Genomic DNA, 54,469 nt, shown 5'->3' on the forward strand with positions numbered 1-54,469 from the left:
CAGAAATCATTATCAGAAATCATTATCAGAATAACTAATTTACTATTTGTGTGAAGATTCAAATATTGAAACTTTAATAGTATCTAACAAGAGTTTGATTAGTTTAAATTTTGGTTTTAAATTGGGACAATTTAAATGAGTTAGTGTATAGTCAACATCAAAATGTCGTATAAAACAGATTGCATCTATGCATAATCATTAAATCTTTGAGTGTTGACGCGATAATAGCTAAATTTGGGTAATTATACATATAAATTTCCTGCGTGAGTTTGCTATCTGTCAATCAAAGATGGGAAAGAAAGATGGGGGTCGATTATGGAAATAAATAAGGTCCGGATTCACGATATTCCCGAAGAAGAACGTCCACGAGAGAGGCTTATTAGAAATGGGCCGGAATCTCTTTCAAATGCGGAACTGCTGGGAATAATTCTCAGGACAGGGTCAAAGGAAGAGAATGTTATCAATCTGTGCAGCCGGATATTAACAGAGTATAGTATCAAGCAGCTCAGTCTTGCAAATGTTTCAAGGCTTATGCAGGTTCATGGGATTGGAAAAGCGAAGGCTGCCCAGATAGCTGCGGTTTTCGAACTTGCCCGCAGGCTTGAGACTTTTGTGGAAGAGCCAAAAAGGAAAATATGTTCCCCAAAAGATGTATATACACTGACATATTAGGTGTAAAAGTAATACATACCCCTTTTTGGAGGATTCATTATCGAGGTCCGCGAATTAAAGGAAGACACGATTATTAATCAATGGCTGGACACATTAAGTCCTAAGCCTAACACGCAGAAAAATTATCTTCTATCAATGAAACATTTCACCGAATGGACAGGAAAGACCCCAAATGAGTTATTAACTGAAGCAGAAGAAGAAATAAAATCAGGCAGACTGATGAGGCAGCGAAATATAAAAAAATATTTAACAGGGTTCAGGAAACATTTACAAGATTCAAACCTTGCACCAATAACTGTAAAAGGGTATATGACAGGCGTAAAAAGTTTTTATCAGCTTTTTGATATAGAACTCCCTAAGTTGCCACGCTTAGATAAGAAAGCTAAACCTTTGGAGAAACACAACAAAATTCCCACAAAGGAAGATCTGCAAGAGGTTTTGAAGATATGCGATCCGCTTGAGAAAGCTGTCCTGTTGGTGGGGGCTTCTTCCGGTTTAAGCTCAAATGAGATCACAAGTTTAAAAGTTAGAGACTTCACAAAGGGATATGATGAGACAACAGGGATTACAACATTAATATTGAGAAGGGAAAAAAACGGGGTGGATTTTGTTACCTTCTTATCTCCAGAAGCCGGCAAGGCTGTTTTAGATTATCTAAATTTCAGAGGAAGGACGGATAAAAAGCAGGAAACACGTAGACAAAATCAGCTGGAAAAGCAGAGAGTGTTTACTGATAAAGATTATTTATTTATTAAGAGAAATATTTCTGAGGAATATATTAAAAACAGAGATGAGGAAGAGCGCGCGCTCGATACTGCAGCACTCATTAAAATATACAGATCAGTATCGGAAAAAGCACAAAAGAACACACAGACTGGTGATTGGAATCTGATTCGATCACACAACATTAGAAAATATTTTAACAGTGCCTTACTTAATGCAGGAGCTGATTCTTTTTTCGTTGAATTCACTATGGGGCACCAACTAGACGCAACAAGAGCGGCATATTTTAGGGCATCACCTGCCAAGCTGCGAGAAATTTACAAACGGTTTATACCCTTCCTGACAATCCAAAAAGAACTCGACATCTCAGAAAGCCCCGAATATCTTGCAATAAAAAACGAAAACGCGATACTACGTGCAGAAACGGAGAGGCACGTAATAAGCAGGCAGGAATTTCAGGAGCTCCGCAACGTGATCGGGAGTTTGAGAACCTCCCCTACCCCGGCACTGGACCCAGATGCAACCCCAGAGGAAAAAGCACTATACGAGAAAATGCTTGAAAAAGAAAAAGAAAATAATATGCGCAAAACGCTCTTAAAAGAATTTTTCAGATGTGACTGACTATTTTTCAGACTGCAGGAGGTGCTTAAAATGCTTCCCTGCTTTTTCTATTTACTGCTTCTCTGCTTCCCTATTTTACGTAAGGTTTATATTGTATTAGCGCGTTGTATGAATGGGAAGCGGGGCAGGAATACCCGAGGGTATGGACAAACGATAGCTTTATATAGGTTTGAAGCCATATAAGATAATGTAAGTTACAGAAATAGCCTTAGCACTAAAAATATAGACAGGTGTGTAAAAATGAGAATTTACAATGATAAAGTGCAAGTCGTAGCGTACATTGACAAAGAACTTTTCGGTAAAATAGAAGCCGAGAGATTACAAACTGGCGAGTCAATGTCTGGTATGCTCTATTCTATATTAGAGGCTGTCTTCAGCGAGCCAATACCAACAGAAGCTCAGTAAAAAAGTTGTACCGTCCTTTAGGTCTTAGGGGCTCAAACTTTGGAGAGAGCGAACCCCGTAAAACCGAGAGTACCCAAATCTAAAAAGACTCAGGAGAGTAAAAACAATGTCTTTATCATTACATATATACGACCTTGGCGCATATAACTCTTTCGCTTATAAAACAAGCGCACCCGCTAACATTCCAAAAATTCAGACGGCTTTTCTTAAGGACAATCCGTGGGTGCGCGCGCTGTATACAAACAGAGCTAGCTTCAATACTCGTATTGTGAAGTTACAGAGTCACGCAAGGGAAATGAAGGAGTCTGTAGAGTTCAAACAAAGAAAGGAGATAGAAGGCTGCGTCGATAAGAGAGAAGCCTGTATTATAAGGAACGCACAAAAGTCATCGGGTTTGTTTCGGGTTCGGGGATGTTAAAAAATGGAAGGGTTTGGTATCGATATTGAGGGGATTCTATCAACTGTGACACCTCTCCATGATGGCTTTCAGGACATAGAGCAGGCAAGAGAGATCATACGTGAGAATCTTATAACGCCTAATCCTGCAGAGTGGATTTGCAGAGAAAGCGACGCGCATGTAATAATATATGAAAAGTTCAAGCCTCACTTTGGTTTTAAAGTCAACCAGTGTGATAACTTAATGAAGTACTTCAAAGAGATTGCACCTGTAGTTAGAAAACCCAAAGCACCTAAAGAGGTTGTATTTAACCAGTCCACAGGTAAGCTTGAGGAAGTCAGTGGAGATGAGGCAAAGAAAGTAAAAGTAGATCCGAGAGATGTAGATCAAGATGAAAAAGGTATTGCCCCTGAACTCATAGATAAGGCTGAAAAGATGGCAGACAGAATAATGAGCAGAGGTAACCCGATAAAGTACATTTTAAAGACTGTGGCAAAGAAGCACATAGGGGATGAAAAGACAGAAGAAGCTATATGCGTGTCAATTGCAGGGCAGAGTTGTCTGAATACTGCAGGTGTTCAAATATCTGTGAATGGTGAAAGTGGTAGTGGTAAGAGTGACGCTTTCATAAAACACTTGCACTTAGTACCTAACATGTGGAAGAGAAAGACCTCACTTTCTGCCAAGGCTTTGTTTTACATGAAGCTCAGAGCAGGGACTATGATATACTCAGATGATGTAGACATGGATCCTGAAATGGCGGAAGTGTTTAAACAGTCTACAACAAACTACCAAGAAACAACATACAGAGCAACGGTTAAAGAGCAAGACGTGAAAAACCTATCAATAGCGCCTAGGATCAACTGGTATTTGACAAGTGTAGAGAGTCATGTGTCTGATCAAGTAATGAACAGACGGTTAACAGTAGAAACAATTACGAGCCCAGAACAGAAAAAAAGAGTGTTCGATAAACAGCGAGCACTAGAAGCACAAGGGATAAACCCTAATGAGGTTACATTTAGGGTGCTTGTGTGCAGGCGTATATATGCAATGGTAAAAAAGCAGTTATTCAATGTGCGAATACCATTTGCAGAGAGAATAAGCTTTAATGACGTGTCAAACAGTCGAATATTCCCTCTGTTCTGTGACATGATAAAGGGCTATGCAGTGTTCAACTATAAACAAAGAAAAATAGATGAGAAAGGCAACCTTATTGCACAAGTAGAAGATTTTGAATGTGCAAAAGTCCTGTTCATGTCAAGGGCAGAAAACACGGTAACAAAACTTACCACACCTGAAAAACAAATTGTAAACTTTATCATAGGACACCAAAAAGAAATTGGGTGCTCTATAAATGAAATTGCAGCAGGGACAAAATTAGACACTACAAAAATAAACAGGACAATTAATGGCAGGACAGACAGGAAAAACGACGCCGGAGGGTTGCTCGAAAAAGTAAAAGGAATGAGAAAAGAAGAAACAACAGACACAGAATATATAAGAGACACAGAAGGCGAACATTCCGTAACAATAGGAAGCAAAGGCCGAAAAGCAACAAGGTACTTTATTGACGGAATGTCAAAGCTTGAGAATTACGCAAGCCTGAGCATTACTCTAGAAGATTAAAGGGTTTAAAACCCCTTCTCTAATTCTTTCCCATGCACTAGAGACACTATTCAGGGAAAAAGCGTTTACTGTTACTTTTTTAATTCTTTTCCACACCAGAAGGATTTCTTTGCCCATTCTTTACCCATTCATAATTTATCATAACATGATAGTGTTGACACTATTTCTGAGTAAAAAATCAATTCTTTTCCCATTTTCCCAGATTTGAGATTCTTACTTTTTTGTGTGTATACTTTTTCAACATACATGCATACATAAAAAATTCTAATAACTCTCTCTCTTGGAAAAATGGGTAAAGAATTAGTTATTTATTATTAAGTAGTGTCAGTAGTAGTGTATTATGAGAATTTATGAATGGGTAAAAAATGGGAAAAGAATGGGAAAAGAATGGAAAAAAATTAGCAGTAGACACGATTGAGAAATAAGGTAAATAAAGGCAAGAGTGCAGAGAGGTCACACTAAAAGACACAATGACAAGCTTTCCCTATTCAATGTGACCCTGCTCAGACCTATTTTCCTACCTGCCAATTATAAGCCCACCTGTGCAAAATTTACCACATGGCACAGAATTACCTCAACTATTACTGAACGTTCAACCTTGGGCTTACGGCTCAAGCAGACGGGCAAGGTGTGTATAAACTCAGCTCTCTGTTAATTGGAACGTAAAGAATACCGCCTGTCACAGGGTCCACCTTTCTCTTGCTCGTATTTCTCCCGTGCAAGTCTCTCCTGCTCTTCTCTCTCTTGCCGTGCCTTTTCCCGTGCAATTCTTTGATTTTTCCATATCCCTCTCTCGTTTTCGTCTTCGTCGGAGTCCGAAGGCAAAGGTATAAATACTATTAAAGCCTATTTACTATTACAGACCTGAAAGTTTGGTCTAATTCGTGGGAAGTGTAAAAATGGGACAAAATAGAGAATCCGAAATAATGGGAGCGTACAGACATTATACCGAATGCGGTGTTATAGTCCACCCGCTCGAAAAGGCTGTGAGCGGAGTTCATGGTACAGGTAAAAAGCCTGTGTTTGGGAACTACCAGAAGCAAAAAACGCCTTATGCTGAGAGCTTAATACAGCCCTATGCAAAGAAAGATTGTAATCTTGGTATAGTTTGTGGAAAAGCCTCTGATGTATCTGTATTTGATATCGATTGGTACAGAAGCGGAATAATAGATTATCTGTTTCGTGATCTAGACACCTCCAAATGGTGCTTTCAAACTCATGGTACTAAGAGATACGGGCATATGATTTTCAGATATGAACCTGCACTTATCCCAGGGCAACACCAAGAGTTAGGCTTTGATATATTGGCTCAGAATATTGTAGGGAGCTCTAATAACTGCGTATGTTACCCGTCAATCCATGAAGATGGCACTAAATATGAAATGAGCATAGATATCAGCGACAGACCCTCTATGCCCCTTGTATTAACTGAGAGAATAAACAGCCTGCTCAATACTTACGCTGGCCTTACAGATGTTCTTCTGAACTGCAGGGCTGTGTTTAGGGACTTATGGGAGAGCATTTTCAAGCACAAGCGAGATGCAAATTATCACAAGGTAGACTTGTTCAGAATTAATGATGATGGCAGGCAAAGAAGCCTAGGCATGTTTACAGAGTTAAAGGCAAACGGGGCAACTGAAGAAATGCTTTTGCTCTGTTGTATGTTGGTGTTCGGTGACGAATACAACGAGAGGTTAAGCAGAAAAGAGCTTTCGCACCTTGACACTTCAAAGACTATGACAAACGCAAGGATTGAGCGTGACCCTGTACTCAAAAGATTTTATACAGGGTCAAACTTTGACCCATTTACAGAACCTCTTGAAAAGCTTGAGACAAAACTAAGCCCTGAATCTCGGGATGCTTACGAGACATTGATGTGTGAGGCACCTTGTGAGACTCTTGACTTAGTGAGGAGAGCTTTCCTAATAGGTGTTTTCACAAAACAGGGTTATGTAACGAAGGAAGATTTTACTCAAGTTGAGGCAATCAGTAACCCTGAACCCAATGTGAAAACAGTTTGGAAGCATGAGGAAAAGTACACAGCTCCAGTAGTAAACATGGATAGCGCGAACGAAGTCACAGTGGACCCAGAGCTATTGGCAGCTTTCAATAAGGCATTCGAGTAAAGAACCTTATTAATATTTTTTATATCTTTTCATTTCCTTCGGACTCCGAAGGCAAAGGTATAAATAGTATTAAAGCATATATAGAATATGCAGAAAGAATTTTCTGCGCGGAGACAAAAAACATGGCGAGGTTTGTCGAGCAGTACACTGATAAAGATTTCACTGATGCCATTAATGGCGGGATGAAAACGGTAGGCTACATTCTTAAGAAGGTCGGCTGCGCAAGATCAACAGCGGTTAACTACCTGGAAAGAATGGAAAAAGAAGGTAAAATTGAGAAAGTAGAAATCGATGACGGTTTAATGAACGTTTGGAAAGTTGTAAAAGAGTAACAACATAAAGCGAGTGGGGTCGCTTGATAGGGCAGACAAAAAACATATTAGAAAAACAGGGAGTGTAAAACATGTCAGCTGAACTTATCACAAAAAACGTAATAAACGCAATTGAAACGGCAACAGTCACATTATACGCAGAAGAGACAGATGTAAGACCTAGGGCATTCGAGAGCAGTAATTTAGATTGTGTTCTTGAGGATAACGCAAGCACGATTCGGGCACTTGTTTGCAAACTGGTAGAAATAAATGATTGTATTGACATTAATGCGGCTGAAGAGCAGAAAGAGAAGATGGACCAGATAAACGGTTTGATCCGTACTCTTGGGGAATCTCGGGGCTATCTTGTGGCGTTGAAGAGTGCATTAAGTAAGAAGGGATTTTAATGACCACCCTTTCAGATGTTGAAGCGGTGAGCCGCTACAGACTAAATAAATGCGGGTTGAAGGAAGCCAAGGAAATAAAAGAAGTCTACCTCAAGAACCTAAGAGCCGCTAACGATTTCATTGCAGAGCTGTCTGACGACATGGGCAGATTGAACCCTGACCCGCACGAGGCCAAAAAACAGAAGTCAGACTTAAAGTACGCCTGTGAGGTGCGCGGGATAGTGCTTGCAAAATTGAGGGCAGTCAACGCTGTAATAGACCAAATCGAAGTATCTTGTGTATGTTAAATCATACGAAAAATCATATACTTAAAATTTTTACAGTGGGAAGGGGCGAAAAACAAATGACAGAAATACAGACAGAGGCAGAATGGGTTGGGAAGCCTGAAGTTACCGATCAGGTGCAGATTCTGAAGGAGTACCAAAAGTTACTCCTCGGTACAAACTTTGAAGACCTAGATTTAAACGAATATCAACAGCAGGCACTACAGGCTTATATGAAAGCAGCAGCAGACGGAAGTTACGGTGCCCAAATAGCCCAGAAACTACCAGGCTGGTCCCTAAGTTGGGTATGCACTATGCATAAGGCAAAAAGGCTCATGGGGTGCCTACTGAAAGACCTAAAACAAAAACGGAGCCCGCAGATTCGCGCTAGGGCACAGAAAAGGGTTTTTGAGTTAACGTCAATCCCGCCAGTTAAGACATATTCACTGTCTGAAGCAGTGCAGTTGAAATGTACGGGGTTGAACATTAATCGCCTGAAGGAAAGAGGAGTAACTGAAACCCAAGTGCGGAAAATGAGGGGTGTTACACAGGGAATTGAGGCAGGAGAGTCATTTGGCAGTATTGCAGCACGTGTCCATGTGCCTGAGATTGAAGTAAGACGGATAGCAAAAATTTTAAAAGAAGCAGAACAGATAAAAGTTTGAATGGGAGTGGGTGTATGGTTGAAATGGGGAATGAGAGCTTATTTGAAGGGGTTGTATTCGTGGTGATAGTTGCGGCAATATGTGCAGCTCAAGGAGTAAGAACCTGCATTGGGCGGGCCGGTCACAGTGTAAGTGTTAAAGTTCTGGGGGCTTAAGTATGAAATATATAGGTACAACTGAGGACGGTATAGATGTGTTCGAAGAACCAGACGGCACACAGAGGTTTTTTAAACCTACAAACTGGACGGTTCTTTTCTGGGCGTTGTTTACCTGTGCCTGTTTTGGGGCACTTCTACTTCTGCATAAATATGCGTACATTATCTGGTAAATTAGCCTAAATTTCATCCTATTTTTTCTCTTTTAACTGTCTCTTCCGCTACTGTTTCTTCTCAGGCAAAGCCTTATATACTCACACAGCCTTTTAATATATAACAGAAAATATATTTTTATAAGAATATTAATATATTTTCTGTTATATAGCTATATGGGAAGTGTAGTAAATATGCCGGTAAGAAAAACAACTTCAAAAGCCTCCACGGGGGGCAGGTATGTATTGAAAATAACCACCGTAACCAGGACCACTCCTGCTGATAGGGCGACAATCTCAAAACTCAGAGCTTCTGTGACAGATGAACTTAAGCGCAGAAAGGCTAAAAACGTAAAAGTTGAGACAGTTAAAGTGTAACTCGGGATTTCTGAAGATCCCATAAAAATAATTTTTAGGAGTGGTTTGAAAAATGGTTACAGCGTCGCAGCTACAAGCAGCTTCAGCCAATAATTATAAGTATGCTCTTTCAAACGATCAGTACAAGGCTCTTGCTAACGAGAACAACACACAGCAACAGCAGGGGCAGCCACTAACAACAGAAGAGCAGTATAGACAGAGAAAAGGTCTTTCGACAGAAAAAGCCTCCTCAGCCCAACCCGTACAGGCAGTGGCAGCAGCACAGCCAGCAGCCCAAAACAACACGGCTAATGCAGCACAAGTAACACAATCAGCAGCACCCATTAATAAAACCTCTGGACTGCCACAAGGAGAAACATTTCAATACACACTTTCACACGCACAGCAGAATAAGTTCGTACGTGAAAATCAGAGCAAAGTCGCCGCTGGACAGCCTGCTTTAACAGAACTCCAGTTCCGTAAAAACATAGGCATGGACACGTCAACTGTGGGGGGTACTTATACTGCTCCAAAAGTGACAAATAACTCATATACTGCTGCTACACCTGCAACATCAACAAAAGATGTTGGGAGCACGAATAAGGCTGCTACAGGGTCCGGAGATCAAAAGATTGCTGCCCAAAAAGCAGCGAGCTCTGGTAACAGTAATGCCTCTGCAGTCTCGGGTACAGCACAGCAAGCTCAGGCTCAAGTCGTGAGTGCCACTGAAACTGCCAAACGTAATGCAGCAGTAAAAGCTGAGAATGACCGGATAGCTGCACAAGCCAAAATTGACGCTCAAAATGCTGCAAATGCCAAAAGGTCTGCTGCACAAGAAGCAGCCACCAAGGAAAAGGCGGCCATCGCTGCGAGAGCTGAAGCAAGCAAGACGGCTAATGCAAGTGTTAAAGCAGCAGCCACAAAGCGGGCAAATGAGCTACAGAAGCAGGCTGACGACGCAAAGAAAGCAGCTAAGGCAGCCGAGGACGACGCAGACGCTAAGGCAAAGCTGGCGAATGTTTACGGGGAAGCTTCATATTACTCTGAAATCGCAGCAAGGACAGGTAACGCTGCTGCAGCGCGGAAAGCAGCAATCGCAGTAAAGGGGATTAAATCCGTAAAAGCAGAGGCACAGAAAACAAGCGCTAAAGCAAAAGCAGCGGGGGTTACTTCCCACGAAGGCCAAATTTTGCTTAAAGATGGAACATGGATTTCACAGCATGAGAGAAAAGGTAATGACGCAAAGGATTCTGTGAAAATATACTCCTCACAGGCAGAATATAACAAAGTTCAGGCTGAAAGAAAGGCAAAGGCAAAAAAAGACGCGGCCGCAGCACAAGGCGCAAGTTCTGCCTATAAAGTTGTAGTAGCTAAAGATGGTAAAATAATCGATGCAATCCAGGCAAACGGGCTTTTCGGGACAGGTGCAGGTTCCGTTAGAATCGTCACAGTTGACAGGTCCGGAAAGGTTGTAGCAGCCAGCAAGTCAGCAGAGGAATATCAGAGCACACTTAAAGCCGCTATTAAAAATGCAGCAATCCCTGTTACAAGCTCGACAAGTGCCGAGGATGTAAAAACTATCAAAGAGGCAAGGAGTTATGTACTCAACAGAATGTCTGGATCTGCAAAAACAGAGCAGAAGGAGAAATATAACACTGTTGATGGTGTGTTTACCTCTCAGCTGGAAAAGTCTCTAGCTAAGAAAATAGGCGCAGCGGGGGCATATCTCCAAAGCAAAGCAAAAAAAGGTTCTGAAGGTGCGAGAGACGGCGCTTTCCTAGTAAAACTTTCTCAGGGGGATCTATCTGAAAATGTTAAAACAACCCTGAGCACATCACAAAAAGCCCTGGACGCAGGCTTTGCAAGGCAGATTACTCCAATGTTTACCGAGATAGAGAGAGTAAACAGCATTGTAAACAGTGCTCTGGCAAACACTAGTATCACAATCAATGATTCGGGCAGATGGGCAATTACAAAGAAAGGTAAAGAATCGATCAAAGGGGTCACATTTAACGCAAAAGCTTCAAAAGAGGCCGCAATCAAGGAAAATGCAGTCCTGGGCGGGATTGACGCTTATGTCGGGGAGAGCTACGCAAACATAAAAGCTAAACCTGTGACTGCTGCTGCTGGCCTTGGTTTAATGGTCGCAGGTGGTGTTGTTGCAGGTACAGTTATAAAAGGTGTTGGATTAGGTGCTAACCTTGCATTACGCACCGGTGCAACGCGCATAGGTGCAGAAAGTGCAGTAAGGGCAGCAGCTTCAAAAGGACTCTACACTGCAGCAAATTACACAGAAAAAGTTGTGAATTTCGGTATGCTTGGATCTCTGGCAGTTGATGTCAATAATCTCAGGAAAGAAGGAGACTACAAAGAACTCTCCAGAACAATAGTAAATCTTGCAATTGGAGGTATCGGGTTCAAGAAAGGTGACGCGCTTGCACTCAAAGGCATAGACAGAATAAGGGCACGTGGCGGTGTTGAAATTCCGGTAGAAAGTATTGTGTCCTCAGACGTCCTCACAGGAAAAACAGCCTTCCCAATGACAAAACACGGCACTCCTGTCAGGGAGACAATAGAGTCTTTCAAGGACGCTGAAGGGGAATCAATTGGTTACCACGCATCGCCCACACCAATTTATCCAAAAGTAAGAGCGTCAGTGGCTCGTCAGAGCGATCAGGCGGGCTTGTACGTCGCACCTCTTGAGTCCGGGGCGTCAATGTATTTCGCAAGAATATCAAAGGACACTAAGCCTTTGGGAACTCTTGAAGCTCTCTCTGTGGACATCTCCACCCTTGCAGGAGCAGCAGGAAAAGTTACAAAAGCAGATCTTCAGGCTAGTGCAAAAGTGATTGCAAGCAGGGCTTTAGGCAAACAAGGTGTCCATCCAACCTCAGTAATTGAGCTTAAGGACGCTGTGAAGTCAACACCTAAGAATGTTGTCGATGCTGTGCTCGGTACACCTGGCAGTCTCCCAACTGTCCAGAAGATCCGATTGCCAGGCGAAGTAAAAAGGATGCCCAAAGAGATTCGTTTGGACCTTGAAGCAACTCAGAAGGCAATGGAGACAGCAGATAAGGGTGACGCTTTCATAACTTTCAAGTTTGAGAGAAATATTAAAAAAGGGAGAGCAGAGACTGAAGCGACTATCACTCCAAGCACTGTACTGAAGAGAATCAACACAGAAAAACGGTATTTCAAGTATAACGGTAGAGTTGTGACCCTTACCGAATATCGTGCTCTTGCTGAAAAAGGTAAGATTCCAGCAGGACAGATGGGCGAAAGGGAGTTAACAGCATCTCAGAAAAAGAAACTTGCAGAGAGGTTTAAAAAAGTCAGTGAGGACAGTAAGCAAAAGGTGTACTCTTCAGAGAGTAAACAGCCAAGGCAGGGCGTAAGAGTAGTGCCTTTAGAAAAACTGCTTACTTCAAAATCAATGGCTTCAATACGTAAGGTGTATCAACTGTCAAAAGAAAGCAAAATACGCCCAGCGCAAACCGCAAGTTCAAAAAATGCGCCTGTAAAACACTCTGCCTACGTTAGTAAGAAGGCTGCAGGCTCTGATAGTAAGGTTTCAACAAGTACAAAGTCAAAGGCTTCAGCGTCAAAGACTTCAAGAGCAGTAAACAGCAAGACTTCAACTTCAAGGGCTGCAACCTCTCGGACATCAACAAGCAGGACAACACAAAGTGGAACTACACCAAGCAGGACTTCCTCCAGTAAAAAAGCCCCAAGCAGGACAGCACCCAGTAGATCCTCACCGAGCAGGACCACAACTGAGACTTCAAGTAAAGGGTACTCCGAAAGTAGAACATACTCTACTTCAGGAAGTGGAAGCGGTACAGGCAGAGGCAGCACAACGGTTATACCACCAACAACCCGTGAGACTGTAATATTTAGAAAGAAGAGACAGACAGATGAGAAGAAGGTACTAAAATCACAGAAAGACATGGTACAGTTAACTAGACAGCTCAAAAACACACTAGGTAGCCTGAATTCAGTATTCGATCTGCCAAGTAAGAAGGCAGCAACAAGAAAAACGACAAAGAGAAGCACAAAAAGAGTTTCGAGGGCTTAAAAACCCTCTTTTAACAATTTGGGAGTTGAAAAACATGGGGATCTTCAGTATATTTAAACAAAAGAAGAGTGAAAAGAGCAGTGAGAGAAGCAGCAGAAGCCTTGTAAAATCTTCCAAGAAGCCTACTAAATCAGGGTTTATTGAACACCATGCGAAAAAGTTTATTGTGATGACCAAGAAGACTACTAGTAATGTGAAAGCAAATGTGAGTTTCGCTGCAAATCACCAGCAAAAGCGGTTACCTCTGGAAGATCAGGGTTATGTACGAAAAGGAGCGTATGAGCCAGGGTCGAAAAGTCTTGAATATGCTATAGCAAGGCTCAAAAGGGACGGGTACTCTGTTGTAGTAGCCACAGGGAAAAACGGATATGGTGAAACACAGTCTTTCCTGCTTGCAAGACCAGGCGGGCGCGCTAGTGCAACCACAAAGACAGTGACCCCCAGAAAGGTAAAAGCAAAGGCACCTGCAAAGAAGGTTAAGAAGGTCACAATTCCTGCCACAATAGAAGTTTCAGGCAAAAGGTACAGGAAAGAAGCGACTTACAGAGGGTACAAGGAATCAGCGTCAGGCTACGCGCGTGCACGTGCGAAAGATGGGTATTCAGCCAGGGTCAAAAAGTTTGTTATTAACGGTGATGCCGTTTACGCCGTGTACACTGCTAAGAAAAAGCAGCCCAAATACGAATTTGTTGCTTAAATCGTGGGTGTGAATCTACGACAACCTTTATTTTTATTTTTTTAACCCTGTAAGGCTTATACTTTCTTTTTAAGCAAAAAGACAGAGCAAACTCTAAAACTCAAGCGTGAGCCTGAAAGTAAGCATGCATTACTTTTTCCTGAGCTTCCATCCTCCATACCATCCTCCATAAAGACTGGTCACGCCGCCTAATAATCCGAAGCCTGGAGTAGAGTTATTTTCGCTCGATTCATTTCCACTTGAGCTATCACTATTATCAGATTCGGAATCACTATTGTTTGAATTATTGAGTACGACAACGTTTTTTACTTTAGATGATGATAAGTTAGTTTCTTTAATTCCTATATCTTCAGTTACATTGGAAATTGCCCTTGTGCTTTGATCAGTCATGTTAGAACCTATAAAAGGTCCAATGGCAACTCCAGTAGGATAATTTAGAGTATATTTCCCTGTATTCACAGTCGCTGTAACCTTATTTGTGGCTGTGTCAATAACAGAGACATTGTCGCTTTCGGCGTTTGTCACATATACTTTTGTTCCATCAGGAATGACTGCAACTCCTAAAGGAGTAATTCCTACAGGCACCGTAGCTATAACAGTGTTTGTTGCTGCGTTAATCACAGAAACATTGTTGCCTTGCCAATTTGCCACATATACTTTTGTTCCATCTGAACTGACTGTAATATCACCAGGACCATTTCCTACAGGCACAGTAGCTGTAACAGTGTTAGTTGCTGTGTCAATTACAGAAACATCGTTGCTGCCTGTATTGGTCACATACACTTTTGTTCCATCTGGACTAACTGCAACATCAGAAGGATGATCTCTTACAGGAACAGTGTCTGTAACTTTGTTTGTAACCGCATCAATTACAGAGGTAGTGTTGTTACGACTGTTCGTAGCATAGATTTTTTTTCCATCCGGCGTGACTGCAACGTTATAAGTACTCAGCCCCACATTAACCGGGTCCATTACAGTGTTTGTAGATGTATCAATTACAGAGATATTGTTGCTGTCATTACCCACCACACTGTAACGATTCGTCACATAAACCCTTGATCCTGTCGGGTTGACTGCAACTCCCCAAGGATAAACTCCCACATCTACTGCGGCATCAACCGTATTTGTCGCTGTGTCAATTACAAAGACATTGGTGCCTGTGCCTGATAAGTCCGCCACATACACCTTTGTTCCTGCAGGGTTGACTGCAGCTCCTCCAGGCCAGCCTTCTACAGGCACCACAGCTTTAAGATTGTTGGTTGCTGTGTCAATTACAAAGACCGTTCCAGTGTCGACTCCCAGACTCGTCACATATGCAAATGGAGTTGCACCTGCTACGCCTACCAGTATTAAAATCGCAAGTCCTGTTATTCCCAAAGCTCTTATGAGGGTATTTTCTCTGCGTGCTTTATTAGACATTGCCACACATGGGAGTGGAATCGAAAAAGTGGCAATTGGTATTGTTGATATAGTTTTACTTTTCATTTTTATCCCCAAGCAGTGTTTGTCTTTCATGCTAGTGCCATTATCAAAAAATTTGGACTAGGATATTTTTCTAAATTCTTCATTAATTTTAGTCAATTTCAGGATAAAAACATTCTTTATTGTCTAACTAGTGCATCGATTCCATATATCCTCAATAAATCACGGATAAACACAGATGATTTCAATTCGTGTTTATCCGTGTCCATCTGTAGTTTTTTTATGAGAAACTCATTGATCAGTGTTGATTTCAAAGTCTAGTTTTATTTCCATAATTTGGAATCGATACACTAAGTAGTTTGTATCATGATTTTAATAAACATATGAAAAATAAAGAGAATTTCGATAAACTCCACTTTTTGGCTGGTCATATATAAAGTGTATATGTAACCTTTGAAACCAGAAGTTTATCGAACTCTCTGGGAAATTTTAGCTTACATATATGCGTTTAGTTTCTTGACTGGAGGCTAATTCAATTTTTGCTGTACCATTCGACCCAACAGGCATTGGATCATTAATATATATATAGAAATACCCATTTTGAATTAGATATCCTTTACAAACTCGATAATGCCCAGGAATAATACTGTAAAAAGGTCTATGATTGTCAATCTCTGTAACAACTTCCGAATTAGTCAAACTAGTATCTAGAGATCCCGTTTTTCCCCATTTATCTCCAGCCCATTGTATCACTTCATCAGTTCTGAGCCCAGAAGGTTGGTCTCCAGAATCGAAGAAATAGTTATAGATAGACGTTTGTGATGGGGTTGGTCTTCCATAGTACAGAGAAATCATTTGGATAGATGCTTCGCCGCAATAAATACCGTTTTCTTGTCCACGAAGGGGAACACCAAGTTTTACACTTGTTGAAGCCGCCGTCGTTGCATCGCCACTGAGTTTTTTAATATTTTCTTCAGTGACTGCCACATTAATATCAACTCCCTTATTAGCAGCTGCTTGTTCTACAGTTTTTGTGAGTCGATCACTTTTCTGCCATTCCTTTAAATTCTCTTCCACTCCACTCTTCAATTTCATTTCATACATTGACCGAACTCCGAGCTCGGTTTCAGTTGCAGGTTTGTCTTGTACTTCTTCAAGAGTGTATGCATCTACAAATATCCGATGTTCAGCTCCTGTTGTTTTATCCTTTACTACAGTCATTGCCCCTATTCTTGGATAACTGTACACAACCATATTGGTTGATTTGATTTTTCCAGTTGGGTAATTTTTTTTTGCGATATCTATTGACTTTTCCATAGTTTTGGTCTTGTTAAACAGGTATGGGTCAAATGTAATGTCGTTGAGTGAATGTCCCAGTGTTTTATTGGCATAAATGTCGATTGTACCTATTAATTTTTTTGCTTTATATACTGAAAATTGATAAAATAGTTTCTGACCATTTATGTCATAAAGCTCAACTGGTTTAGGATCAATAGATGCCCCTGTCCAGCTTTCAAAGTTTGGTGCGTCGGCTGCTATAAAAGATATCATGTTCGCGTTAGCATGCTTAAAGGCTTCTTCAGCAGTTACACTATAGTCATTTTCTTTCTGTGCACTAACAGCTGGTATTAATGCCATACTAACTAGTACTGCCAAAAGAAGTATTCCTACTCCAAATTTGTTCTTGATCATTTGTCTTACTCCTGTTTATCTCCCAGGAGGCAGGATCAGGTAAGCTAAGCCTTAAATATACGCAAAGCTAACATAACCATGCCTTTTAGGCATATATTATGGAGTTCAGACGAACCTGGAAAGTACATTTGGACTCCATAAACTACTTTTTGTTAACTCCTTATAAGTATTACGTATAAACTCTTAAACAATGCAATTTTCATACTCATTTTGAATCTAGAATTATTTCCTGATCTTTGATTGTTAGAGACTTTGGCTGTAAAGTATATATGTGAGAATAATGCCTTAACTCATATTCAAAATCTAAAAGAGGAGTCGAGCGAGTTTTCATCTTATTTAATAAAATAATACTGTTGACCTATCTGAAATTTAGACTAATAAATTCCCTAGATAGTCACAGGCTTTTTCATACGATTTGTACAGTCTCTGTGTTGTAACAGTTGTTACTTATAAAAAACGTAATAACTGTTACAAAAACTATTGTAACAAACGTTACACTTAAATAGTTTGTAACATATGTTACATATATGGAAGAAAAGAGTAGAGTTCAAAGATTGAATTGCAGGTTAATAGACAAGATCACAGAGATAGGGGACTTTGAAGATGTTGTGAGAGGTCTCATTGACGAGTACGACCCAAAAGAAGTTTCTATCAAACGTGACATAGAAGGGCGTTTTTTTATGTTAGCCCACGGTAAAAAAGCTGTTTTTGTGATGTGTGGCGAATCAAAACCGATTCGAATCAGATCTGAAACTGTGGACAGACTAAATGAGCTACGTGTTCACCCTGATGAATCAATTAACACGATCTTAAGCCGTTTAGTGGTTTACAGAAGCCTGAAAATGCAGAAAAAAGAAAAGATAATCTATTTCACGGACAGTGAGGGATGCCTGCCATGTAGACGAGCAAAACCAGAGGTTGACAAGTTTTTAAATGACCCTGAATGTCTGCAGTATGCTGATTTAGTGGTATGTGACTCCGCAGAAGGTGACCATCCAGAAGACAGGTTTCATACAGGTTTAACCCCCAGCTGGGTTTTCCTGGATTCAAATGGATCGCCTTATTATACTGTAAGGGGCGGAATACTGCAGAAAATAGCAATGTTGAGTATATGCAAAGATGGGTTGCTTTAGTAACATTTGTTACCATATTTAACTTATTTTCTCTTTTTCAGTTATACTACCACAGATCAGTGAAAAGGTTTACTCTTTTTACTCTGATCAGCTATCAACAATTTGAGCAATTTGTTGCTACCCAGGCAAATACTGAAAGTATGCACTATAAAAAGGTTTTCTGATAATGTTTTATGTTTTTACCTATGTGTTTCTCATAGTTTTTTGCATTTACTAGTGGGGTTATATAGGAAAAAATTCCTAGTACAAAATTATAATGTCTAGTGATAATGATTATAGCGATTTTTAGGTTAAGTTTCATTCCATAGACCATGGAATGAAACTTAACCTAAACACATAGCAGGTCTTAGACGGTAACGATTTAATATGGTGAGTAAACAAAATGCAGTCTGACAATCAGGAGAATTTTTGGATTTCGAAACAATTTTGTGGAGTAAATAATTGAGAGTAATAAACTCCAAACAATTCTTGCAAATATAATGAAAAGTGTTATAATTTATCAGATTTTGTTGCTATTCGTAAGGCATATCGATCTCGCCGTAATAAATCACTTTTTTTGGAAAATACCTTTACAGACCTTTTTCTACATTACTGCAAAAAGACATTTACAAAAATCTAAATTAATTAAGAAGTATTATATATTAGTCATGTTTCAATATTATTAACTTTTTTAAGTATCTCATATTCAACTTTCTCAGGGATGTCTAATCATGGCAGAGCACCAGCAAGCGCAGCAATCCAAAAAACCGGATACCAATTTTCAAAAGCAAGCAATCCCCCTAAGCCATACACCCGCATCAAATACTTATTCTATCATCCAGCGTGCCAAAATCAACCCGAGATCCCTCACTCATGCTGACATTATGCAGCTTCAGCGTACCATTGGAAATCGGGCAGTTGGGATGCTGCTTTCAAGTCTCGGAAATACTTCCACAGCTCAGCAGGCAACAGTTCAGCGTCAGGAAATTCCGGAGGAAGAGGAACCTTTACAAGGTAAGTTTGAAAGCGTTCAGAGGCAGGAAATCCCTGAGGAAGAAGAGCCATTGCAGGGCAAAATGGCTGAAACTGTACAACGCCAAGAAATCCCAGAGGAAGAAGAACCTCTTCAAGGCAAATTTGAAAGCAAGCCTGAAATTTCCAGCCCTTCGTTTTTCGCAGCCCCTATCACGCAGAGGCAGGAGTTGGAGGAAGAAGAAAAAACTCTGCAAGGAAAAATGATAGGAGCTGTCCAGCGTCAAGAAATTCCAGAGGAGGAAGAACCACTTCAGGCAAAGACAGAGAATAATACCGGAATGCCTGATAACCTTAAGGCTGGCGTGGAAACTTTGTCTGGAATTGATATGAGCGATGTAAAGGTGCATTATAATTCAGATGGACCTGCTAATGTAGGAGCATTGGCATATACACAGGGAACGGATATTCATATAGCTCCAGGGCAAGAGAAGCATTTACCGCATGAAACTTGGCATGTGGTACAGCAGAAAGAGAGCAGGGTACGACCAACCATTCAGTTAAAGGATGTGGCGGTGAATGATGATGTGAAATTAGAGCATGAGGCTGATGAATTTGGGAAGAGTGTTACTCAAATGATGACATGTAAAAAAGCCACAGTTGCGGGATCATCTGAAACTACACAGCTATCTCAGATTGTACCGATGGATTTCCAGCTGGGGGGAGGTGTTTTCTCAAAGGGGAGTTCAGCGTCCACAGCTGTGAAAGCTGTTGAGGTGGGCGCAAGTAAAAAAAAATTAGGTGCCAAAGAGGATACTCCGAATTGCTACTTATGTGTATTGGCAGATTATCTTGACAAAGGGTTAGAAACATTCGATTCTAGTCTGGGGCATATGCGTATAAGCATACAAATATTCCAAGATACTATGTTAAAAAAACTAGGAATAAATGTTGAGATGTTAGGATTTGAAAACTATACCGATTTCTTCAACCACATAAACAAATGCAAAAATGGAGAATATTTCATTGGATGGAAAACGCACATAATCAGAGGAACAAAAGTAGCGGGACAAATAATGGAGTTATGGGACCCACAAAACCAAACTGGATATTCTTTTCCAATGAAGGAAGATCTATACTTCTCACTCCGCATAAAGTAATTTCGAATATTACTAGCTGAGTATTTTTGCCCAACGCCGCAAAAATGCAGCAATTCCCATTCTAACCGAAAACACATGCAATTGACTGGCACCGTTAATTGATATTGTGGCAGCATCAAGCTTTTTCATCACTTCTTTTGCTACTTCCTTTTTAAACTCGATGTCTTTATCAGGCTCTTTTGGTGCTGGGATCTCTTCTATTTCTTCTTCCTCAGCTTCCTTATCTAACTACATGCATAGGTTTTATCACAAAACCTATGCATTAATGAAATAGAAAACAGAAATTTTGTTAGCATAGCCAGTGACTTTTCATCCTCTTATATTAACAGAACTTTTGTTACACTGCCGAATGTGTTCGATCCCTTCCAAAATTTATAATAGCTCTGTAATTTTTTCTGCATTATAGAACCCAAATAACACTGCGCCAACGCCACGTTCTGACAAACGTATAAATCCAGGTGATGAAATATTTTTTTCCACAAGTTTAGCACGGTATAATCTCTCAACTGAATTTTCATCTAAATTTGATTGCCTTTCCCAACCTCCACATAGACTAAGTACCCCCAATTCATACAGATGAGTAAGTATTTCAATTTCCATAGCTTCTAACGTATACATCTCTATTAACTCCCCGTTTCAAATGTAACATGCTGGATCAATCAAATTCTAAATGTAACGTTTTCTGGCCTATTATTTTCCCCTTTCTATTTAGTGTTGTATCCTGAAATGATTTTGCATATTCAAGAACATGGGCACGTTGTCGCTGAATTGGAAAAATACATAGGTTTTAATGTAAAAGCTCTGCATTTCTCTAATTTTTAGCAGCTTTCAAGCAGTCACAGGCTTCGTCATACAACTTGTACAGTCTCTGGGTTGTAGCATATGTTATCTATGAGATTGTAACAGTTGTAACAGCTGTTACAAAAATAAGAAAGTAGGAACGTAGAAGACATGCTAAAAAGCAATCGATAAAGTCAATCAACTCTGCTCTATCGAGAATAAATAAAAAAGATTATGTATCTATCTGTGAATATTTAGACATTAGCCTTTGAATTTACAGCAAATTAGCGACACTGCTAATATTTTCTCGCAAATAAAAATGTTCAGGTTCTGTATTAAATCTATAATTAAGGAGTATACACTATGATCGATCCGTCAAGCATTGCCTTTATTCCCATCATATCTCAGCTGTTAAATAGGTTTCTTGATGCTGAAATTGCTAATGAAAAACTTGAAGAATTATCGCGAGCAACTTTAATAGAAGTTTTCTTAGTTTGCATAAAAGATTGGAAAGTTAAAACTGAAGGTTCTTATAGGAAAAATCCGAGACAAGAAATTTTTTTACTGAAACAATATGCAGAACTATTTACATATGTTAGTAGCAAGTTTAGCTCTCGTGATCTGCTAAGTGAGGAATGGCTTAATCGGATTGTAGACACTGCAGAAAAGATGCAACGTATAGCTTTTGATAGTGAAGTTGACCCAAGGAATTTAGATCGGTCTGATGAGCTATTCAAGGAAATAAAGAACATGTTAAATGAGTTTAAGCAAGCAGAAGAAGTGATTTAATATAAGTTTTATTTATCTTTACAGGAAAGGGCAACTCGTAAAGAAATCAGCTTTTTAGGCTCTTCTTTTGCAGTTGCAGTTGTGCCAGTTTCAGCCAAGGAGCCTATTTCTCTTTTGACTTCAGGATGTCTATTAGTCGTAAAGTTTATAGGCAAAAGAGCATGGTAAAACATCGAAACAAAATTCATATAGATTTGACTCATACTTATTGATGCAGACTCAAAGTCGATCTGATCTGAAATGCAGTTTTTGTGCAGGTTTGGTTATTCCTGCCAATTATCCCAACTTGGGCGGGTTGTCTCCCCGCCCTAAACAGGCTGTCCGACAATTACTGTGAGAAATGAGATTTTTTTTCTATTAAATATATTAACTTTTATATAATTTATTAAATATTCATGTATGTGGCTTTCATCAAATCTTCCAAGAATCAAGTTTGGACTTTACCTCCAGATATTCGAGACCTTATTCCTTCAGATCATATCCGTAACGCGATAAATATATTCTGTATTAATAATTATTCCTGCTATCCTCAATGAACATCTTAACTCTCATAGGATTTATTTAGGGGGTAAAGATGAGGCTTGGATTTTGTGAGTATTCTTTTTTAACTTCTGAAAAAAGGGGTACTTTTTTAACAGTTCGTTTTTAGGCTATTTTTGACTATTTATTGGTCATTTGATTAGTGCTTTGAATACTCATTTAAATAATACATAAAACCAGTAATTTTTGAGACAATTTCCTACTTTACAAGAATATAGGACATTAAAAGGCACGAGCTTTTGGGGTATATAAACAAACTACCAAAAAATAGAAATTTTATCAGTTTTTGTCCTTATTTAGGCGGACTCGGACAAAAACGATAGTTTACAATTCTAGTAATTTTGTAAACTATCTTTTGAGATCCTGGCTTTTTTCTTTAAACTTTTCTACTTTTTATGCAAAAATCCTGAGAAAACTTAAAAGATAGTTGACGTTTCTCTGTAAGTGTCAATTATCTTTGAGAAAAGCTTTTGCTTTTTAGTTATGGTACTTTTTCAACAAATGCATAGAAAAAGCAGTCTGTTTTAAAGCCCTCTGTGAAAGCCTACATATAAACACACCACCCTAACAGACGAAGCCTCGCCTTGGGCTTCTCTGTGGCTCGCTTAACGAAGAAAAAAGAGTTAATTGGTGGGAGTGATACCACCAAAAAACTTTGGCATACCGCAGGCAACTGCACCCACACAAAGATACAGTAACCCTGAAGACACTGACAGAAACATCGTTCCAATACCTATGATGCCTAAAAAGGCCCCTATTACATACATCCACTTAGTCCTTGGGCTTAGCTTAAACATTTTTCTCACTCCTAACACCTTGCGATTTATAGCACAAGGTTACTATGTGTATATGTTGTTTGAGGATAAATAGCTACCTAATTTTATGTATAATGTATACACTTAAAAGAAAATATGAGTGGTTTTCCACTCATGGCCCCCGTGAAAGCCGGTAAAATGCCGAAGCGAATGACAGCACTATAGCAATTGATATGAAGGCTACAAACTGACTCGGGATAAATCCTATCAGCAAGGACCCAACTATCAAAGCAAGAGTTGTCACAATTGTTAGTTTACCTTGGTTGACCCACATAAACACGAACGGCAACACAAATAATACTAGGTAAGCCATTCTTCCCATTATATCAGTAAAGGGTGCAAACAAGCTTGTCATTATGCCGTCTGTATCCATATCCAATGTGCTATTCATTAAATTGTTATAGTTTGTGTCATTGAAAGGTACTACGTGCTCTGTGGCTATTTCCCTACCTACCATAACTCTGTACTCAAGCATACTGGAATTGCCTTCTGTTGTTTCAGCCCAGACAGAAACGTTATAGGCCCTTCCTGGCATATCAAATGTATATGACATATTCATGCTTGTGTAGTTGATTTCAACGTCATTAATGAACCAGTGACTTGTAAGCACACCGTAGGGAGTAGTAAAGCTAAACTCTTTTGACTCGTTAAACGCTACATGCTGCCAAGTCTCTCCTACTGCTGTAAGCTGCGGTGTGTTCGACAATGAGGTGTCCACAAGCACATATGACAGTTTACTACCGTATGCGTTACTTGCTGTGAGAGTCACATTGTACGACCCGCCTGCAGCATATGTGTGTGTTGGGTTCTGTGTTGTCGCTGTACTTCCGTCTCCAAAGTTCCAGGCCCAAGACGTAGGATCATTCAGTGATAGATCTTGGAAGTTGTAAGTAAGATTGCTCTGACGAATGTAATTAAAGTGCGTCGCTGGTAAATCTAACAATACCATATAACCCGTTTTTGTCTCAGTACCGGAGCTTGCAGCGTTGTGTGTTGTCAAACTTACTGTATAAGTTCCTGCAACAGTGTAAACGTGCATAGGACTCTGTGCAGTTGAGGCTGTCCCGTCTCCGAAGTTCCATGACCAGGATGTAGGGCTATCTGCAGAGGTGTCTGTGAATTGCACTACTCTTGGTACTGTACCTGAAGTAACATTTGCACTAAATGCAGGTGTAAGCTCCACTGTGACTGTGCTTGTTGCTGTGCTTGTGCCGAGGGCATTGCCGGCTGTTAATGTTACTGTGTAGGTACCAGGTGAGCTAAACACATGGCTCGGGTTCTGTGCAGTTGATGTGCCACTATCTCCAAAATCCCATGCCCAGGATGTAGGCACGTTTGTTGACGTATCTGTGAAATGCACAGTAAATGGTGCCCTTCCGCTTTCATCATCCTGGCTAAAGCTTATGTCTGAGGTGGTTACCACGGTACTGCTGACAGAGGCAACAGGCTCTACAGGCACATATTGTCTGATAGCAAACCAGTCTGTCCAGATTTCCGCAGTCGTTGAAGCAGATGTGGAAACAGCCCTTATCCTTACGTTTGAGACACCTGGGAATACGTTTCCTGTGTCTGTTTCCGTGTAATTATTGAAGGATACGCTGGTAGCTGTGTTCGTTCTTGTGTAATTGACTGTATAATAGGTGTTAGCGTTCCAGGGTTCTGTGACGTAAGTAATCGACGAGGCGGTATAAACATTAGCAATCTTGGGGGAAGGTGCGACGGCATCAGCGATACCAAAGAATGTTTCATATGACCCTATGTAAAATCCAGCCGGCCTTTCAAACACATCTGTCACAAGTGCCCCTGCATGTGCTGTCTTAGTCCTCATCATTACTGTATGATTAGGAAGGTATTGAGCACTATTAGGGACTGCTGAAACGTCAATGTTAACGGATCTTACGTCAAGAACCCCGTCATGGACACTGACCCAGGCAGGCTCTGAATACCACCATGCAGCGGGGTTATTTCCGCTGAAGTCGTCGAAACAAGCAAATACAGCAGTACCGTTGGATTCTGATGCAGTTTCTCCTGGGATACCCCATTCACAGTAAATTTCTGTGGTTCCTGCTGGAAGAGGTACCCACACTTTTGCTGCTGACGCGGTGTAACTCTCTACCCAATAAGGTAAGCTCGTACCACTTTGCGCGCTTGTGTCATCAGCAAAGAACCTTATGTTCGCATAAGTTGAATCCATTCCAGACAGATGAGGCACTGTAACAGGTGTTTCATATCCAGCAGGTGCTGAGCCACTAACCGTTATTTCAACCGAAGAATGTGCTGCACTCGCAGGTGCAACAAGCACACAAAGCAGCAGTATAGACAATAGTAAAACGTTTTTCATTATAATCACTCCCTTGATACAGGAACTAATTTCAACGAATTTTTATTACAAGGGCAGAGGAGAAGCTCTTCATCTTCCCGCCAACCGAGAGCCTTAAGAAATTGTTTGTTTACTGCAACCATGTAGTTGCCGCGTGTTTGTTTTTGCAGTTTTACCATACCATATCCCACTTGTCAACACATTGTTTTCATGTGTTTAACATGTGTATATATGCTGTCTAAGCATAAAAAGCTATTCAGAAATGTATACATTATATATACAATTCCTTAAAAGCGTAACACATTGTATATGCTAATTTATATGAAAATAAGTATTTGAATATGTGTGGCATAGGTGGTTCACACATACGCTGTATGAACCAAATATATGCAGGATATGTACACTGTACAGGTACAAGTTAAAAAAGAAAGAAAGAAAAGAATCAGCTCAAAAGGAGCCGATCAAAAAGCCCTGTGCCCACTAAGATTAAGGCCAGAACCAGGACAATACCCTGTATACTCGTCACCACGTCTTCTATTTTCCCTTTGCCTCGGATCATTGCGATTATATGCGACACCAGAGCAATAAGTATGATCACACTAACCATGCTCAACACGCTTTGCCATTGACTTACGAATGAGGTGCTGAACTCACCCTGAGCTTCTGGCTGGGTCACTGGATCCTGTGGTTCTTCCTCAGGTTCCTCTGGTATAACTTCAGACCTTAATGTAAGAGTTGGCTCTATGACCGCATTGTTCTTAACAAATATACTGTCGTAGTAAACCCTGGAGCCTGCATTCACTGCATAAATCCTGGGAAACAGCGGGGCTGTCAGTGTTGCGCTTGCTGCACTGTACACATCAACGCCATTTTGTTTATACCCGATAGTGTTACCTGTTTTGTATATCTCAACGTTCTGGTATGCTGTACCGATAGCTGATGATAATGCAGCGGTTTTCTTAGGTGTGACCCCGTAGACCTCAAACGCTACTGCAGGGTTTCCATACTCTGAAGCACCTGTCACAAAATGTACATACTGTGAAGCGTTCTCCATTCCGAAAGTTGCGTAATTGCTCGTCGTCGAAAGGGGCATTTTTACAACATTTACGGCTGTATAATTCCCTGTGAAACTTGTTTTCCCTACAAGAGAACCTTCGGCTCCTGCAATGGTTGCAATACCGTCAGATACTGAAACGCTTCCGGCTGCTGTCCACTTGGTTGTGTTTATTGCTGTACCATCGAAGCTGTCAAAGAAACTGAAAGTCTGTTCACCATTGCCTATGGTTGTTGCCAGGTCACTGCCAGAGATTAATTTTATCCCACTGGTGTTATTCGCATAAATGTAGGGTACTTTTACATATGCGGTCACAGTGTTTGTGGTCTGAGAAGCCAGGTTTATCCAAAACGGACACCTTACCCCTTGATCCACTCCTGCCACGGACCAATTAAACTTAACGTCTCCCCAATCGTTTGCACAGCTTCCGTTTGTGTAAACTACACTGCCCGCAGAGGTACCGCTTGCGTTTGACAGTGTAACCGTCATTGGGTACCCTGTTAAATCAGAAGTACTGTTTACTGTGAGTGTTTGAAAGTCTTTATCACTCAGATTTAAGGCTGCATAGGACTTGTTTGAGATTGCCACGTCTATATGGCTGGTGTCAACCTGGTTGGATGGCGTGAAGTACATGAAGGTACGATTTTTGAAAGCAATATAGCTGACATCACCGTAACACCAGCCACTAGCACCGTTCCAAGCAGCTCCAAGGGGTGTATAAGTGTGCTGTACCTTGCCCTCTACCGTCCAATTTACAAGGTCTGTTGACTTTGCCCGATACTCCCACGGCTGCGTATGATAATACATACGATAGAAGCCGTCAACTTTAACCGGAACTCCATTATGTTGCAGAATCTCTGGGTTTCCGCTGTCGAAGTCAAAGAACGGATTATTTGCATTCTTGGTAAAGTTTGCAGGCCCTGTACCGGTAGCTAGGCCCATTTTCCAGACATTCGTGGCGTTATTACCCTCGTATAACATGTAATATGTGCCGTTTTCTTTCCAGACGCAAGAATTAGCGACATGGGAGTAGTCCCAAGCACCCACAGTAGAGCTTTTTGTAATTGCTGGTCCGACGAGTGTAAAGTTAATCATATTGTCGGAAACATAACAATTTATAACTGTGTCCATAGCGGTGTGATTTGTCACATAGGCGTAGTAATGACTGTCCATGTAACAGACATAAACCCTCAGTCCTTCAGGAATATCGGTTGCTTGGTTGCTTGTAAAGGTTATTCCATCCGTTGAGCGAGCGAACCATGTAGTGTCGTTCGACATTGAATACCACATGAACAGTTCATTATTGTTAGCAGGGTTTAATACTGTGCTGGGTTCCCCTGCGAGGTTTGTCGGTATAACACTCGCGTGATATTCGTCCTTAAACGTCATATAGTCAGTGGCAGACACTACGCCTGCTGACATTACAGCGATAAGCATAAGGCAGAGTAACTTTAGTACGTTTTTCATCCCCAATCACACACCGTTTTTGAACAAAGGTACTAACCGAAGAGATCCGTTTTTACAAGGGCACCACGTAAAAGCGGTGTTGTCGTCCCAGCCGTTTGCAGTGATGAATTGCTTAGGCATTGCCACTATGTAGTTTCCTTTTTTCTGTTTTTGTAACTTGACCATGTGTATACTCCCGATATGACACGTTTCCCACACGTGTCTTACATAAATATACGCTTTCTGGACATATAAAGCTAGCTAGAAATGTATACATTATATACATTATACATACAAAAGTAATACTTTATATACGTAGAATTACATATTAATGGGTAGGAGTTGAAGATACATGACCTCTGTTCAGTTAGGTAAAAACGGCGTGTATAGCCTTAATATTCCTTCGAGACTTGCAAAGAGTATGAAGATTCTAAAAGGAGAAGAGTGTACAATTCGAAAGGGCAAAAAAGAGAACGAAATTATAGTCACAATAGAAAGGGATTAAATTTTAGTGGGGGTTAGTGCAGATGTTACCTTATAGAAAAGACACAATTAATAGTATACTGGATGTCCAGAAGAGATATCCTGGGTTATGCGACTCAAGCTTACTCAGCCTAAGCATTGTTAAAAAGTTTGTTAAAGAGGAACTTAAGGAACTGGTTGAGGACGAATTAGATCGGTGTGAATGGGCAGAAGAAAAAGCCAAACCTATCAATTCCCTTGAGTTCATCTACACAGACATTGCCAGAGCAAGAGCTATCTATCATTTTTTATGGAGTGTAGACTCTATAACTGATCAGGCAGTAAAATGGCACTGGCAGGTAAAAGACGTGCCCGTACTAATGAAACGTATGAAGGCGGCAGGTTATAACCCATGGTCCACAACTGAGCCTACCACGGGCCAATATATAGAAAGCTTGCCAGGGTACGGAAGAAAGGAAGTAAAAACTAAATCGGGCAGAACATTTCATGTGTACAATCCTAAAGGTTATGGAGAAGAGGAGACAGCCGGACACGATTATGAAGAAGACTAAACATATCAGCATATGTTGAAATAATGGCAATAAACATATCAATATATACTGATTAAACAACAATGGTAGGCAGTGCGACAGGTAAAGCTCTATTTCTCTTTTATTCTTCTTTTACCCTCCTATACTTCTTTTTTGAAAAAACCTTCGTACCTCTTTATGTATAGTTAATCGCACCTGTGAGAGACTAAGACAGACAACCAGACAAACCAGACAGACAGATTAAAAACCATAACTAGAGCAAAAAGATTTATAAAATTATTTTTTGTCGTTTTGGCAGCAGTCCTATAAGTTAACTATGTAGGGACGAGTCGCTGTGTGTCGTCGCCGCTTTACGTAGAAACTACTAACTAAAATCAATTGCTAGAAACTTGATAACTAAAAATCAGGCAGCGTAAGTGCGTGTCGTTTATGTCGCTTTGGGTGTCGCGGGGATGTCACATTAAAAGTCTATGTAAACCCACCAGTACTTAAAGCAGGAAACCGGCATTCACTGCCATTGTATAAATTACTTGCGAAATGCTTATATAGTTTTAAGACTAATATATACATTGTAATAGCTGAGGCTGCTTAAGCCCTATGAAACCATTCCACCCGTGCAGCAGTGTATTGCTCCTCAAAAACAGGGTGTGCTGCCACCCTTCCTGATGAAGCAGGCTTGACTTACCTGCACTCACCTCCGGTCCTTGTTGTTGGCATCAAGGGCCTTTTCCAATTTATTTACGGGGTTATCATACCCCTTTTCCCCCACCCATCATTTCAATTATATCAGGAACGATTTATCCGAAGAGGACTTGATACCCACTTAAATTATGAAACATTCCCGAAATACCCTATTTTTGTTAATGTCTTTTCCATAATTCAGCTATATTATTTGTAAAAAAAGTTAAATAGTTTTGAGGCTGATATATAACCTGACTCTTAACAATTAGGGGTCTGTTTCATTCAGTGGGCAGGATTTGGTTACCCTGCACCTCAAGATAGGGCGGGTTTGTCTCTCCCGTCCCTCTACCTCTCATTCAGTCTCTATTTTTGTTCTTAAGCTTCTCAAGCAGGCTCGAAACTCTCTCTTTTACATCTTCTGTTTCTTTCACCTCTTTGACAACGGTAATATCCAGAATATCCCCTTCTTTACTCTCAGGAGGCAATAAAAATAAAGGGATATTAATTTTAACCATCTCTTCATCCCTTACAAGCAGCACTGCAGTACCCTCTTCAATCCTGTCAAACGTAACTTTGAAATTTGCCATAGTTTATCTCTCCAGCGTAGAAACAAGCTTTCCGCCATTATCATAGAGAGAAGCTGTATCTCCATCATTGTTCCAGATAGGGTCTTCTAATTGCCAATATAGTTCTGTGGCTGAATCTGTGCCTTTTTCTGTGTATACAGTTACAGTAGATCCTGAATTCAGAATATAAGAAGGAAATGTGTAGGCATGTTTACTGCCCTCATCCTCAATTTTCCAGCCATTCAGGGATACAGGAGAAGAGCCTTTGTTTGAAATTTTGACCCATTCATCCTTCAGGTTCAGGTCGCTGACATAAACGGTTGATTTTGCAGAACTTGGGGTTATGCTTTTAGCAGGTTCTGGTGTCGCAGTTGTTGATCTGTAAGCTGTACTTCCACTGGAAGCAGGTCCAGCTTTCTGAGTAGTTACAGCATAGGTAGATCCGTCGGTTGTAACTGAAATTGTGCCGTCCAAATCAGTCCTGTAGACCTTTGAAGCTTTCTCCAATCTTTCAAGAATCTCAACATGAGGGTGCCCATAATCGTTTCCCGCTCCAACTTCGATAACACTCACTTCAGGACTTACAGCTGAAATAAAGGTTTCTCCACTGCTAGAGCGGCTTGCGTGATGTCCTACTTTCAGGATATCTGCATCCACATCATAACCAGCTTTTATTATTATTTCTTCGGTTTCAAGACCTGCATCACCCATAAGTAAGAATGAAGTATCACCGTAAGTTACCTTGAGAACCACGGAATTTTCATTAAGCTCGTCTGAATAGGTGGTTCCAGGATTCAATACCTGGATGTCAACAGAAGGATCAAGATCGATTGTCTGACCAGCCTTAGCTACTTCAAATGGAATATTTTTCTGGTCAATAGTAGTCAGCATATTCTCGTATGTTTTGGAAGTATGAGGGTATCCGCTATCAATAAAATGCTCAATCTTGAAGTTATTGAGAATATCAACCATGCCACCAATATGATCAGAATGAGGATGGGTTGCAACTACATAATCCAGCGTGGAGATTCCCTGGTCCCTTAGATAATTTGATACGACTTCTCCCTGGTCTTGTTCTCCCGCATCTATAAGCATGGATTTATTTTTATACTCGATCACGATCGAGTCTCCCTGGCCGACATCCAAGAAATATACAGTTAGGTTCTGGTCTGAGGGGGTTTTCTCATTTTGATTTGCTGTTGTAGGAGCAGACTGTTCAGCAGTTGGTGTTTCTTTTGCAGGAGTTACTTCTGAAGGATTGTCTCCAGAATCTGTGCATCCAGATGCAATGAGTATCAGGAGTGTACAGACGATGATACCAAGGATTTTGGAGGGTTTCATAATGATATCAACGTTTAGGAGGTATTAAAAAGCTGCAATTAATGAGGTTTCCAACTTATAATGGAAAAACCCTAACATATTCTAAAAAAATTTAAATAGTTTCCTGCTAATTATACATTGGCGCTTTCTCATCAAGCGTCTGAATTTTCCAAAATCGACGGGCAGGCTGGGCGGCCTGCTCGTCCCCCAAAATAACATTTAGTTTTTTTCTTTCTCCTATCCACATTTTATTTATATGCTTTTTCTGTTGCGCCCTAAACAACTTTCTTTCTCATTCATTTTACTTTCAGTGAGGTATGTATTACCGATAAATATAAGTCAAACACTGATGTATCCTAAAATGCGCGAACAAAAAAAAGAAAAATTCATAACACTTTATCTTGATACAAAAAATCAGATCCTTAAAGAAGAAACCGTGTCAATTGGAAGCCTGAACGCGAGTATTGTCCATCCGCGTGAGGTGTTCAAGTCTGCTCTTATGGAGTCCTCTGCATCGGTAATCATGATCCATAACCACCCCTCAGGAGATCCGAGTCCGAGTAGAGAGGATATAATGGTTACCGAGAAAATGGTAGAAGGAGGTAAACTCCTGGGAATTGACGTTCTTGATCACATCATCATCGGGGACGGCAGGTATGTGAGCCTTAAAGACGAAGGCTTTGTAAAATAAAAAAAGTTAAAGTACTGAAACTCTCCATATAATAGAGATTTTGCAGATAAAAAGCTCTTAAAGAGCCACATCTGCCCAGCAATTTATAACAATATACCTTTTATGGATTACTTTCTTCTGCCAGAAATGACTTTGGTTGATCAAAATCCAGGCCGAACATTTGCTTTCATGGATTATAGTCAAATTTTCATGGATTATAGTCAAATATATAATTGATAATTGTATTCAGCCTATTACTCGGTAAATATTCAGCCTATTACCGATAAAATCCGACTTATATAACTTACTAAACTTACGATATCCATATATCTATAAGAAATGGGCTTTTTGATCAACAAATTTCCCCTCCCACTTCCTATTCTCTATAAAAAGGAGGTTTTCTGAATTACAAAACATATAAACGCCTGTGCACTGGATAACAGAAATATTGAGGAAATAACCCTGGATGACCCTTATACCGTGCCTTACAGGGGCATTTACGCGATCTGCGATGCAGAAAACAGGTATGCGGAGATAATTGAGCACTCCAACTGCTACAGTGGAGCTGCCTGGTCCCTTTACCACTACGCAAAAGCACCCCTTATCCTGAAAGCCCGTTCGACTGGAAATATGATCCGTTATTTCATGAAAACCGGAACCTCAAAGCTTGAACTTAAACCCTCCGTGGCAGCCGCGGGAATAGAATCCGTTATCGTGCAGGGGGATGAAGTTGAGATCACCTATGCAGGCTTAGGAGGCGGAGGGGTTGGTGCAACCCGTTGCAGGGCGTTTGCGGATGGAGTTCTTCGTTACAGAATTTCCGAATCCGGGGGGGAAAAATGCGCCAGAGGAACGATTATAGTTCCTCGCAGGGATCGCGTCCTCATAGGTATAGATGATACTGATTCTAAGGACGTGGGGGCCACCTGGACCCTGACTCATAATATCGCAAAGGAACTGGACTGCCAGGAAGCCGTTTATCTTTCTCATGCCCTTGTCCAGCTTTTTCCTGTCCCTGAAAAGACCCAGAACTGCATGTCCACTGTACTCGAATTCGGTTGTGTGGACCAGAAAGCAAAAGCGAGGCTTATAGATTCTTTCAAAAAAGCTCTTAAGAAATATACTGCTTCAGGCCAAACCGGGATGGTTGTCCTTTCAGATTTCTATGCAAAGGGGCTTTACGGGTTCAGTAACCGCACCCGGACTGAAAGGGTCTCGAAAGCTGACGCTCTGCAGTGTGCCGAAGAGAACAGCGTAGAAGTCCTGCTTAACGGCAACGGGGTAATAGGTGCGCTTGCCTCTTTGCCCTGGTTCGGAAGGCCTGAAGAATCCATTATTCCTGGTATCGAAATCAAACCTCTCATCATGGAGAAGATTTAAAATAACATTTGATAAGGCAAGAACCAGGAAGGCAAGAGTTCGAAATACAAAACATCAAGTAGAAATATAAATACAAAACATCAAGTAGAGATATCATAAAGAATTTTGAGCTCGGATTCTTTAAATTCCAACAGGGGGGTAAGTTTGAAAGAAGAAATAAAAGCAGTAGAATGCACCGGGTTTAAAGCTCTTTATCTCGCAGCCCTTGACAGTGATGTCAGCCTGATAACAGGTGTTCCCGGCTATCCTGTTACCTCCCTAATGGACTTTTTTTTGAAAGCCAGGGAAAAAAAGCTTTCAGAAGGTCCGGAAGCAAAAACCACGGTTTTCAAAGCAGCATATTCGACTGAAATAAACGGTCAAGCTTATAGTGCCAGGTGGTTCACAAATGAGAAAGTTGCCCTCGAAACCGCCCTCGGAGCATCAGTTTCGGGCAGAAGGGCACTTGTTCTTGTAAAGCATGTTGGAATGAACCTGCTTTCAGATCCTCTTATAACCTCGGTTACACACACCATAGGAGCCGGCCTTGTTATAATTGCAGGAGATGACCCTGGCGCAAAAGGTTCTCAGAATGAACAGGACTCCCGCTGGTACGGCCGAATAGCAGAGGTAGCAGTCTTTGACCCGGCTGACCCGTGTACTGCGTACAGGGCCCTAAGACGAGCTTACGAACTTTCGGAAGAGACGAAGACGCCTGTTATCCTGAGGGTCACTGCAGGCCTGGAAAAAAGTACAGGAAAAATAAAGCGCCTTCCAGAGTCTTCAATTCCTCATCCTGAATTCGATCGCTCTATCTGGAAAAGCCGGATGGTGGAAAAACACCGGCTTTTTCACTCTAAAATCTACCCCTTACTGGAAGAGGAAGCTGAAAATACTGACCTGAATGAAATAAAGGAAAGGACAAGAAAAGGAATAGAATCCGGATCTGAAAGGGGACAGATAGGGATTATTTCCTCGGGTTTTACATCTTCGATCGTCGAAGAAATACTGAAAAAGCAGGAAATTTCTCACCCTGAAATTTCTCACCTATCCCTTAACCTTGTAAATCCGCTTCCGCTCGAGAAAATAAGGGCTTTTCTGAGAAATAATCAAAAGGTACTTGTTGCCGAAGAGTCCGAACCCTTCATAGAAGAGCAGATCCGAATAGCAGGCAACGTCTATGGGAAAAAGACCGGACACCTTCCATACGGACAGGTTATGCCTGAAGATATAAAATTTGCCCTGGAACATATAGGAGAAGAAGTTTCAAAACCTGCAGATACTGCCTATCTTGAAGCCTCGAAGAAAAATAGGGCTGGAATCTGCGATGACTGCGCATACCTTCCACTTTACAATTTCGTTAGCACTCTTGACGTGCGGGTTGCCGGGGATATGGGCTGTTCCGTCCGTAGCGCGCCTGAGCCCCTTGCAGCAGTTGATGTTAGTTTTGCCCTGGGCTCTGCAATCTCGGTTGCCTGTGGTTTTGAGAAAAAGGGCATAGCCGTAATCGGAGATTTTGCCCTGGCACATTCAGGCATTCTCGGGCTCCTGAGTGCCGCAACTACAGGCTGCAGCGTGCTTGTGCTTGTGCTCCAGAATGAGGTCGCAGCAATGACCGGAGGGCAGGAAGTCCCTGACCTCGGAAAAGTGGTTGAGGCAATAACTCCCGACGTTTCAGTCTTTGATATTGATGCTGATGAAGAAAAATTAACGGACAGAAGCGGAGAGGAAAAAGAGACCGGCCACAGAAATGAAAAACAGATCTATGCTTCCAAGCTTCCGAAACTGATCCGGGCAAAACTTGCCCTGCCCGGGCTTTCTGTAATATTCATAAAAGGAAAGTGCAGAAAATATTGATTCCATAGTCTTTTTCATTCGCCTCTTTAAACTTTCTTAGTTCATCAATTTTTAATTCAACCTTTTTGACCTGGAGTTTACTTTATCTTCAAATATAATTTTATTTTATCTTCAAACATAATTTTTTTAATAATTTGAACTGGATATTTTAATTCAGTCTTTATCCTGATCTCATTTTCGTGTTGCTTCCATATAAAATTGAAAATATTTTATTCCCCGGTCCAGACACATATATTTCTGAAAATATTAACTTGAAACCCTATTGGAGTTTATAAGAAAAAATGTCCTGTGAAAAAATAGATAACGAAGAAAAATCAATTAAGTTTAGGGGAAAGTTAGTGGGTACTCTTCAGTGCCTGAACCGCTATTTGAGACTTAACTAACTCAAAGAGGAAACTAAGGGGGGAATAAAGTTGGAGAGGAAATTTCAGATATTACTGGTAAGTGGAGCTTTATTGCTGGTAATGGGTACGCTCCTGAATATTACGAAAAACCCGCTTTTATTGGGTACAGGGACTGTAACCGCATTATTCATGATCTTGCTTTTCAGGATAGATCCTTTAAATCCTAACGAGTAATGGAAAGAAAAATCTTCTTTCATTCTTCTAACTAAAATTTAATTTCATGAGCTTAAAATTATTATTATTTTAATTTAAGATTTAGGTATAGACAATGTAAAGATATACACTGGAGAGCAGCAGCAAAAAATTCAGCCTTTCTCGAAAAATTCAGCCTCTCTGATACTTTTGCTTATTCGCGTTTCTTCTGGTTACTGTGATCAGCAGCCGATACAAAATCGCTGACAATGATAAATGAAACGAAATTCTGGAAGTAAACCTTTCAGGAAAGCAGGAGTAGACCTCCACATACATTTCTTAACTTTCATTCTTAACTTTCATTCTTAACTGTTATCCTTAGTTTTTATCCTCAATTTTAGTCTCAAGTTTTCAGTTATGTATCACTTAACTGGATTCCAGATAGGTTAAAATATTTTGATGAGATTAATATATAAATTAATCTAATTTTTGAATAAGTTTTACCCCATATACAGACTTTTGGTTGTAAACAGAAATAATCTGAACTAAGGGACTGAGAAAGTAAAAAACCTACATCCAGAACGAGTAAACCCCTATCAGATACCGAATCCGAAGAGACCGAGATGAAATGATGAAGCCTCGAATTAAGACTATTGTAACTTATTTAATTTTCCTGGTTCTTTTAGTCTCTTTTTTTACAGGAGGATGCATAGGAAAAAGTTCCGAGTTAAGTGAAGAGAACGGGACAGAAAAGAAAGAAGTAAACAATAGTGGAAGCTCTCCAACGGGCCGTCTGAAAACCGAAAAAATAAATATTTCCGATTCAGGAGCAGGGAACTTCACCTTTGCAGGAAATTACAGGCTTGAAGCTATCAATATCGAGTTAAAAGCGCCTTCTTATGAGTTACCCCTTAACAAGGAGAGAATCTCAAACTATGAAACTTTTTCCGGCACAATCCCTCTAAACGAATCAGCTCTTAAAATGCTGGAAAGTAATGGTTTTGTGGTGATAGAAAACCCTTACAATCCCGGAGAAGAGGACATAATTTCAATGTACTCGACCCTCAAACAAGAGGAAGTCCCTATTTTCATTACCACTGATTCCCTGCTGCACATTTATCATATCCAATTTGATGAGACTCTTCGCCAGATAGAGGAAAAGGAGTTTTATGATATCCTCTGGAAGACCGATATTGCTCTGCTAAATGCCTCTACAGAAAAGTATAACAGTGCCGCAGGGGAAGAACAGGAAGCCGCAAGAAGAAATGCAGCCTACTTTGCACTTGCATTGAGCCTACTCCAGCCGAAAACCATGCAAATACAGTCTACGCAGGTACAGGAAACAGAAGAGTCTTACGGCTTTGTTAATGATTCCCTTTTCCCTTCAGGTTCAGAGGAACAATATCAATTTGAAGTTCCTGCGTTCGTAAGAGAGGATGTTGAAGCCGAACTTGCCCTGATAGAAGCTCATGACGGGTTTGAGATCTCTCCGATTTTCAGGTATGAGGAAGATTATTCCCAGTATGTGCCACGAGGCCACTATACTCGCTCCGAGAAACTGCAAAACTACTTCAAAGCCTTAATGTGGCAGGGCCGGATGAGCATGCTTCTGAAAGATAAATTGATTAAATCTGAAGACCCTGCAAAAGATGCCCGCGCCCAGACTATTCAGGCCAGTTTGATCTCTTATCAGCTTGAAAAAGAGCCCGAGCTTCTTGAAAATTGGGACAGAATATACGGGGTCACGGCTTTTTATGTGGGTTTTTCCGATGACCTTGGACCTTATGAATATATGGAAGCTTTGGAGTCGGTCTTTGGAAAAGGAGAAAGGAAATTTAACGAAACAGCAGTTGAAGAACTGAAAACTAAACTTGCAGAGTACCAGGGCCCGCAAATCTACGGAGGTACAGGAAACTGTGCTCTTGAACCACCTTTTACTCCTGAGCAGGCTGACGAATGCCTCGAAAATACAACTGGCTTCCGTTTTATGGGACAGCGCTTTATCCCGGATTCTTATGTTTTCTCAAACATGGTCGGAGCCTATACAGGAGAATATAAGGAAAAATATACAGGGGAAAATAAAACTCCCTTTACTTTGGTTATTTCAAAAGCAGGGAGACCGATCCGCGGCTTCCCGCGCGGGCTTGATGCAATGGCTCTACTGGGTTCGGAAAGGGCTGTTTACTGGCTTGACGAACTGAATGATTCCAGCTATGAAAATTATAGTGTTCAGTATGGAGAGATGGATTCGGAGTTTTCGAACTTCAGTGCAGCCGAATGGAACAGGAATCTCTACTGGTCCTGGCTTTATTCCCTCCAACCTCTTCTGAAGGATTATGGAAACGGTTACCCGACCTTTATGCAGACCGCTGCCTGGCAGGACAAGGAATTGAATACAGCTCTCGCTTCCTGGACAGAACTAAGGCACGATACCATTCTCTATGCCAAGCAGAGTTACACTATGGTTGAAACTGGAATGCCCGTATCTCCTGAAGAAAAGCCGGTTGTAGGCTATGTGGAGCCTGTCCCCGATTTCTACGCCCGCCTGCTTGCCTTGACGAGTATGACAAACCAGGGCCTGGATAAAATGGGTGTGCTTGACCCTACTTCAAAAGCAAGGCTTACGAACCTTGAAGAAATTCTCTCAAGGCTTCAGACAATCTCGGAAAAGGAACTCGGAAATAAAAAACTGACAACAGAAGACTATGAGTTCATCAAAACCTTCGGGGATCAGCTTGAAGGTACTATAGAAGATGTAGACGATAAGGCTAAGAAAACCACGATAGTGGCCGATGTCCATACCGATGGGAACACGGAAACCGTGCTCGAAGAAGGAGTCGGACATGTGGAAATGCTGGTAGTTACATACAAACTTCCGGACGGCAGGATTCTTATCGGGGCCGGGCCCGTGATGAGCCATTACGAGTTCAAGCAGCCCATGCAGGATCGTCTGACCGATGAAAAATGGAGAGAAATGCTGGAGGCAAACCCACCGGAAAAGCCGGAGTGGACCTCCACATATATTTCTTAATTTTAACCTAACGGAATAAATTAGTAGAAAAGGAGATAAACAGAATTATAAAATAAGTAGAAAAGAGTCAGGGGTTTTCAGATAGAAAGCCTCTCATCTTGCTTTTCTGCAGTTTTCTGTTCCTGCCGGACCTGACTAATCAGTTTTTCAAGCTGCTCCCTTGAGATGCTTTTATGCTTCTCTTCGGTACAGACCTTGACTTTATCAATCAGGGCACAGAGTTCTTCCCGTTCAAGGCAGAAACCGATGCTGTTGATAATGCCTTTTAAGGCTTTTGTGCCTGTGTGTTTTCCAACTACGAGATTGCGCTTTCCTCCAACCATTTCAGGGAGGAAGAGTTCATAGGTGCGCGGCTCTTCAAGGATTGCAGCGACATGAATCCCGGATTCGTGGGTGAAGGCATTTTGCCCGACAACGGCTTTGTTTACAGAGGGTGTGATGCCTGAATATTCGGAGACCATTTCAGATAGTGCGGTCAGCTTTGTTGTGTCATAACGGTCGATCCCGTACTGCACCCTCAGGGCTACCATTACTTCTTCAAGTGCAGCGTTTCCTGCCCGTTCTCCAATCCCATTGACTGTTGTGTGGAGCTGCTTTGCCCCGGCTTCGGCGGCTGCAAGCGTGTTTGCAGTAGCCATGCCAAGGTCGTCGTGGCAGTGAATACAGATGGAAGTGTTGACTGATTTGTAAATCTCGCTCACCAGGTAGTGAGTTGTTGTCGGGTTCAGGATCCCAACAGTATCCGCAAGGCTTACGTACTGCACTTTATACTCAGCTTCAACTTCCTTAAAAGCTCGCTTTAGGCGATCGATCGGGGTCCGGCTAGAATCTTCGGCTGCAAAACGCACTTTTAACCCATGGTCAGTTGCGTACTCAATAGCTTCTTTAGCGCAGCCGAGCATTTCCTCAAAACTTCTGTGATATTTGTATTTGAGGTGCATATCGGACATTGCAATAAAAATGCTCACAATATCGACATCACACTCAAGGGCAGAGTCCACATCCCCTTTTACTGCTCTTGAGAGGCAACAGATCCTTGAATTAAAGCCCTGGTTTGCAATTTCCTTCACTATTTCCTTTTCATTTGCGGAAACCACCGGAAATCCGGCTTCTATAACCTCTACACCCATGGAATCAAGCTCACTGGCAATTGCCAGCTTCTGTTCTTTCGCGAATACAACGCCTGGAGTCTGTTCTCCATCGCGGAGCGTCACGTCACAGATTTCGATATCTAGGGGGCGATATTCGATAAAGTCCATAAGTTTATTTCTTGAATACTGCTCGCTCTCTGACATTGTTACTACTTCCTGTGATTTTTAATTATTGTGAGGCATTTTTGATCATTTTTAATGATATCCAGATAATCTACCTGAAAAATAACTCAAAGACTTGAATAAGGAGGCGCCAGGGTTCAAACGTCCCAAAAAGTCAGAAAATATTAGTAAATATTATATCTCGTCAAAATTAAGCATAGCTTTACCTGCAGATGTATAAATGTTTTCCTTGGAGGAAAATGGCTTCCGGCTGCGGCATTATTATAATCTTGAGCAGGAAATACTTATTTTTAATATATTGGAGATACTTATTTTGAATTATTGAGTTCTATTTGGAAATTCAATTAAAAAATATCCAAGATCGAAGGCTCTAAAGAATTAAAAATTTGAGAAAAAAATTAAAGTTTATAAGAAAACTCAAGCTTTGGATAAATTATGTTCTCAGGAAAGTTTTCTCTGAACCCTTTCATAAAAGCAGGTATCCGAAGTCTTCACAAAACGTGCCGGAAACCTGGATTTCTTAAGTTTGACAATATCATCAGGCTTGATCCCGTAGGATTTCTGCCCGTCAATTGCAACAACAGCTTCTTTTTTTGGGACTGACAATTTTACTGTGATTTCACTGTCTGAAGGAATAACCCAGGGCCTTGAGGAGAGTTTAAAAGGGGCAACCGGAACAACTACGATCGCATTTACCCTGGGGCTTATAATAGGGCCGCCTGCGCTCATTGCATAGGCAGTCGAGCCTGTAGGAGTTGCAAAAACCACACCATCGGCACGCATCGATTCAAGAAGGCAATCACCGACATAAACTTCAAACTGAATAATCTTCGCGGGCTTTGCGGACATTATCGCAATCTCGTTTGTCGAGGTTTCAAGCATTTTCCCATTAAGGAAGACATCAACTCGCATTCTTTCGAGATACGAAAAGCCATAAAGCACTTCCTCTATGGTCTCAACGGCATCTTTGGGTTCGACATCTACGAGAAAGCCGAGAGTTCCCATATTAATCCCGAGTATGGGAAGAGGATCTTTCATCTTGGCAATATTCCGAAGGACTGTGCCGTCACCTCCCACACTGATAATGAGTTCTACTCCCTCTTCTCTCATTTTCTCAACTGGAGTACCTTTTATTCCGAGTACATCAGCTGTGGGAGTGGCGACAAAGATCTGAACCTTCGAGCTGAAACAGGCAAGAATTTCCCTGACCATTTCAATTACTTCAGGCCTGTCACAGCGTGAGGAGATTCCGATTTTTTTTATCGCCAACTTATCCTCCTGAAAGTAATTTTAAAATTTTTTCGTGCACATTTCCATTGGACGCAACCATTTCAACCCTGGCGGTAACATTATCAGGAAGCCTTAAAAAATTTCCATATCCGTCCGTAATAAGCCCGCCTGCTTCCTCCAGAATTAGTTGCCCTGCTGCCACATCAGTCACGCGCAGAGCGTTTCGAACATCCACAAAAGCATCAAGCCTGCCTGAGGCTACATAACAAAGTTCGAGTGCTACACTTCCAAATAACCTCACCCTCCTGACACTGCTGTATATCTTTCGGGTCCGTTCCACATTTTGCCGGTAACCATACACACTGACACACAGTTCCCTCAACTCCGAGTTCAGGGAAGATTTGATTTTTTTTCCGTTAAGGTAAGCCCCCTTTCCAGCCTCTGCGTGATATTCCTCGCACAGCGCAAGGTTACTCACAAACCCGAACCTCAGATCTGAGAGGTCATGAGAAGAAACAGCTATTGAAACGCTGTAGAAGGGAATTCCTACAGAGGAATTATAAGTCCCATCAAGCGGGTCCAGAACAACAGAAAATTCTGGAGAGTCCCCCAGAATAAGCTCACCCAGTTCCTCGCTGAGAATTCTCATGGATCTGCCGTCGCCTTTAAGAATCTCGACGATAGCGTTCTCCGCTGCCAGGTCTATTTTAGTAGTCGGTGTCCCATCGGCTCCCATACAAACAAAGCTGCTCGCAGCATCGGTACCTTCAAGATCACAGATAGAATCCGATGCGGCTTTAAAAGCCTCCCGACATAATTTCAAAAAGCCCGAATCTGTTGAATTCATACCCTGGTCAGTTCTTTTAAATTAAAGGTTCCAAATTCTGTTATCCGGATATAGAATTAATCAGGATTCAGAATTTTTGGTTTTTTGGATATAAAGCATCCAGATTTTACAAACAGGACTCCCGATGTTCAGACTGGACACTTGGAGTCCCCAGAGCCTGAGCCTTCCCTAAAGACTTACAGCCCGATAGCTTTATTTGTCTTCTCAATTGATTTTGCACCGTCGCTTTCCAGTTCCATCATGGCCCTGATAGCATCCACATTTTCGGGAACCACTATTGATTCCTGATGGATAGCCTGGAAGAAATAGAACTCCTTCTCGTGCACTGTTATGGATTCCGCCCAGATGCAGTTCTCCCACATATCATTTCGGGGGCGCCTTATATCCCTGGCAAACTCTATAATTTCGGCTGTTGACGAGATACCCTGCCCTACGAAACGAATCCTGGACTGTGAACCGAAAATTTTCTTGATATCGTCTGCAGTGCAATCGGTATTGACTTCCATATTCACGGTGTGTACGTGCATTAGAGTTGTCGGGATTTTCAGAGCTGCAGTTGTGATGTCAATCTGGGGGAGCACACTTCTTACATCAGGTCCGTGATGGGACGGAAGCTTGATGGGATCAGGTACGATTGCATTAATCGGCCCCTTCTTTACATCATTGGGGTCTGCTGCCCTTCTTGCGAGAGTTACCCTTACCTTTTTTACCCCTAATTCTCTGTCTATCGGGGAGATGACCCTGCAAAGCCCGGTAGTATTACAGGAGACGACCCTTACAAGGTCACGGCCCAAAGCCCCCTCATAATTGCTAGCAGCATTGAATGAGAAACCTGCAATTGTATGACTCTCTCCACCCTGCCATATCGCCTTTACTCCGGCTTTCTGATATAGAGGCTTGTTCCCTTCCCCGATTCCCCCAGGCGTGCAGTCCACAACCAGGTCAGCCTTTTCTATCATTTCTTCAATGGTCCCTGCTGCCCGCATTCCTGCCTTCTCAAAAGCTCCGACATTTTCAGCTGGAGCATATATGTCATATCCTAGCTGGTGAGCCACTGCAGCTTCATAATTCGGCTTGGTTTTGGAAATTCCGATAACTTCCATGTCGTCCTGAGCCTGTACGGCATCTGCAACTCTTTTTCCGATGGTTCCGTAACCATTTACTGCAATCTTTGCTTTAACCATTTTATATCATATCCTGTTTAATCCTCTTCTACCCGATTCAAGATATAGTCTAAATCACTAAAATTTAAATTTTTTCCGGATATTAGAATTCCGGGCAGCGGATTATACAATTCCAGAGTATGGGCTTAAATTTAAAGTGTATTCATGAATTTATAACTTTTACTATAAGCTTGAGACATGCGCTGCAAACTGCCCGACATGCGATATAATGATTTAATAGATAAACATTTTTGAATGTTTAGACTTATGCCAGATCCTGTATATCTTAGATCATACTGAGGTCTTAGATCACTGAGGTCTTAGATCATACTGAGGTTATAGGTAAGAATAGATAAATGCTTTTCCCGGGGAGGTATTATTTATTAAATAAACTTTAAGAGAGATCCGGAGCTTCGGGTGCTTACAGATTCTTTTTAGTAAAAGCAAGTTGGAAAATAAAGAGTGCAGAAACTTTTAACTGCAAAAAACTTAATTGAGGAAAACAGTAGAAATTTTCTAATTTCGCTGCCACACTTATTTTGATGGTAAATTCCGTACCTTTATCCTTATTTAATTCCATTTTGCCTTCAAGCTGATCTACAAACTGAGGAATAAAATATTTATCTGCCTGAAAAACAATTCCCTTAAAATTTTCTATGGATGAGCGATATCTTTCTTCGCTTTTTTGTACTCTCTCGTGGGCAAGTTCTCTTTCAGTTATGTCCTTTATTACTCCAAGAAGTTTGTAGGGTTTACCGTCTTTATCCAGAAGGCGTACTCCTCTATCTTCTGCGTAGAAGTGAGTTCCATCTTTTTTCCTGAACCTGAACTCTTGCCTGTATTTTCCCCTTTGTTCTGAATTTTCATGACTTTTCATTAATTCGCTCTCGATCTTCAGGATGAATATATGCGATCCAGACGTCAGGAGGAATGTCCTGGAACACCTTAGACAGACAATCCCGTAACTTCTTCAATAGCACCTTGCAGGCTGCCTTTATTACTTTTGAAGTCAGTCATATACAAGCTGTTCTGTCTGTTCCGTGATAAAACAGTACCTCTCTTCTTTTTCCAGAAGTTTTCTCTAGATTTCATCGCGTTCGGTAATATCCTGCAGTACCGTAAAAAGCCCCAGAATCTCCCCATTTTCATTGCTGAAAGTTGATTTATTTACTAGAAAAAGTCTCTTTATGCCGTCTACACAAATTCCCTCATACTGGTGTGTACTTGTTCCACCCTGTCTCAGGAGTTTTGCATCATCCTTTTCCCATCCTTTTACGTGCTCCAGTAGAGATATCCCATTTACAACAGATCTTTCTGGAAACCTTTCCGCAATCTTTCTGCCCACTTCGAGGAGTTTATGTCCCACAATTTTTTCTTCCGGAAGACCCACAATCTGCCTGGCATAAATTTCATTTACACCAAGATAAATTCCGTTCCTGTCTTTATAGCAAACAGGGTTAAGCATCGTGTTGAGTATTCCTTTTATAAAGTAATAGTTATCTTGAGATACAGACTTAATTTTTGAATTTTTTCGACCCATCGGGAACTCTTTCATATCCTTTTGACCCCTAAACGTTTTAAATCCAGGCTCTCTAAAATTGTTTATTCAGGAAATAGTTTCCAAACTATTGATTCAGTTTTTGTTTTCATAATCTGATGTAAGATATCTATAAAAAATACAGCTATTTTGCAGCTTATTCCAAATTTATTTTTTATAAAACCCAGATTATATTATAATGTGTTTATAAGCAATACCCGGATATATGAATTTATATACGTACCTTTTATCTTTTGTGAATTTTTTATCCATTAAAAATAATCTAGCCGTACAATTTCTCAGAAGCCGAATAAAAGGAAATAAGAAAGTATAGAAAAAGGTAGGGAAAAGCCCAGATCCGGGAAAATAGACAAAAGTAAGAAATAAAATGTTCAGTTTGCAAGGATAAGGGCTTCTCCGCGTGAAAAATTAACTTCCTTGATTGAGCCTGCGATAGTCATTTGATCTCCAAGAATTCCGGTAAGCTGGATTGAATCTCCTTCAACCAAGATCTTTGCCACGGAATCCATAATCCTTTCATGCCTGTCTCCACGAAGCAAGATTACATTGATCTCACACATTTTCTATTTCTCCCTGAAATTTATTCCAGTTTATTCAATTTTGTTGATTTCATTCGAGCATAAATTATGTTTTTATTTTTTATACCTAGTTACAGCGCCTAACGATATAACTTTGTTATTTTTGTCTTATCTACAAGTCATTTAGTAATCCGACAATAAAAGGCTGCCGAAAAATTTATCCGATAAAACCTCATGGACAGTTCATCAGTTTTGCGACGGATAAACCCTGTTCAAGCCCGAGATCTTCAGCCACACATTCGCATTTTGTAAGAAGCATATAAGCAATAGGCCCGAAGTTATGTTCTGAGAGGGTCTCGTAATTGGCCATGCCCTTGCTGATAATAAGGGTTGCGTCCTTCATGGATTTGAGCAGTTCGGCTGGAGCTTCCTCAATCAGGACACCTACAGCGTTTGAGCCGGTAGTCAGGATTCTGTCGACCTTTTTGTCGATTTCGAATTCTCTTACCTCTTCCAGGGTCACATCTGTGAGAATCGGCCCACCCCGGACTACAAGAGTGATCTTTCCACCAAGTTTTTTGATAATATCAAAAACAAGCATATCAAAGAGAATTTCTCCGCAATTATCGGCAATATAAATAACATCCTGCAGAAGCCCGAGCATTTTAGGAGTATCGTCCACATCAAGCCCTTGTTCGAAGTATTTCAGAAAAGCAGCCTCAAACTTGTCTTCACTGGCATCAAAGCCCATAATTCCGAAATCAAAGTAATTCGCAATCACAGATGCCAGCACTGCCCGCCTGAATAGTTCTCTGTCGTCAGGAGAATTTTCATAAATCTTTTCTTTTGCCGCAGGTAGGACTTTCAGTGCAGCCTGGCTAATGAGCTTTTTTGTTACCGCATAAGGATCATTGTCCCCCAGAATCTCATAGCATTTTCTGTGAATCCTGGTGGCTACGGAGGCGGATACTGCTTCAGGGCTGTAATGGTTATTCATAACTCCAAGGCATTCCTTGATGGTCTTGCTTATGAGGTCCTCATCATCCGTAGAAAGCTTAGACTGGAAGTGCACTCTCGAAAGCAGGCAATAGGTACAGCGTGGGTTCATCTTCATGGGAACATTTCCTGTTTTTTGGATCCGGGATAGACTTGCCAGAAAACTACAGATATTTCGCGGCAAATGTTATAGAATTTACTCTTCTTGACAGAGTAGATATTTAAAAATGTAACTGAACCCGGAAAGCATAGAAAAAATCCAGAACATATATATTTTGTAGAATCTATAACTTTAATTAATGAGATCAAACGAGATAAAACGGGATGCTCTGCAGGAAAGTTAACCTGAGAAGACAAATTCTTTATAGCTTGAGTTTAAAATAATTTACAATGATGTCCGCAATTAGAAAATTCAAGCCTTTCCAAGTTCTGTTTTTCCTTACAATACTCTTCATCTTTATCACTTCTCCAGCTCCGGCCTCTGCACTGACCGAATCGGAGGTAAATCCTGTTAATACACCTGAAGGTGTAGTCGTGCTAATTGTGGACGGCCTGAGCGCCCCTTTTATCTATCCGGAGCTTACGCCGCATGCACTTGACGGCACGCCTCTTGAAAAAGCCAGTCTTGAAAATATTCCGAAAATAAATGAGGATAGTGCCAGGATTCTGGAATTCCGTGCCCCTCAGACCTTTACCGAAGGAGGACACTCAGTCCTTGTCACAGGAAATCCGGGTGCAGATAGCGAGTTAGTGAGTTTCAAAGACGCAACTGTTTTTGATGTTTTACACAGGCAAGGTTACCTATGTATTGGGGTGATGGAAAAAGGGGATTCTTGGTCGATTCGCGCCGAGCAGGACGTTATTCTCAGGGACGAAAACAACTCGATAAACAACATGAAAATCGCGCTTGAGCAACAAGAGCAGTCCCCTGATACCCCCGAGATACCTGGAGGACTTTTACAGGTTCTGGAAGAGGCGGCTGACAAAGCGCCCGGATATATCACATCAAAAGAGACGCGTGAAAAATATAGTGGATATGACAGGTGGGGCATCGATACAGCATGTGCTGTTGTTGAGTATATGGCCCGAAACATGCCAGGGAAAAAATACATGCTCACTGTCAATGTAGGAGCAATAGATTCGAGCGGACATCACAGAGATAATTACGGGTATGTAGACTGTATCGAATGTCTTGATGCCGATATCTCCCCACTTTACGAGCTCTGCAAGAAAAATAACCTTGCCTTTGTCCTGACAGCAGATCACGGGATGGGTTTTTCCAAAGATGATTCCAAAGGAGGGCATCAATCCGAAAAATTCTCGAGTACTGAGGAAACCCAACTGGTTCCCCTGATAGTTTATGCGCAGGATATTGAAAGTGGGGTTGTCAGCGGAAAACATGGCCAGGAAGATTTTACCCCAACGCTTCTTGGGGTTCTTGATATTCCAGACAGGCCAAGGTTTGTAGAAGGAAAGCAAATTCTTCTGACAGGGCATGTGAACCTTAAAATAAAACTTCCGGAAAAGGGGTATGCAGAACTCAGGAAGGACGGAAACCTTATCACTTCCCTGAAAAACGATGACCAGTTCGTCTTCCTGGGGCTTGAGCCGGGAAGTACCTATATAGTTAGAGCTGCTCTTGATTCCGGAAAAAGTCTTGAAGAACAGGAAAAAGAGGTCCTTCTTGAAACCGATTCGGTGATAGAATTTATGGAAAAGGGACATAAAAACACGGAAAATGTAAAATCTGATCTCGGTTCCGAAGAAAATACCACTTCTATGGCAGGTTTTTTGAAAGGAAATTCGGAGGCTTCTAATTCGAATTCAAAACATCTGATAGGATATTTTGTGATAGGGCTAGTCAATCTTGCAGGAGTTGCAGCTATTGCAAAAATACTGAAAAAGAACTGAATAAATCAAGGGAAATCAGGGTCTGACTGAAAAGCCGTACACGTTTCCTAAGGCTTCTTTAAAAGTGACATCAACATCTTCCACGTGAGCAAATGTGGGCCCTTTCCGAAGCTCTTTTATCAGAAGCTCGATGGCTTCCTGCCTGCCTTCTGCGATTACAAAAACCCTTCCGTCCCTGAGGTTCACAGGGTTACAGTCCACACCAAAACGTTCGGCAGCGTTTCTTGCAAACCTCCGAAAACCCACGCCCTGTACCCTTCCGGAAACATAAATTTCCGCCCGCACAGTTTCTCCAGAACTCACATCTGGCTATTTTGAATAACCCTGATATATATCTATGGTTATTTCGAGAGCAATTCCAATATCTATAAAACTTCATCTCTCTTAATATCAAGCATGCAGGAGATTATTTTTATCGATGAAGGCAGCCTTCCCACACCTGAGGGTATCACAAGGGAGTGGGTAAAGGCTGTAGCTGAAAATCGAAATGAAGACGAAAAACTCTTTTCAATAATAAGGGAGGCTTTCCAGAGAAAAATTGATGTGGGAGTGCACGTTCCCACGTATCCTCAGTTTAGAGATATGATAGGTCAGTTCCTGGATATCATCAGAGAAGAAAAGAATTGTTATGAACCTTATGTGCTAAAAGAAGAAAATGCAAAGATCCTTGAGCTGGAAATAATTGATGAGGTTGCAAAACAATATAAAAAAGATACAGGAAAGACTCTTGAAGTTAGGGTTTGTATTGCAGGCCCTACAGATATGTATCTTCAGGCTTTCGGGGCAACAGCTTTTGTGGACGCTTATAATATCCTTGCACTGGATATTGAGAAATTCATTAAACAGGCATTTAAAACAGCAAAAAATTTCAAAATTAAAGTTATAGCTCTGGATGAAATCAGCCTGGGATTAAATGATAAGATTCAGTTTTCTGACGCTGACATCATATCGGCTCTTACAGTTGCCTCTACTTATGCTCGGCAGCAGGGAACAGACATGGAGATTCATCTGTATTCCCCATTGAAGTATAAGCTTATATGTGAGACCCCTATCAATGTCATCGGATTTGAGTATGCGGGAACTCCTTCCTACCTGGATCTTCTGGATAGAAAAGTCCTGGAGGATTCAAATACGTATGTAGGAGTCGGAGTATCGAGAACCGATATTTTCAGTCTTATAGGCATTATTAATGAAAAGTATAGAGTTAATGCCTGGAAGGAAAAGGAATATCTGCAAAAAATCGTAACCGAGCTAGAGACTTCAGATGTCATAAAAAAGAGGCTTGAAACGGCTTTTTCCATTCTTGGGGATCGCATAAAGTATGCGAATCCGGACTGCGGACTGGCGTTCTGGCCGGATCAGGACCTTGCTTTCAAGCTGCTTGAGAATACAGCAAAAGCTATTAATGAATTTAATGCAGAAAAGAGGGATCAGTGAATAAATTAAACTGAGTATTAAAAATCACTCTCAGCCTAGATCGACTAAAAGCGATCAGCTTCTTCTGAGAGCGAGCAACACTTTCATATCTTCTTCGATAAGCTTCGCTAATATACATCAAACTTTTCTTCGCTGAAAGAGCGAATGCCACTATTTTTTCGTTTGGATCTGGTTCCCATGCTATCTTAAGGAAATTCTTTAAGTGTCTGAAAATGTTGCTTGCACTCCAGAAAATGGGTACAACACCTATTAATGCGCTTCTGAAGGTTTTTTACCTGTGAAAAATTTTTCTATAGATGCCGAAAATAACAGGAGAGCTGGGAAACTCAATATAAAATAAAATGCCAGCGCGGCACTATAAGTCATGGTATCGTCTTCTATCCATTCCTTTACTGTTCTGGTACAGATTTACTATGTACCCCCAGCTCATATTCTCCTCTAATTTATAATATATTGGACTTTTGAGCTAAACCCAAAACTCAAAATTGCTTCTTTAAATCTTGTATTCTGAATAGCCAATCGAGTTTCTGATCATGGAAAACAGTTGTGAAACTCATACTGATTGAGAATAAAAGTGATTTTGGTATGAGCTCAATAAATGAATTGATCCTAGCTTTCAATTTAGCTTTAATAACCATATGTTACTGGCTTTGTAAGCGTGGATCTTGTCTTCCCTCGCGAGCCAGCCGATGGCCATTATAGCAATTGAGGCATCAAATCCATTTTCAGCAAGATAATTCTTTATCTGGCTCAGGGTACATTCTCCTTTTTCTAGCCTGCGGTAAAGTACGCCTGCGGCTTCTCCGATTTTTAAATTCAGATCTTCTGTATCCATGCTCGATCCTTCCGAAAATTTTTCACTTATAATGCGGTTTAGGGCCGATTCCCCTTCCTCAAGCTTTTGATAAAGCGCTCTGGAAGTTTTTCCAATTTTTGAATTCAGGTCTTCCATATCCATAAAATGTTCCTCCTAAAATAAAAGGTCTCTGATTTTTGCATTTTTTTGATTGAAACACTGAATTTGTAGGCAGAATTCTGTTCAGTCAAACTCAAAATCAGAGATCTTAAGATTTCAAGTGACTATTCAGCTACCATAAAATGAGTCAATTGATACTGATTTTATCTATATGGGTAACCCAAATTAGGATTCAGGATAAAATTAAAAACGGCTTCACTTGACATCAGTTTACAAAATGATATTAAATATAGCATATATCACAAATCACGCAAATTACGGATCTTGATAGTGATTATTGAGTATCTGAATAGTTACGATTTCAATTAAAATGCAATAACCATCATTGGTCAAAATTACACTTTAAATATTTAACGGCTTAATGCTGCCGTTTTTAAGTTCAAATGCGTACAGTCCTATCCTGATTGTAAGATCAAGTTTAATTTTAAGACATGCTCTTAAAGCCTAGGACTGGATTTTCAGCCTGGCTTAGCATATACTTCTAAAATAGAAAAACCGACATTCTCAATGCAGACTCTTTATGCATAAATCATGATCGAATCAAGTCTTGCAGTACCTACCTTTGTCCAGTAATTACAAATGATACAGTACTGGGTCTCGCTGTCTGAGCTTACTTTCAGTTTAGCATGGCATTTTGGACATATTTTTAGACTTTTCGTAAATAAACCCCCTTAATACTAAAATAAATTCTATAGGACTTATGCAGTTTAACTGAGAAATCAATAGCACTACCTTTAACTGTTTAAAACATAAGTTTAAACCACAACTTCTATTATATTTGATTTTGCACATCATGTGTGTAAGTCATATCCTCTATTGTATCCCAATACAGCTGCTCTGTATTAATGCTCCATCAAACACATTCATCAGAACATGAAATTTACCCTCAGACTGTTCTTTCACAATGCGCTCATATTTTACCATTAGATCTTTTCTGTCTCTTCCAGTTCAAATTATAGTAATATTATAATTACTTTAAATTAATTGTACAAAAAATTGTTTTGTGTCAAAACTTGCCTTTAGATTAAAAATTTCACAGCCGACATCGAACCCTAGATGAGATTCGTTATTAACCATAAATGTCATAAAAACAAGGTTAGAAATCACATTTTTTGAAATTTCTACTGGAACTTAAAGGGTATTATTATATGGTAAATTCTTTGATTTATGTATCATATGTGGTCTATGATTTGATGATAATTATTTAATGGCATTAGTACCCTAATACCCTCATTTTTTCAAAGATATTATTCATGGGCTTCAGTTTTTAACCTCCTGCCATATTGAGAAAATAGGTGGCATTTTTATGTACATCTGCGGAAAGTGGCATGTATCTTCCGATCATATTACCCATATTTCCGGTTATATTTCCGGTCATGTTACCCATATTGGTCATGTTTCCATTCATGACTCCAGTCATGTTACATGTCATGTTTCCGGTCATGTTACCCATATCAGTCATGTTTCCATTCATGACTCCAGTCATGTTACCGGTCATGTTACCCATATCGGTCATGTTTCCATTCATGGCTCCAGTCATGTTACATGTCATATTCCCAGTCATGTTACCCATGTTTCCGGTAATATTAAATATCGTATCGTTCTCTCCAGTCTGCGCTTGCGTGAACCCCAGAGAAAAAGCCAAGAATAACACTAGTGTAGCGTCCATAGCAAAACGTCGTATAAAATCGATTGCAACTATTCAGAATCATTGAATCTTTAAGGATTGACGCGACACTAGCAAAGAAACTATCAATTTCATTTTCATTTTTTATCCCCATATAAAAATTAGATCATTTGGGCCAACGGTATGAATTTACCCAATTAAATAAAAATGGATTTAAAATACTCAATATAATAATAGAGAGCTGGTTTATGAATAGGCGATTTCTATTAACTATTTACCCTCTGCAGATGTCTGACAAATTTATTCATTTTCATCGCTAATATCTAAATATCGAAAACATCGAATTTTGATTTAGATTTCGTTATTCTTTTTACAACGCATTCTCTTGACCATCACGGAATCGTTTGTAGTAAAAGCAAGCTTTTCAATTGTCCTGTTTTCACTGTCAATCGCCTTTAAATGAGTTCTCAGTACTTTGAGAATCGCAATTTGGGGTGTTATTTCATCATATATTCATCAACTTACTGTTAAATACGCCCATAAAAAAACGAAATAATAGCGAGTATAACAAAGATTATGACGAGCCACCTTGCAATCTCCATAGAGAACCCGGCAATTCCCCGTGCGCCCAGTACATATGCAATCAATGCTAATACTAAAAGGGCTACTGCAAGTCCTATCAAATCAATTATGTTTCATTCCCCCTGTGGTTATTTTAACCGATAACTTAGAATAGTTTTCTTCTTAGTAAAGCGGTTAATGTATTCTCTTTCAGGCTGAGTGGCTTGAGATATGGGAGACATTAAAATGTCTCCCGAGTATGTTTACAGTTTCCTTTCCATTTTCTCTCTCTGTGTCTCTGTCTGACCCGGCAACTCTACCTGCCAGTAAGGTTTGTGGCCATAATAATTGTACATGCTGCCAAGCCACCCACGGTTAGTTGTAGGCCAGTTATCTTTATCAAAGCCCTCTGCCTTTTCCAGGACTTCTTTATCGACGTTAAGGAGGAAGGAATGCTCGTGCGGCCTCAGTGACAGGGCCCCCCAGGGAATCGCAAATAGCTTATTGCCCATACCCAGAAATCCGCCAAAAGAGAGTACTGCATATGCTACTCTTCCATCTTCGAGATCTATCATTAACTCTTCAATCTTCCCGAGGTCCTCTCCGGCTCTATTGACAACCTTATCCCCTTTTATCGTGCTTGCTGACAAAAATTGTGGATTCTCTCTGCTTACCATATTTCCAACTCCTAGAATTTCAAGAGATATACATTTTAAAGCCTGTGTCCTCAACACAACTTCAAAATCTCCTCCCCAATTAATATTATATTTGAATCTACTTAAAAACTAACAGCAATTATCAGTTTTGTAGAATATAAATGAGTGGGATAGTCTTCTCGAGAAGCTTCTCCAAAGAAACCATTTATTTTATTTTTTTACGCTTCCTTCTGCGGTTTTTATCGGTTCGGCTTCTTTTACATCTTCCTTTGTAGATTCTACTTTCTTATTGTCTATCATATATTCCACTCCTTTGTTTTTTACCGGCATTGTTTTTAAAATGCTGGCTAATCTTACTTCAAATAATATTATTATTACATTAAACGAAAAATCTAGTTATAATAGGCCATCAAAATACCATGACTCGACAATATATGATATATATCGAGAACATATTCTATAGACATTCGTATTTATATATATATGTATGGATTCACTAAATAATTTTATATTTAAATATGTTGTATTAATGAGTACTATAAACATTTGAACATGTATTTTGATGGATTTGTTCAAAGAAAATAAATTTGTTTCTAACGTTGGTGTTATCAATATGGACATAGAAAAAAAGGGTTCCGTTGCAAAAAAATATTTCTGCAATTTGACACTATAATTTTCACCTTTATGTGTCATTTTCTTCTTAATAAAAAGGATTAACTTTCCTAATTGTGAAGATTTTCACTGATTCTGTAAAAAAGCCGGATTTTTGCAACGGAACCGAAAAGAGAACATTTGTGGATAGCGACATTTACCTTAAATGTCGCTATCATAACGGTTTAGAGTCTTTTTTGTCGACCTTGTAGTGGTTCCCAAAGATTCGGATTAGAAGCTACATTTTTCGCTACATTTTTTATATTTTGCATTACAA

The 54,469-nt window shown here is 40.6% G+C and carries 48 protein-coding genes and 2 pseudogenes; 27 read left to right on the forward strand and 23 right to left on the reverse strand.

Going from position 1 to position 54,469, the window contains the following annotated elements; translation table 11 throughout:
* Positions 1–315 precede the first annotated feature (315 nt).
* The 5 genes and pseudogenes from RG963_RS06720 to RG963_RS06740 form a co-directional block, all read left to right on the forward strand.
* Positions 316–669, forward strand: a pseudogene (locus tag RG963_RS06720) (UPF0758 domain-containing protein); the annotation flags it as partial.
* 138 nt (positions 670–807) lie between these two features.
* Positions 808–2,016: a tyrosine-type recombinase/integrase gene (locus RG963_RS06725; RefSeq protein WP_310575549.1), complete on the forward strand. Its 1,209-nt coding sequence runs from the start codon at positions 808–810 to the stop codon at positions 2,014–2,016.
* A 240-nt stretch (positions 2,017–2,256) separates the two neighbouring features.
* Positions 2,257–2,421: a hypothetical protein gene (locus RG963_RS06730; protein ID WP_310575502.1), complete on the forward strand. Its 165-nt coding sequence runs from the start codon at positions 2,257–2,259 to the stop codon at positions 2,419–2,421.
* Between the two features lie 106 nt (positions 2,422–2,527).
* Positions 2,528–2,839 (forward strand): hypothetical protein, encoded by a 312-nt coding sequence (locus tag RG963_RS06735; protein WP_310575503.1) that lies wholly within the window; start codon positions 2,528–2,530, stop codon positions 2,837–2,839.
* 3 nt (positions 2,840–2,842) lie between these two features.
* Complete coding sequence (locus tag RG963_RS06740) at positions 2,843–4,444, forward strand: hypothetical protein (protein WP_310575504.1); 1,602 nt, start codon at positions 2,843–2,845, stop codon at positions 4,442–4,444.
* A gap of 651 nt (positions 4,445–5,095) precedes the next feature.
* Here RG963_RS06740 and RG963_RS06745 read toward each other — a convergent pair.
* Positions 5,096–5,269, reverse strand: coding sequence for a hypothetical protein (locus RG963_RS06745; RefSeq protein ID WP_310575505.1), 174 nt, complete (start codon positions 5,267–5,269; stop codon positions 5,096–5,098).
* Positions 5,270–5,343: 74 nt separating this feature from the next.
* Between RG963_RS06745 and RG963_RS06750 the strand changes: the two genes are divergently transcribed.
* The 10 genes from RG963_RS06750 to RG963_RS06795 all read left to right on the forward strand — a co-directional run bounded on the left by RG963_RS06750 (position 5,344) and on the right by RG963_RS06795 (position 13,652).
* Entirely contained in the window at positions 5,344–6,570 is a 1,227-nt protein-coding gene (locus tag RG963_RS06750) for a bifunctional DNA primase/polymerase (protein WP_310575506.1), read from the forward strand.
* A 122-nt stretch (positions 6,571–6,692) separates the two neighbouring features.
* Complete coding sequence (locus RG963_RS06755) at positions 6,693–6,902, forward strand: FaeA/PapI family transcriptional regulator (protein ID WP_310575507.1); 210 nt, start codon at positions 6,693–6,695, stop codon at positions 6,900–6,902.
* Positions 6,903–6,973: 71 nt separating this feature from the next.
* Positions 6,974–7,288 carry a hypothetical protein gene (locus tag RG963_RS06760; RefSeq protein WP_310575508.1) on the forward strand — a complete coding sequence of 105 codons (315 nt, stop codon included), beginning with the start codon at positions 6,974–6,976 and terminating at the stop codon, positions 7,286–7,288.
* 26 nt (positions 7,289–7,314) lie between these two features.
* Positions 7,315–7,575, forward strand: coding sequence for a hypothetical protein (locus tag RG963_RS06765; protein ID WP_310575509.1), 261 nt, complete (start codon positions 7,315–7,317; stop codon positions 7,573–7,575).
* Positions 7,576–7,631: 56 nt separating this feature from the next.
* On the forward strand, positions 7,632–8,216 hold the full coding sequence (locus RG963_RS06770) for a hypothetical protein (RefSeq protein WP_310575510.1): 585 nt from the start codon (positions 7,632–7,634) through the stop codon (positions 8,214–8,216).
* Between the two features lie 14 nt (positions 8,217–8,230).
* Positions 8,231–8,371: a hypothetical protein gene (locus RG963_RS06775; RefSeq protein ID WP_310575511.1), complete on the forward strand. Its 141-nt coding sequence runs from the start codon at positions 8,231–8,233 to the stop codon at positions 8,369–8,371.
* A gap of 2 nt (positions 8,372–8,373) precedes the next feature.
* Positions 8,374–8,544 (forward strand): hypothetical protein, encoded by a 171-nt coding sequence (locus RG963_RS06780; RefSeq protein WP_310575512.1) that lies wholly within the window; start codon positions 8,374–8,376, stop codon positions 8,542–8,544.
* A gap of 156 nt (positions 8,545–8,700) precedes the next feature.
* Entirely contained in the window at positions 8,701–8,901 is a 201-nt protein-coding gene (locus RG963_RS06785; protein WP_310575513.1) for a hypothetical protein, read from the forward strand.
* 52 nt (positions 8,902–8,953) lie between these two features.
* Complete coding sequence (locus tag RG963_RS06790) at positions 8,954–12,955, forward strand: hypothetical protein (protein ID WP_310575515.1); 4,002 nt, start codon at positions 8,954–8,956, stop codon at positions 12,953–12,955.
* Between the two features lie 34 nt (positions 12,956–12,989).
* A complete protein-coding gene (locus RG963_RS06795; RefSeq protein ID WP_310575516.1) occupies positions 12,990–13,652 on the forward strand; it encodes a hypothetical protein in 663 nt (220 codons plus the stop codon).
* Positions 13,653–13,781: 129 nt separating this feature from the next.
* Here RG963_RS06795 and RG963_RS06800 read toward each other — a convergent pair whose 3' ends face one another.
* Together RG963_RS06800 and RG963_RS06805 are read right to left on the reverse strand one after the other, a co-directional pair.
* Positions 13,782–15,137 (reverse strand): YncE family protein, encoded by a 1,356-nt coding sequence (locus RG963_RS06800; protein WP_310575517.1) that lies wholly within the window; start codon positions 15,135–15,137, stop codon positions 13,782–13,784.
* A gap of 426 nt (positions 15,138–15,563) precedes the next feature.
* On the reverse strand, positions 15,564–16,766 hold the full coding sequence (locus RG963_RS06805) for a C39 family peptidase (RefSeq protein WP_310575518.1): 1,203 nt from the start codon (positions 16,764–16,766) through the stop codon (positions 15,564–15,566).
* Between the two features lie 527 nt (positions 16,767–17,293).
* Here RG963_RS06805 and RG963_RS06810 point away from each other — a divergent pair.
* Both RG963_RS06810 and RG963_RS06815 read left to right on the forward strand, forming a co-directional pair.
* Positions 17,294–17,899 (forward strand): DUF7557 family protein, encoded by a 606-nt coding sequence (locus RG963_RS06810; protein ID WP_310575519.1) that lies wholly within the window; start codon positions 17,294–17,296, stop codon positions 17,897–17,899.
* 710 nt (positions 17,900–18,609) lie between these two features.
* The gene (locus RG963_RS06815) at positions 18,610–20,010 is read left to right on the forward strand and encodes an eCIS core domain-containing protein (protein WP_310575520.1); all 1,401 of its coding nucleotides are present in this window, start codon (positions 18,610–18,612) and stop codon (positions 20,008–20,010) included.
* A gap of 372 nt (positions 20,011–20,382) precedes the next feature.
* Here the strand turns inward: RG963_RS06815 and RG963_RS06820 are convergent, their stop codons facing one another.
* Complete coding sequence (locus RG963_RS06820; protein ID WP_310575521.1) at positions 20,383–20,628, reverse strand: hypothetical protein; 246 nt, start codon at positions 20,626–20,628, stop codon at positions 20,383–20,385.
* A gap of 525 nt (positions 20,629–21,153) precedes the next feature.
* Here RG963_RS06820 and RG963_RS06825 point away from each other — a divergent pair.
* Complete coding sequence (locus tag RG963_RS06825) at positions 21,154–21,579, forward strand: hypothetical protein (RefSeq protein WP_310575522.1); 426 nt, start codon at positions 21,154–21,156, stop codon at positions 21,577–21,579.
* A gap of 8 nt (positions 21,580–21,587) precedes the next feature.
* Here RG963_RS06825 and RG963_RS06830 read toward each other — a convergent pair whose 3' ends face one another.
* The 4 genes from RG963_RS06830 to RG963_RS06845 form a co-directional block, all read right to left on the reverse strand.
* The gene (locus tag RG963_RS06830) at positions 21,588–21,767 is read right to left on the reverse strand and encodes a hypothetical protein (RefSeq protein WP_310575523.1); all 180 of its coding nucleotides are present in this window, start codon (positions 21,765–21,767) and stop codon (positions 21,588–21,590) included.
* 1,279 nt (positions 21,768–23,046) lie between these two features.
* Entirely contained in the window at positions 23,047–25,275 is a 2,229-nt protein-coding gene (locus RG963_RS06835) for a DUF2341 domain-containing protein (RefSeq protein ID WP_310575524.1), read from the reverse strand.
* Positions 25,276–25,280: 5 nt separating this feature from the next.
* Positions 25,281–25,433, reverse strand: a complete 153-nt coding sequence (locus tag RG963_RS06840; protein WP_310575525.1) for a hypothetical protein — start codon at positions 25,431–25,433, stop codon at positions 25,281–25,283.
* Positions 25,434–25,696: 263 nt separating this feature from the next.
* A complete protein-coding gene (locus RG963_RS06845; protein ID WP_310575526.1) occupies positions 25,697–27,775 on the reverse strand; it encodes a DUF2341 domain-containing protein in 2,079 nt (692 codons plus the stop codon).
* A 331-nt stretch (positions 27,776–28,106) separates the two neighbouring features.
* Between RG963_RS06845 and RG963_RS06850 the strand changes: the two genes are divergently transcribed.
* Positions 28,107–28,259, forward strand: coding sequence for a hypothetical protein (locus RG963_RS06850; protein ID WP_310575527.1), 153 nt, complete (start codon positions 28,107–28,109; stop codon positions 28,257–28,259).
* A gap of 22 nt (positions 28,260–28,281) precedes the next feature.
* Positions 28,282–28,788, forward strand: coding sequence for a hypothetical protein (locus RG963_RS06855; RefSeq protein ID WP_310575528.1), 507 nt, complete (start codon positions 28,282–28,284; stop codon positions 28,786–28,788).
* 1,016 nt (positions 28,789–29,804) lie between these two features.
* Here the strand turns inward: RG963_RS06855 and RG963_RS06860 are convergent.
* Both RG963_RS06860 and RG963_RS06865 read right to left on the reverse strand, forming a co-directional pair.
* Positions 29,805–30,035: a DUF3006 domain-containing protein gene (locus RG963_RS06860; RefSeq protein WP_310575529.1), complete on the reverse strand. Its 231-nt coding sequence runs from the start codon at positions 30,033–30,035 to the stop codon at positions 29,805–29,807.
* A gap of 3 nt (positions 30,036–30,038) precedes the next feature.
* On the reverse strand, positions 30,039–31,355 hold the full coding sequence (locus RG963_RS06865; RefSeq protein WP_310575530.1) for a lamin tail domain-containing protein: 1,317 nt from the start codon (positions 31,353–31,355) through the stop codon (positions 30,039–30,041).
* Positions 31,356–31,677: 322 nt separating this feature from the next.
* Here RG963_RS06865 and radC point away from each other — a divergent pair.
* The 5 genes and pseudogenes from radC to RG963_RS06890 form a co-directional block, all read left to right on the forward strand.
* Positions 31,678–32,025: pseudogene (radC, locus tag RG963_RS06870) on the forward strand (RadC family protein); the annotation flags it as partial.
* A 459-nt stretch (positions 32,026–32,484) separates the two neighbouring features.
* A complete protein-coding gene (mmp11, locus tag RG963_RS06875) occupies positions 32,485–33,384 on the forward strand; it encodes a methanogenesis marker protein 11 (protein WP_310575531.1) in 900 nt (299 codons plus the stop codon).
* A gap of 144 nt (positions 33,385–33,528) precedes the next feature.
* Positions 33,529–35,220: an indolepyruvate ferredoxin oxidoreductase subunit alpha gene (locus RG963_RS06880; protein ID WP_310575532.1), complete on the forward strand. Its 1,692-nt coding sequence runs from the start codon at positions 33,529–33,531 to the stop codon at positions 35,218–35,220.
* A gap of 413 nt (positions 35,221–35,633) precedes the next feature.
* Positions 35,634–35,798, forward strand: coding sequence for a hypothetical protein (locus tag RG963_RS06885; RefSeq protein WP_310575533.1), 165 nt, complete (start codon positions 35,634–35,636; stop codon positions 35,796–35,798).
* A 589-nt stretch (positions 35,799–36,387) separates the two neighbouring features.
* Positions 36,388–38,787: a DUF3160 domain-containing protein gene (locus RG963_RS06890; protein WP_310575550.1), complete on the forward strand. Its 2,400-nt coding sequence runs from the start codon at positions 36,388–36,390 to the stop codon at positions 38,785–38,787.
* 77 nt (positions 38,788–38,864) lie between these two features.
* Here the strand turns inward: RG963_RS06890 and RG963_RS06895 are convergent, their stop codons facing one another.
* The 8 genes from RG963_RS06895 to RG963_RS06930 form a co-directional block, all read right to left on the reverse strand.
* Positions 38,865–40,082, reverse strand: a complete 1,218-nt coding sequence (locus RG963_RS06895) for a homocitrate synthase family protein (protein WP_310575534.1) — start codon at positions 40,080–40,082, stop codon at positions 38,865–38,867.
* Between the two features lie 420 nt (positions 40,083–40,502).
* Positions 40,503–41,330, reverse strand: a complete 828-nt coding sequence (locus RG963_RS06900; protein WP_310575535.1) for an NAD(+)/NADH kinase — start codon at positions 41,328–41,330, stop codon at positions 40,503–40,505.
* A gap of 1 nt (position 41,331) precedes the next feature.
* The gene (locus tag RG963_RS06905; protein ID WP_310575536.1) at positions 41,332–42,138 is read right to left on the reverse strand and encodes a bifunctional fructose-bisphosphatase/inositol-phosphate phosphatase; all 807 of its coding nucleotides are present in this window, start codon (positions 42,136–42,138) and stop codon (positions 41,332–41,334) included.
* Between the two features lie 176 nt (positions 42,139–42,314).
* Entirely contained in the window at positions 42,315–43,322 is a 1,008-nt protein-coding gene (locus RG963_RS06910; RefSeq protein ID WP_310575537.1) for a type II glyceraldehyde-3-phosphate dehydrogenase, read from the reverse strand.
* Positions 43,323–43,722: 400 nt separating this feature from the next.
* Positions 43,723–44,178, reverse strand: coding sequence for a PAS domain-containing protein (locus RG963_RS06915; RefSeq protein WP_310575538.1), 456 nt, complete (start codon positions 44,176–44,178; stop codon positions 43,723–43,725).
* A 204-nt stretch (positions 44,179–44,382) separates the two neighbouring features.
* Entirely contained in the window at positions 44,383–44,856 is a 474-nt protein-coding gene (locus RG963_RS06920; RefSeq protein WP_310575539.1) for a PAS domain-containing protein, read from the reverse strand.
* A gap of 374 nt (positions 44,857–45,230) precedes the next feature.
* Positions 45,231–45,419, reverse strand: a complete 189-nt coding sequence (locus RG963_RS06925) for a CooT family nickel-binding protein (protein WP_310575540.1) — start codon at positions 45,417–45,419, stop codon at positions 45,231–45,233.
* A gap of 190 nt (positions 45,420–45,609) precedes the next feature.
* Positions 45,610–46,491, reverse strand: coding sequence for a damage-control phosphatase ARMT1 family protein (locus RG963_RS06930; RefSeq protein WP_310575541.1), 882 nt, complete (start codon positions 46,489–46,491; stop codon positions 45,610–45,612).
* A gap of 272 nt (positions 46,492–46,763) precedes the next feature.
* Between RG963_RS06930 and RG963_RS06935 the strand changes: the two genes are divergently transcribed.
* Complete coding sequence (locus RG963_RS06935) at positions 46,764–48,284, forward strand: sulfatase-like hydrolase/transferase (RefSeq protein ID WP_310575542.1); 1,521 nt, start codon at positions 46,764–46,766, stop codon at positions 48,282–48,284.
* 15 nt (positions 48,285–48,299) lie between these two features.
* On the opposite strand, the gene RG963_RS06940 is transcribed toward RG963_RS06935, so the two are convergent.
* On the reverse strand, positions 48,300–48,587 hold the full coding sequence (locus RG963_RS06940; RefSeq protein WP_310575543.1) for an acylphosphatase: 288 nt from the start codon (positions 48,585–48,587) through the stop codon (positions 48,300–48,302).
* 93 nt (positions 48,588–48,680) lie between these two features.
* On the opposite strand from RG963_RS06940, the gene RG963_RS06945 reads away from it, so the two are divergent.
* The gene (locus RG963_RS06945) at positions 48,681–49,721 is read left to right on the forward strand and encodes a methionine synthase (protein ID WP_310575544.1); all 1,041 of its coding nucleotides are present in this window, start codon (positions 48,681–48,683) and stop codon (positions 49,719–49,721) included.
* 616 nt (positions 49,722–50,337) lie between these two features.
* On the opposite strand, the gene RG963_RS06950 is transcribed toward RG963_RS06945, so the two are convergent.
* From RG963_RS06950 to RG963_RS06965, 4 genes are all read right to left on the reverse strand, one after another.
* Positions 50,338–50,679, reverse strand: coding sequence for a winged helix-turn-helix domain-containing protein (locus tag RG963_RS06950; RefSeq protein WP_310575545.1), 342 nt, complete (start codon positions 50,677–50,679; stop codon positions 50,338–50,340).
* Positions 50,680–51,964: 1,285 nt separating this feature from the next.
* Complete coding sequence (locus RG963_RS06955) at positions 51,965–52,366, reverse strand: hypothetical protein (protein WP_310575546.1); 402 nt, start codon at positions 52,364–52,366, stop codon at positions 51,965–51,967.
* A 485-nt stretch (positions 52,367–52,851) separates the two neighbouring features.
* Entirely contained in the window at positions 52,852–53,007 is a 156-nt protein-coding gene (locus RG963_RS06960) for a DUF1328 family protein (protein WP_310575547.1), read from the reverse strand.
* A gap of 141 nt (positions 53,008–53,148) precedes the next feature.
* Positions 53,149–53,562 (reverse strand): PRC-barrel domain-containing protein, encoded by a 414-nt coding sequence (locus RG963_RS06965; RefSeq protein ID WP_310575548.1) that lies wholly within the window; start codon positions 53,560–53,562, stop codon positions 53,149–53,151.
* Positions 53,563–54,469: the final 907 nt, after the last annotated feature.

The organism is Methanosarcina baikalica (genome assembly GCF_031461075.1).
Classification (GTDB): domain Archaea; phylum Halobacteriota; class Methanosarcinia; order Methanosarcinales; family Methanosarcinaceae; genus Methanosarcina; species Methanosarcina baikalica.

Coding starts and splice junctions, on each gene's coding strand:
- RG963_RS06800 (WP_310575517.1), bottom strand. CDS start 15,137: ATGAAAAGTAAAACTATATCAACAATACCAATTGCCACTTTTTCGATT.
- RG963_RS06930 (WP_310575541.1), bottom strand. CDS start 46,491: ATGAAGATGAACCCACGCTGTACCTATTGCCTGCTTTCGAGAGTGCAC.
- RG963_RS06895 (WP_310575534.1), bottom strand. CDS start 40,082: ATGTCAGAGAGCGAGCAGTATTCAAGAAATAAACTTATGGACTTTATC.
- RG963_RS06820 (WP_310575521.1), bottom strand. CDS start 20,628: ATGTATACGTTAGAAGCTATGGAAATTGAAATACTTACTCATCTGTAT.
- RG963_RS06840 (WP_310575525.1), bottom strand. CDS start 25,433: ATGGTAAAACTGCAAAAACAAACACGCGGCAACTACATGGTTGCAGTA.
- RG963_RS06835 (WP_310575524.1), bottom strand. CDS start 25,275: ATGAAAAACGTTTTACTATTGTCTATACTGCTGCTTTGTGTGCTTGTT.
- RG963_RS06755 (WP_310575507.1), top strand. CDS start 6,693: ATGGCGAGGTTTGTCGAGCAGTACACTGATAAAGATTTCACTGATGCC.
- RG963_RS06805 (WP_310575518.1), bottom strand. CDS start 16,766: ATGATCAAGAACAAATTTGGAGTAGGAATACTTCTTTTGGCAGTACTA.
- RG963_RS06965 (WP_310575548.1), bottom strand. CDS start 53,562: ATGGTAAGCAGAGAGAATCCACAATTTTTGTCAGCAAGCACGATAAAA.
- RG963_RS06760 (WP_310575508.1), top strand. CDS start 6,974: ATGTCAGCTGAACTTATCACAAAAAACGTAATAAACGCAATTGAAACG.
- RG963_RS06865 (WP_310575530.1), bottom strand. CDS start 31,355: ATGAAACCCTCCAAAATCCTTGGTATCATCGTCTGTACACTCCTGATA.
- RG963_RS06780 (WP_310575512.1), top strand. CDS start 8,374: ATGAAATATATAGGTACAACTGAGGACGGTATAGATGTGTTCGAAGAA.
- RG963_RS06850 (WP_310575527.1), top strand. CDS start 28,107: ATGACCTCTGTTCAGTTAGGTAAAAACGGCGTGTATAGCCTTAATATT.
- RG963_RS06825 (WP_310575522.1), top strand. CDS start 21,154: ATGATCGATCCGTCAAGCATTGCCTTTATTCCCATCATATCTCAGCTG.
- RG963_RS06905 (WP_310575536.1), bottom strand. CDS start 42,138: ATGAATTCAACAGATTCGGGCTTTTTGAAATTATGTCGGGAGGCTTTT.
- RG963_RS06845 (WP_310575526.1), bottom strand. CDS start 27,775: ATGAAAAACGTACTAAAGTTACTCTGCCTTATGCTTATCGCTGTAATG.
- RG963_RS06735 (WP_310575503.1), top strand. CDS start 2,528: ATGTCTTTATCATTACATATATACGACCTTGGCGCATATAACTCTTTC.
- RG963_RS06910 (WP_310575537.1), bottom strand. CDS start 43,322: ATGGTTAAAGCAAAGATTGCAGTAAATGGTTACGGAACCATCGGAAAA.
- RG963_RS06915 (WP_310575538.1), bottom strand. CDS start 44,178: ATGAAAAGTCATGAAAATTCAGAACAAAGGGGAAAATACAGGCAAGAG.
- RG963_RS06935 (WP_310575542.1), top strand. CDS start 46,764: ATGATGTCCGCAATTAGAAAATTCAAGCCTTTCCAAGTTCTGTTTTTC.
- RG963_RS06925 (WP_310575540.1), bottom strand. CDS start 45,419: ATGTGTGAGATCAATGTAATCTTGCTTCGTGGAGACAGGCATGAAAGG.
- RG963_RS06785 (WP_310575513.1), top strand. CDS start 8,701: ATGGGAAGTGTAGTAAATATGCCGGTAAGAAAAACAACTTCAAAAGCC.
- RG963_RS06955 (WP_310575546.1), bottom strand. CDS start 52,366: ATGGACGCTACACTAGTGTTATTCTTGGCTTTTTCTCTGGGGTTCACG.
- RG963_RS06945 (WP_310575544.1), top strand. CDS start 48,681: ATGCAGGAGATTATTTTTATCGATGAAGGCAGCCTTCCCACACCTGAG.
- RG963_RS06890 (WP_310575550.1), top strand. CDS start 36,388: ATGAAGCCTCGAATTAAGACTATTGTAACTTATTTAATTTTCCTGGTT.
- RG963_RS06770 (WP_310575510.1), top strand. CDS start 7,632: ATGACAGAAATACAGACAGAGGCAGAATGGGTTGGGAAGCCTGAAGTT.
- RG963_RS06830 (WP_310575523.1), bottom strand. CDS start 21,767: ATGAATTTTGTTTCGATGTTTTACCATGCTCTTTTGCCTATAAACTTT.
- RG963_RS06795 (WP_310575516.1), top strand. CDS start 12,990: ATGGGGATCTTCAGTATATTTAAACAAAAGAAGAGTGAAAAGAGCAGT.
- RG963_RS06860 (WP_310575529.1), bottom strand. CDS start 30,035: ATGGCAAATTTCAAAGTTACGTTTGACAGGATTGAAGAGGGTACTGCA.
- RG963_RS06775 (WP_310575511.1), top strand. CDS start 8,231: ATGGTTGAAATGGGGAATGAGAGCTTATTTGAAGGGGTTGTATTCGTG.
- RG963_RS06790 (WP_310575515.1), top strand. CDS start 8,954: ATGGTTACAGCGTCGCAGCTACAAGCAGCTTCAGCCAATAATTATAAG.
- RG963_RS06815 (WP_310575520.1), top strand. CDS start 18,610: ATGGCAGAGCACCAGCAAGCGCAGCAATCCAAAAAACCGGATACCAAT.
- RG963_RS06730 (WP_310575502.1), top strand. CDS start 2,257: ATGAGAATTTACAATGATAAAGTGCAAGTCGTAGCGTACATTGACAAA.
- RG963_RS06950 (WP_310575545.1), bottom strand. CDS start 50,679: ATGGATATGGAAGACCTGAATTCAAAAATTGGAAAAACTTCCAGAGCG.
- RG963_RS06740 (WP_310575504.1), top strand. CDS start 2,843: ATGGAAGGGTTTGGTATCGATATTGAGGGGATTCTATCAACTGTGACA.
- RG963_RS06855 (WP_310575528.1), top strand. CDS start 28,282: ATGTTACCTTATAGAAAAGACACAATTAATAGTATACTGGATGTCCAG.
- RG963_RS06750 (WP_310575506.1), top strand. CDS start 5,344: ATGGGACAAAATAGAGAATCCGAAATAATGGGAGCGTACAGACATTAT.
- RG963_RS06725 (WP_310575549.1), top strand. CDS start 808: ATGAAACATTTCACCGAATGGACAGGAAAGACCCCAAATGAGTTATTA.
- RG963_RS06810 (WP_310575519.1), top strand. CDS start 17,294: ATGGAAGAAAAGAGTAGAGTTCAAAGATTGAATTGCAGGTTAATAGAC.
- RG963_RS06920 (WP_310575539.1), bottom strand. CDS start 44,856: ATGAAAGAGTTCCCGATGGGTCGAAAAAATTCAAAAATTAAGTCTGTA.